Annotated in this window: 51 protein-coding genes and 2 pseudogenes (1 of these 53 only partly in view); 27 read left to right on the plus strand and 26 right to left on the minus strand. The window is 72.2% G+C overall.

Annotated elements, in window-relative coordinates:
• Window positions 1–232 precede the first annotated feature (232 nt).
• On the plus strand, window positions 233–2,335 hold the full coding sequence (locus ACFV1W_RS23975; RefSeq protein WP_380419273.1) for an NEW3 domain-containing protein: 2,103 nt from the start codon (window positions 233–235) through the stop codon (window positions 2,333–2,335).
• An 83-nt stretch (window positions 2,336–2,418) separates the two neighbouring features.
• Here ACFV1W_RS23975 and ACFV1W_RS23980 read toward each other — a convergent pair whose 3' ends face one another.
• From ACFV1W_RS23980 to ACFV1W_RS23990, 3 genes are all read right to left on the minus strand, one after another.
• Window positions 2,419–4,512, minus strand: a complete 2,094-nt coding sequence (locus ACFV1W_RS23980; RefSeq protein ID WP_380419274.1) for an alpha-galactosidase — start codon at window positions 4,510–4,512, stop codon at window positions 2,419–2,421.
• 450 nt (window positions 4,513–4,962) lie between these two features.
• Window positions 4,963–5,442, minus strand: a complete 480-nt coding sequence (locus ACFV1W_RS23985; RefSeq protein WP_380419275.1) for a hypothetical protein — start codon at window positions 5,440–5,442, stop codon at window positions 4,963–4,965.
• A 1,187-nt stretch (window positions 5,443–6,629) separates the two neighbouring features.
• Window positions 6,630–7,379: a hypothetical protein gene (locus ACFV1W_RS23990; protein WP_380419276.1), complete on the minus strand. Its 750-nt coding sequence runs from the start codon at window positions 7,377–7,379 to the stop codon at window positions 6,630–6,632.
• 439 nt (window positions 7,380–7,818) lie between these two features.
• On the opposite strand from ACFV1W_RS23990, the gene ACFV1W_RS23995 reads away from it, so the two are divergent.
• From ACFV1W_RS23995 to ACFV1W_RS24005, 3 genes are all read left to right on the plus strand, one after another.
• Window positions 7,819–8,220, plus strand: coding sequence for a hypothetical protein (locus ACFV1W_RS23995; protein ID WP_380419277.1), 402 nt, complete (start codon window positions 7,819–7,821; stop codon window positions 8,218–8,220).
• A 367-nt stretch (window positions 8,221–8,587) separates the two neighbouring features.
• Entirely contained in the window at window positions 8,588–9,100 is a 513-nt protein-coding gene (locus ACFV1W_RS24000) for a SigE family RNA polymerase sigma factor (RefSeq protein ID WP_380419326.1), read from the plus strand.
• Between the two features lie 55 nt (window positions 9,101–9,155).
• Window positions 9,156–10,382: an LCP family protein gene (locus tag ACFV1W_RS24005; protein WP_380419278.1), complete on the plus strand. Its 1,227-nt coding sequence runs from the start codon at window positions 9,156–9,158 to the stop codon at window positions 10,380–10,382.
• 356 nt (window positions 10,383–10,738) lie between these two features.
• Here the strand turns inward: ACFV1W_RS24005 and ACFV1W_RS24010 are convergent, their stop codons facing one another.
• The 6 genes from ACFV1W_RS24010 to ACFV1W_RS24035 all read right to left on the minus strand — a co-directional run bounded on the left by ACFV1W_RS24010 (window position 10,739) and on the right by ACFV1W_RS24035 (window position 16,047).
• Window positions 10,739–11,020, minus strand: coding sequence for a MerR family transcriptional regulator (locus ACFV1W_RS24010; RefSeq protein WP_380419327.1), 282 nt, complete (start codon window positions 11,018–11,020; stop codon window positions 10,739–10,741).
• A gap of 1,026 nt (window positions 11,021–12,046) precedes the next feature.
• Window positions 12,047–12,313, minus strand: a complete 267-nt coding sequence (locus ACFV1W_RS24015; protein WP_380419279.1) for a hypothetical protein — start codon at window positions 12,311–12,313, stop codon at window positions 12,047–12,049.
• 197 nt (window positions 12,314–12,510) lie between these two features.
• A complete protein-coding gene (locus tag ACFV1W_RS24020; protein WP_380419280.1) occupies window positions 12,511–13,092 on the minus strand; it encodes a TetR/AcrR family transcriptional regulator in 582 nt (193 codons plus the stop codon).
• A 67-nt stretch (window positions 13,093–13,159) separates the two neighbouring features.
• Window positions 13,160–14,050: an SDR family NAD(P)-dependent oxidoreductase gene (locus ACFV1W_RS24025; RefSeq protein WP_380419281.1), complete on the minus strand. Its 891-nt coding sequence runs from the start codon at window positions 14,048–14,050 to the stop codon at window positions 13,160–13,162.
• A gap of 289 nt (window positions 14,051–14,339) precedes the next feature.
• Entirely contained in the window at window positions 14,340–15,515 is a 1,176-nt protein-coding gene (locus tag ACFV1W_RS24030; protein ID WP_380419282.1) for a glutathione-independent formaldehyde dehydrogenase, read from the minus strand.
• Between the two features lie 358 nt (window positions 15,516–15,873).
• The gene (locus ACFV1W_RS24035) at window positions 15,874–16,047 is read right to left on the minus strand and encodes a CsbD family protein (RefSeq protein WP_380419283.1); all 174 of its coding nucleotides are present in this window, start codon (window positions 16,045–16,047) and stop codon (window positions 15,874–15,876) included.
• Window positions 16,048–16,172: 125 nt separating this feature from the next.
• On the opposite strand from ACFV1W_RS24035, the gene ACFV1W_RS24040 reads away from it, so the two are divergent.
• The 3 genes from ACFV1W_RS24040 (at window position 16,173) to ACFV1W_RS24050 (ending at window position 20,119) form a co-directional block, all read left to right on the plus strand.
• Window positions 16,173–16,343, plus strand: coding sequence for a hydrophobic protein (locus tag ACFV1W_RS24040; protein ID WP_380419284.1), 171 nt, complete (start codon window positions 16,173–16,175; stop codon window positions 16,341–16,343).
• A 298-nt stretch (window positions 16,344–16,641) separates the two neighbouring features.
• A complete protein-coding gene (locus ACFV1W_RS24045) occupies window positions 16,642–17,769 on the plus strand; it encodes an AI-2E family transporter (protein WP_380419285.1) in 1,128 nt (375 codons plus the stop codon).
• A gap of 301 nt (window positions 17,770–18,070) precedes the next feature.
• A complete protein-coding gene (locus tag ACFV1W_RS24050; RefSeq protein ID WP_380419286.1) occupies window positions 18,071–20,119 on the plus strand; it encodes an APC family permease in 2,049 nt (682 codons plus the stop codon).
• 50 nt (window positions 20,120–20,169) lie between these two features.
• Here the strand turns inward: ACFV1W_RS24050 and ACFV1W_RS24055 are convergent, their stop codons facing one another.
• Window positions 20,170–21,168 (minus strand): AraC family transcriptional regulator, encoded by a 999-nt coding sequence (locus tag ACFV1W_RS24055; protein ID WP_380419287.1) that lies wholly within the window; start codon window positions 21,166–21,168, stop codon window positions 20,170–20,172.
• A gap of 315 nt (window positions 21,169–21,483) precedes the next feature.
• Between ACFV1W_RS24055 and ACFV1W_RS24060 the strand changes: the two genes are divergently transcribed.
• Window positions 21,484–21,990, plus strand: a complete 507-nt coding sequence (locus tag ACFV1W_RS24060; RefSeq protein WP_380419288.1) for a DUF1772 domain-containing protein — start codon at window positions 21,484–21,486, stop codon at window positions 21,988–21,990.
• Between the two features lie 400 nt (window positions 21,991–22,390).
• Complete coding sequence (locus ACFV1W_RS24065) at window positions 22,391–22,870, plus strand: hypothetical protein (protein WP_380419289.1); 480 nt, start codon at window positions 22,391–22,393, stop codon at window positions 22,868–22,870.
• 291 nt (window positions 22,871–23,161) lie between these two features.
• Here ACFV1W_RS24065 and ACFV1W_RS24070 read toward each other — a convergent pair whose 3' ends face one another.
• On the minus strand, window positions 23,162–25,831 hold the full coding sequence (locus tag ACFV1W_RS24070) for a helix-turn-helix transcriptional regulator (protein WP_380419290.1): 2,670 nt from the start codon (window positions 25,829–25,831) through the stop codon (window positions 23,162–23,164).
• Between the two features lie 110 nt (window positions 25,832–25,941).
• Here ACFV1W_RS24070 and ACFV1W_RS24075 point away from each other — a divergent pair, with 110 nt between their 5' ends.
• From ACFV1W_RS24075 to ACFV1W_RS24085, 3 genes and pseudogenes are all read left to right on the plus strand, one after another.
• Entirely contained in the window at window positions 25,942–27,174 is a 1,233-nt protein-coding gene (locus tag ACFV1W_RS24075) for a serine hydrolase domain-containing protein (protein WP_380419291.1), read from the plus strand.
• A gap of 147 nt (window positions 27,175–27,321) precedes the next feature.
• Window positions 27,322–27,565: pseudogene (locus ACFV1W_RS24080) on the plus strand (transposase); the annotation flags it as partial.
• Between the two features lie 87 nt (window positions 27,566–27,652).
• Complete coding sequence (locus ACFV1W_RS24085) at window positions 27,653–28,060, plus strand: hypothetical protein (protein WP_380419292.1); 408 nt, start codon at window positions 27,653–27,655, stop codon at window positions 28,058–28,060.
• Window positions 28,061–28,306: 246 nt separating this feature from the next.
• On the opposite strand, the gene ACFV1W_RS24090 is transcribed toward ACFV1W_RS24085, so the two are convergent.
• From ACFV1W_RS24090 to ACFV1W_RS24100, 3 genes and pseudogenes are all read right to left on the minus strand, one after another.
• A complete protein-coding gene (locus tag ACFV1W_RS24090) occupies window positions 28,307–29,071 on the minus strand; it encodes an alpha/beta hydrolase (protein ID WP_380419293.1) in 765 nt (254 codons plus the stop codon).
• Between the two features lie 202 nt (window positions 29,072–29,273).
• Window positions 29,274–29,465, minus strand: a pseudogene (locus ACFV1W_RS24095) (IS701 family transposase); the annotation flags it as partial.
• A 131-nt stretch (window positions 29,466–29,596) separates the two neighbouring features.
• A complete protein-coding gene (locus ACFV1W_RS24100; RefSeq protein ID WP_380419294.1) occupies window positions 29,597–30,136 on the minus strand; it encodes a CGNR zinc finger domain-containing protein in 540 nt (179 codons plus the stop codon).
• Between the two features lie 26 nt (window positions 30,137–30,162).
• Here ACFV1W_RS24100 and ACFV1W_RS24105 point away from each other — a divergent pair, with 26 nt between their 5' ends.
• The 3 genes from ACFV1W_RS24105 (at window position 30,163) to ACFV1W_RS24115 (ending at window position 32,344) form a co-directional block, all read left to right on the plus strand.
• Window positions 30,163–30,714: a GNAT family N-acetyltransferase gene (locus ACFV1W_RS24105; RefSeq protein WP_380419295.1), complete on the plus strand. Its 552-nt coding sequence runs from the start codon at window positions 30,163–30,165 to the stop codon at window positions 30,712–30,714.
• Entirely contained in the window at window positions 30,711–30,881 is a 171-nt protein-coding gene (locus tag ACFV1W_RS24110; protein WP_380419296.1) for a hypothetical protein, read from the plus strand. The genes ACFV1W_RS24105 and ACFV1W_RS24110 overlap by 4 nt, the downstream gene beginning before the upstream one ends.
• A 131-nt stretch (window positions 30,882–31,012) precedes the next feature.
• Entirely contained in the window at window positions 31,013–32,344 is a 1,332-nt protein-coding gene (locus ACFV1W_RS24115) for a S28 family serine protease (RefSeq protein ID WP_380419297.1), read from the plus strand.
• An 842-nt stretch (window positions 32,345–33,186) separates the two neighbouring features.
• Here the strand turns inward: ACFV1W_RS24115 and ACFV1W_RS24120 are convergent.
• The 3 genes from ACFV1W_RS24120 to ACFV1W_RS24130 all read right to left on the minus strand — a co-directional run bounded on the left by ACFV1W_RS24120 (window position 33,187) and on the right by ACFV1W_RS24130 (window position 36,207).
• On the minus strand, window positions 33,187–33,882 hold the full coding sequence (locus ACFV1W_RS24120) for a hypothetical protein (protein WP_380419298.1): 696 nt from the start codon (window positions 33,880–33,882) through the stop codon (window positions 33,187–33,189).
• Between the two features lie 412 nt (window positions 33,883–34,294).
• Window positions 34,295–34,570: a hypothetical protein gene (locus ACFV1W_RS24125; protein WP_380419299.1), complete on the minus strand. Its 276-nt coding sequence runs from the start codon at window positions 34,568–34,570 to the stop codon at window positions 34,295–34,297.
• An 869-nt stretch (window positions 34,571–35,439) separates the two neighbouring features.
• Complete coding sequence (locus tag ACFV1W_RS24130; protein WP_380419300.1) at window positions 35,440–36,207, minus strand: hypothetical protein; 768 nt, start codon at window positions 36,205–36,207, stop codon at window positions 35,440–35,442.
• 924 nt (window positions 36,208–37,131) lie between these two features.
• On the opposite strand from ACFV1W_RS24130, the gene ACFV1W_RS24135 reads away from it, so the two are divergent.
• The 6 genes from ACFV1W_RS24135 (at window position 37,132) to ACFV1W_RS24160 (ending at window position 42,232) form a co-directional block, all read left to right on the plus strand.
• Entirely contained in the window at window positions 37,132–38,709 is a 1,578-nt protein-coding gene (locus ACFV1W_RS24135; RefSeq protein WP_380419301.1) for a hypothetical protein, read from the plus strand.
• Between the two features lie 126 nt (window positions 38,710–38,835).
• Entirely contained in the window at window positions 38,836–40,338 is a 1,503-nt protein-coding gene (locus ACFV1W_RS24140) for a glycosyltransferase family 39 protein (protein ID WP_380419302.1), read from the plus strand.
• Between the two features lie 366 nt (window positions 40,339–40,704).
• On the plus strand, window positions 40,705–40,917 hold the full coding sequence (locus ACFV1W_RS24145; protein ID WP_380419303.1) for a hypothetical protein: 213 nt from the start codon (window positions 40,705–40,707) through the stop codon (window positions 40,915–40,917).
• Between the two features lie 159 nt (window positions 40,918–41,076).
• Window positions 41,077–41,448 (plus strand): phage holin family protein, encoded by a 372-nt coding sequence (locus tag ACFV1W_RS24150; RefSeq protein WP_380419328.1) that lies wholly within the window; start codon window positions 41,077–41,079, stop codon window positions 41,446–41,448.
• On the plus strand, window positions 41,445–41,960 hold the full coding sequence (locus ACFV1W_RS24155; RefSeq protein WP_380419304.1) for a DUF3618 domain-containing protein: 516 nt from the start codon (window positions 41,445–41,447) through the stop codon (window positions 41,958–41,960). Before ACFV1W_RS24150 ends, ACFV1W_RS24155 begins: the two co-directional genes overlap by 4 nt.
• A 5-nt stretch (window positions 41,961–41,965) precedes the next feature.
• Entirely contained in the window at window positions 41,966–42,232 is a 267-nt protein-coding gene (locus ACFV1W_RS24160) for a DUF4235 domain-containing protein (RefSeq protein ID WP_380419305.1), read from the plus strand.
• A gap of 219 nt (window positions 42,233–42,451) precedes the next feature.
• Here ACFV1W_RS24160 and ACFV1W_RS24165 read toward each other — a convergent pair whose 3' ends face one another.
• The 5 genes from ACFV1W_RS24165 to ACFV1W_RS24185 form a co-directional block, all read right to left on the minus strand.
• Window positions 42,452–42,664 carry a hypothetical protein gene (locus ACFV1W_RS24165; protein WP_380419306.1) on the minus strand — a complete coding sequence of 71 codons (213 nt, stop codon included), beginning with the start codon at window positions 42,662–42,664 and terminating at the stop codon, window positions 42,452–42,454.
• A 311-nt stretch (window positions 42,665–42,975) separates the two neighbouring features.
• Complete coding sequence (locus ACFV1W_RS24170; protein ID WP_380419307.1) at window positions 42,976–43,545, minus strand: DUF3159 domain-containing protein; 570 nt, start codon at window positions 43,543–43,545, stop codon at window positions 42,976–42,978.
• Between the two features lie 41 nt (window positions 43,546–43,586).
• Window positions 43,587–43,913, minus strand: coding sequence for a hypothetical protein (locus ACFV1W_RS24175; protein ID WP_380419308.1), 327 nt, complete (start codon window positions 43,911–43,913; stop codon window positions 43,587–43,589).
• Between the two features lie 47 nt (window positions 43,914–43,960).
• Complete coding sequence (locus ACFV1W_RS24180; protein ID WP_380419309.1) at window positions 43,961–44,662, minus strand: DJ-1/PfpI family protein; 702 nt, start codon at window positions 44,660–44,662, stop codon at window positions 43,961–43,963.
• 202 nt (window positions 44,663–44,864) lie between these two features.
• Window positions 44,865–45,818: a GlxA family transcriptional regulator gene (locus ACFV1W_RS24185; RefSeq protein WP_380419310.1), complete on the minus strand. Its 954-nt coding sequence runs from the start codon at window positions 45,816–45,818 to the stop codon at window positions 44,865–44,867.
• Between the two features lie 194 nt (window positions 45,819–46,012).
• Between ACFV1W_RS24185 and ACFV1W_RS24190 the strand changes: the two genes are divergently transcribed.
• Entirely contained in the window at window positions 46,013–47,116 is a 1,104-nt protein-coding gene (locus ACFV1W_RS24190) for an FAD-dependent oxidoreductase (RefSeq protein ID WP_380419311.1), read from the plus strand.
• A gap of 269 nt (window positions 47,117–47,385) precedes the next feature.
• On the opposite strand, the gene ACFV1W_RS24195 is transcribed toward ACFV1W_RS24190, so the two are convergent.
• The 3 genes from ACFV1W_RS24195 to ACFV1W_RS24205 all read right to left on the minus strand — a co-directional run bounded on the left by ACFV1W_RS24195 (window position 47,386) and on the right by ACFV1W_RS24205 (window position 50,828).
• A complete protein-coding gene (locus ACFV1W_RS24195; RefSeq protein ID WP_380419312.1) occupies window positions 47,386–48,366 on the minus strand; it encodes a hypothetical protein in 981 nt (326 codons plus the stop codon).
• Window positions 48,367–48,380: 14 nt separating this feature from the next.
• Window positions 48,381–49,220, minus strand: a complete 840-nt coding sequence (locus ACFV1W_RS24200) for a papain-like cysteine protease family protein (protein WP_380419313.1) — start codon at window positions 49,218–49,220, stop codon at window positions 48,381–48,383.
• A gap of 489 nt (window positions 49,221–49,709) precedes the next feature.
• Complete coding sequence (locus tag ACFV1W_RS24205) at window positions 49,710–50,828, minus strand: aryl-sulfate sulfotransferase (RefSeq protein WP_380419329.1); 1,119 nt, start codon at window positions 50,826–50,828, stop codon at window positions 49,710–49,712.
• Between the two features lie 129 nt (window positions 50,829–50,957).
• Between ACFV1W_RS24205 and ACFV1W_RS24210 the strand changes: the two genes are divergently transcribed.
• The 5 genes from ACFV1W_RS24210 to ACFV1W_RS24230 all read left to right on the plus strand — a co-directional run bounded on the left by ACFV1W_RS24210 (window position 50,958) and on the right by ACFV1W_RS24230 (window position 55,806).
• Window positions 50,958–51,551: a helix-turn-helix domain-containing protein gene (locus ACFV1W_RS24210; RefSeq protein ID WP_380419314.1), complete on the plus strand. Its 594-nt coding sequence runs from the start codon at window positions 50,958–50,960 to the stop codon at window positions 51,549–51,551.
• 483 nt (window positions 51,552–52,034) lie between these two features.
• A complete protein-coding gene (locus ACFV1W_RS24215) occupies window positions 52,035–52,889 on the plus strand; it encodes an ABC transporter permease (protein WP_380419315.1) in 855 nt (284 codons plus the stop codon).
• Window positions 52,862–53,599 (plus strand): ABC transporter ATP-binding protein, encoded by a 738-nt coding sequence (locus tag ACFV1W_RS24220; protein ID WP_380419316.1) that lies wholly within the window; start codon window positions 52,862–52,864, stop codon window positions 53,597–53,599. Before ACFV1W_RS24215 ends, ACFV1W_RS24220 begins: the two co-directional genes overlap by 28 nt.
• 23 nt (window positions 53,600–53,622) lie before the next feature.
• Window positions 53,623–54,642 (plus strand): ABC transporter substrate-binding protein, encoded by a 1,020-nt coding sequence (locus tag ACFV1W_RS24225; RefSeq protein WP_380419317.1) that lies wholly within the window; start codon window positions 53,623–53,625, stop codon window positions 54,640–54,642.
• 21 nt (window positions 54,643–54,663) lie between these two features.
• The gene (locus ACFV1W_RS24230; RefSeq protein ID WP_380419318.1) at window positions 54,664–55,806 is read left to right on the plus strand and encodes an LLM class flavin-dependent oxidoreductase; all 1,143 of its coding nucleotides are present in this window, start codon (window positions 54,664–54,666) and stop codon (window positions 55,804–55,806) included.
• A 45-nt stretch (window positions 55,807–55,851) separates the two neighbouring features.
• On the opposite strand, the gene ACFV1W_RS24235 is transcribed toward ACFV1W_RS24230, so the two are convergent.
• Window positions 55,852–56,436 carry the 3' portion of a DUF4157 domain-containing protein gene (locus ACFV1W_RS24235; RefSeq protein WP_380419330.1) on the minus strand. 747 nt of this gene lie beyond the right edge of the window, so the window shows 585 of its 1,332 coding nt (coding positions 748–1,332); the start codon falls outside the window, past its right edge; it ends in the stop codon at window positions 55,852–55,854.

Genomic DNA, 56,436 nt, shown 5'->3' on the forward strand with positions numbered 1-56,436 from the left:
GTCCTGACCGGCGGCGCGGTGGGCTCCTTCGGCATGGGCGGCGGCCTGCCCGCGCTCGGCGCCCGGGATGGGGGGCGCGCCCGGCTCCCCCTTCCTCGGTCCGTTGTTTTCCGTCTGTTTGCGTTGACTCTTGACTATGTCTGTTGGATTTGGTTCGCTTTCCCCCGCCCTGCGCAGGGTGCCCGTTCCTGTACCACCGTCCGCACCACCCCGACCGGACCCAGGAGACACGATGCGCAAGACGTGGGCCGCGTTACTCGCGGCCTCGCTGGCAGTGGCGCCGCTCGCCACCGTCCCCCTCACCAGCACCCCCGCCGCGGCCGCCGAGTCGGCCGGCGCCACGCTGGTCCCGACCCCGCCGATGGGCTGGAACGACTGGAACGCCTTCGGCTGCGACGTCGACGAGCAGCTCGTCGAGCAGACCGCCGACAGACTGGTCTCGGCCGGCCTGCGGGACGCCGGCTACCAGTACGTCAACATCGACGACTGCTGGATGACCAAGACCCGCGACGCCGAGGGCCGGCTCGTCCCGGACCCGGTCAAGTTCCCGCACGGGATCACCGGCGTGGCCGCCTACGTCCACGCCAAGGGCCTCAAGCTCGGCATCTACGAGAGCGCCGGCACGATGACCTGTGCGGGCTTCCCCGGCAGCCTGGGCCACGAGCAGCAGGACGCGAACGCGTTCGCCTCCTGGGGCGTCGACTACCTCAAGTACGACAACTGCTACAACCAGGGCGTGCCCTCGCAGCAGCGCTACCGCGCCATGGGCGACGCGCTGGCGAAGACCGGCCGCCCGATCGTCTACAGCCTCTGCAACTGGGGCCTGGACAGCGTCTGGACCTGGGGCCGTACGGTCGGCCAACTCTGGCGCACCACCGGGGACATCGACGCCTCGTTCGGCCGGATGCTGGACATCTTCCACGCCAACGCCAAGCTCGCCGACGCCGCGGGGCCGGGTGGCTGGAACGACCCGGACATGCTGGAGGTCGGCAACGGCATGACGGCGACCGAGGACCGCGCCCACTTCTCGCTGTGGGCGGAGATGGCCGCCCCGCTGATCGCCGGCACCGACCTGCGCAAGGCGAGCGCCGACACCCTCGCGATCTACGGCAACACCGAGGTCGTCTCCGTCGACCAGGACCGGCTGGGCAAGCAGGGGCGGCCGGTGAGCATGGCCGCCGGCCTGGACGTCCTGGCCAAGCCGCTCGCCGACGGCGGGGTCGCGGTCACCCTGTTCAACGAGAACCCGCAGCCCGCGGTGATATCGACCACAGCGGCCGCGATCGGCCTGCCGACGGCCAAGGGGTACCTGCTCCGGGACCTGTGGGCGCACACCACCGGCGAGACCGCCGGCGCGGTCAGCGCCACCGTGCCCGGCCACGGCGCCGTGATGTACAAGGTCACCCCGACCGACCATCCGGACGGGCAGCACCCGGACCTCGTCCTCGACACCAAGGTGCCCGACCTCATCCCGGGCGGCTCGGCCACCGTCACCACGACCTTCGCCGACAACGGCGCGCAGTCCGCGAACGACGTGGTGCTCGGACTGGACGCACCGGCCGGCTGGGCGGTGACGCCGCTTTCGGAGACCCGGTTCGGGCACGTGCCGCCCGGCGGCGGGGCCCAGGCCGCGTTCCGCGTCACCGCCCCGGCGCACCTGCCGACGCCGATCACCCGGGCCACCCTCACCGGCACCGCCACCGCGCACGGGCCGGGCGGCCCGCAGCGCGTCACCGCGCCCGCACCGGTCGTCCTGGCCGCACCCGTGCAGGCGCCGTTCCGGACCTTCACCGACACCACCGCCGTCTTCGGCGCCCAGGACGGGACGTTCGCCATCGACGGCGCGGGCGCCGACCTCTACTACGACGTCGACGAGTACAGCGCCGTCTACCGGCCGGGCGCCGAACACGACGGCTCCACCACCGTCGTGAAGATCACCGCGCAGGCGCCGACCAGCGACTGGGCCAAGGCCGGGATCATGGTCCGCGACGACATCACCCAGCCGGGCCGTTCGGCCGGGTACCTCGTCCTGGCCGAGGCCCCCGGCAAGGGCTACGTGCTGCAGTGGGACAGCGACGGCGACGGCAAGCTGGACTCCAACAGCGCTCCGGCGAACCAGGGTTCGGGCTCGGCGGCCTACCCGAGCTGGCTGAAGCTGGTCCGCGCCGGCTCGACATACACCGGCTACTGCTCCACCGACGGGACCACCTGGACGAAGGTCGGTCAGGCCAGCGTCCCGGGAGCGACCGCACGCCAGGACGTCGGTCTCTTCACCACCTCGCACAGCGCGGGCACCAGCGGCGAGGCCGACTTCACGGGCTTCACCCAGAGCTGACCGCGGGTCGTCGCCCGGTGTGCGGCGTCAGGGCTGGTACCCCGGCGCCGCACACCGGTCCGACGGGCTCCGAGCGGCGCCGGTCAGGACAGGACGGTCCAACTCTGCCCGGCAGCAGCCGGGTTGGCCGGATTGGTCATGCCCGGGGAGCCGGCCGTGGTTCCGGCGACGTCCAGTGTCAGACCGTTGCCGACGTTGGTGACGGTGAGCGCGCCGCTGCCGCTCTGGGTGACCTTCCACTTCTGCCAGGGGTTGCCGGGCGTGGCATTCAGCAGGTAGGCGCTGCCGACGCCGTTGCCGCCGGCGAGCACGGTGTGGGTCTGGGCCGCGGTGGCGCAGTTGTCACTGATCGTCACGGTGCCATCGGCGTCGGGCGTGAACATCCACTGCTGGGCGGTGTTGCCGCTCTGGTAGGCGTTGATGTCGGAGTTGCCGCCGACGGCCGCGGAGCAGCCGCCCTGGACTTCGAGCGCCTGGCCCCCGGTGCCGCCGGCGCCGAGCGCGTGGTACTTGCCGTCGCCCACGACGCCCGGCCGCCCGCCTCCGGTGCCACCGCCGGTGCCGGTGCCCGCGCCGGCGATGCGGTAGAGCGCGACGCCGTGCGCAGGGATCCAGTTGCCGCCGATGGTGCCGGTCGCGGTGCCGGTGGCGCCCGTCCACAGTTCCCGGTAGCCGTAGCCCGAGCCGGTCAGGCCGAGGTCGGCGAAGCCGGCACTGATCATGGCCCAGTTGTTCGGGTCCTGGTTGATCAGCGCCACGGCCAGGTCCCCGTTGGCGAGTTGGCGCTTGAGAACCACCGGGGCGACCGGGGAGGAGGGAGGGTTGCCGACCAGGGTGGCGGGCCTGGCGAGGCTGTCCTGATCGATGGCGATCATGTCGCGGTTCTTGAGGAGCGCGAGTGCGGAGGAGCTGATGCCGGTGGACCAGGTGTACCCGTTCGCGGTGTGCTGCGAGTCGGCGGCGGTGCGCAGGTCGGCGCCGGAGACGAGCGGGGCCGCCATCATCGAGAGCACGGACAGTTCGGTGCGCGACTCGTCGTCCGTGAAGGGCTTGTGGCCCTGGGAGGTGTCGGTCACGCCCCAGACGCCGTAGGTGTCCTGCCAGCCGGCGAACATCATGTCCAGGTCGTTCCAGCTGCCGGGGTGGACGTTGCCCGGGTACTTCAGCGCGGTCTGGAGCTGGCCGTTGTAGAGCACGCCGTCCAGTTCGCTGTCGCGGTCGCCGCCGATCCGGCACATGTTGGCGACCTGGCCGCACCAGATCCCGGTGGGCGAGTAGCCGGGCGCCTGGTGCGGCGGGGTGCCGGCGGCCGTGATCAGCGGATCGGTCCGGGCCGGATCGCCGGCGCCCAGCAGGGAGGGGATGCCGGTGTGCGCGGGCTGCGCGGACAGGCTCAGCGTGATCTTGGGCTTGCCCGCCGCGGCGGTCGCCGCGTCCAGGGCGCGCTGGAAGGCCTGGGTCCGGGCGTAGATGGACTGGGTGAGCTCCTTGCCCTCGCCCTGCGGGTAGTAGGCGTAGCCGTCGGGGCCGTAGATGGTGGGACCGTACGGGCAGTCGTCGTACTTGACGAAGTCGACGCCCCAGGAGACCAAGTCGGCGGCGTCGGTGGCCTCGTGGCCGAGGCTGCCGGGGTGGCCCTGGCAGGTGGTGTACGTGTCGGTGGCGTAGAGGCCGAACTTCATGCCCTTGCTGTGGGCGTACCAGGCCAGGTACTGGATCCCGTTGACCGTCCTGCCGTCGACGGTCTGCGCGGGGAACTGGTCGGGCGCGGGGAGCAGGTGGCCGCTGGTGGTGTCGTTCCCGCCTCCGTCGGCGCCGCTGACCGGAGTGCCGTTGGCGTCGTAGAGCTGCATGGCACCGTCGGCGGTCTTGGCGAAGTCCGTGGTCTGGCCGTCGCGGTGGCGCATCGACCATCCGTCGTCGACGGTGACGGTGTCGTACCCCGCCTGGACCAGGCCGTTGGCCGCCATGAAGTCGATGGTCTGCTTGACCTGGTTCTCGGTGACGTAGGCACCGATGCTGTTCCAGGAGTTCCAACCCATGGGCGGGGTCAGGGCGTTGCCGTTGCCGAGGGCGACGGCCGGGATGGCGGTGCCGAGTGCCGCGGCACTGAGGCCGGAGGCCGCGAGGGCGGTGACGGCGAGCAAGCCGACGAGCCGGTGTGGCGTTCTGCGCATGTGGGGGCTTCCCGGGTGGGTGAGTGCGCCGGGCCCGGGCCGCCGAGGGGCGCCGGCCGTGGCGCGGGTGGATGGGACCGGTGCCGACGATCTGTACCGGGACGTGCGGACGCGGCGACGTCGTTCGAACTGCGCATGGGGGCGCGACGACCGCAACGGGGAGCAGCCGTCTAAGCGACGGTGGTGCCATACGATATTGCACCCATCAGAACCCGACAAGACTCAACACAATGCGACTTCACCCGCAGGACAGCAGGCGCCCCGTCACTCCGCAGCAGTTGTTGTCCGTACGTCAACGCACCCCAACGCCGCCCACGACCTCACTCCGGAGACCTGTCGGCAAGCCGACCTCAACCGATGGCTCACCGACGACTCGGCCGCGGACGGCGGCGAGCAGGCTGCTGGGCGCTCAGGACGTGGGTGCGACGGCGACCCTCGGCGCCGTGCATGTCACCGCACCGCAGCACGCCGGGGCGGCGCCGAAACGTCGGGGCCTGCGGCTGGCGCGGCGGACGCGGCCCACGGCAGCGCATACCAGGAGAGCATGGCAAGAATGGCTGCACTCGGCAACTCGGCCACGTAGGCGAGCAGTTGCGCGAGCTGGTAGTCGGAGCCGCGATGTGCCGACCACAGGTCGAAGAACGCGTCCAGGCCCAGCAGGACGGCGGTGGCCGAGGCCGTCGGGCTGGTGGCCGGGTGGCGGCGACGCACCAGTCGGGCCAGCAGGAAGAGCGCCGCCACCTCCATGACGTCCAGCCACACCCAGGAGTTGGAGAGGTTTCGTGCGCCGAAGCGCCCCTTCACCGACATCGCGAGCACGACGATCCATGGCATCAGCAGGAAGCCCGCCGTACGGAACGCCATCGGCAGCCAGCGCCGGACAGCCCGCTCGCGGACTGCGATCCGCCTCCGAAAGGTGTGCGTCGGCATCGTCGGGTGCTTCTTCCTTCGCGGTGGTTGGGTTCCATGGTGTGTCGGCCGCCCGGCCTGCGGCCCCCTGGTCCCCAAGGCAACGGCCTAGGCTGTCCGGAAGAGAGATGGTACGGGGTACGGGGGGATGCGTTGCTCGGAGTGTTCGTCGGCGGGGTCGTCGTCGGCCTGCTGCTCGCCGGCGGCGCGGTGGGAGGGTTCCTGCTCGGCAGGGGGCACGGCGGGCGGGTCCAGGCGCAGAGCGTCGACACTGCCGGGGCGCAGCCGGTCCGATCGGCGCCGCCGGCGGAGCCGGTCCGGAGCGTGGTCGCCGAGGCGCGGCCGGTACGGTCGGCCCCGCCGGCCAAGCCGGTTGCGAAGAGGCTCGCGGTCGAGGTCGAGTTGGAGATCGACGGCTCAGCGAGGACCTCGGGCTGGCGGCGGTCGAGCGGTCCGAGACGGATGCCGACCCCGCCGAGCTCGCGGCCTTTCGCAAGGCCGAGGCGGCACTCAAGCTGGCGCATCGGATCAGGGAGAACAGCAGCCTGAGCGATCGGCAGCAGTCGATCACCTCGGTGCTGCGGCAAGGCCGCTCCGCCCTGGGGCGCTGACGGCCCGGCGGATGGAGCGGCGCGACGCCGCGGCCGTGATCGGAGAGCTGCGCGAGCAGCTGGCGGCCGTGCTGGTCGATCCCGGTGCGGCGCCCCTCGACCCCGCCGCGGCGGGTGAGTACCGCAGGCCCAGACCGCCCTCGACCGCGCCGCCGAGGCGGCCCGGGGCCTGGAGCCGGACCGGTTCAGGCCCCGAAGCGCGGGCTGGGGATCCCGCCCGGCCGGAGAGTGTTGCCGGGATCCGCTTCTCGTTTCCGGCCGGGGGGTTGTCGGGGCCGGTCCCGGTGGTCGGGGCCGGGCGCGATGGCCTCGGCCTTGCGCTGACGGCGCATCCACGCTGCCTGCCGGTAGGACCGGCGCAGTGCCCGCCCGGCGCCGGTGGAGTGGCTGCGGATCGACGCCCGGCGGCACGCGGCGCGGGGATCAGGACCGGAGCCACCAGGCACCGCGCCGCTTCGCCTCGGCGGCCGCGGTTCCGGCGGCGGCCCGCTCGCGCGCACCGTCACCCTCGGCGAAGACGCTCTCCCGGTCCAGCGAGGCCTGGGCCGCCGTCCACGCCGTCGCCCGGGCAGACTGGCCTCACACCGGGCCCACGGGTCAGCCGTCCAGTTTCGCGTACAGGCCACGGCCCGGGCGCTGCGCCCGGCCGGCCTTGGCCAGGCGCTCCAGCATGGTGCGGACCGCATTCACGTTGTCCGCCGACTCCTCGATCCCCAGCCGGACGGTCACCTCCCGGGCGCGCAGCGGGCCCTGAGCGTCGGCCAGCACGCCCAGCGCGCTCTCAGAGGTGGCACCGGTCGTTCGCCGCCCGGGCGCGGGCGCAGCCGTTTCGCTCTGCTGCGGGCCCGGCTGGACGCCGGTCCGCACCGGGCCGGTCCCCCGGGCCGCGACCGTCTTCTTCGCCGCGGTGCGAGGCCGCGCGCCCTCGGTGGCCTTCTTCGCCGCGGCCTTCTTCGCAGGTGCCGCCTTCTTCGCTGTGGTCTTCTTGGCCGGGCTCTTCTTGGCGGTGGTCTTCTTCGCCGTCTTCGTGGCCCTGTCCGTGCGCTTGGTGGCCTTCTCGGCCGGCTCCCGGCCCTGCTCCGGCACTGGCCGGGCTTCGGCCGAGGGCTGCTGCGGCCGGTCCTCGGCGGCGTCGTCCGCCTTTGCCGGGGTGCTGCCCACCGGCGTGGTGTCCTGCGAGGTCGGCGGTCCGGCCAGGGCCTGCAGGCTCTCGATGGCACTGCGTACGGCGTTCTCGCGCGCCACGGCGGCGGTCAGCTCGTCCTCCAGGCGCCGCCGCCGGGCCTCGACGTCGGGAAGTTCCGCCTGCAGCTGGGCGATGGTCTCACTGAAACGGTTTTCTGCCACGGTTCCTCGTCTCGTCCGCCCGCGCGAATGTCGCAGGGACTGTGCGATCTCTACCCCGCTGCCGCTCACCGCCACCACACTGCGACCTGCATCTTCGGAGCCGTCTTCTGCGGCGTCAACCCGCCGTTGCATTCCTGGAGCGCCATCGCGGCGACCGGCGGATACGCCTCAGCCCACGACGGCTCCGGCACGACGAGGCTCGGGCGGGCCGCCGAGGACGCGCCGGCCATCCACCGGGACCACCCAGTACTTGCCGTGGCCGGGGTGGTGGTCACAGAAACAGTCCGTAGGCACGTCGTCTCCCGCACTCCCCGGCGCGCCTGCCGGGGCGTGCGGCTGATCTTTCAGGATTCGCCGTCCCGAGTGCGCTGCCTGGTCGATGATGTGATCTGTCCGACGCCGGGATGACGGGGCCGGAGCCGGGGGAAGGGGACCGCTCGTGGAGATCGTCAGCAGCACCGGACTGGACGGCCTGCCCTGGCCGGAACTGCTCCCCGACCGAAGCCCCGTGCTGGTCTTCCCCGCGCACCCCGGACGCTTGCCCCTCCCCGAGGACGGCTGGGCCGGCTGCGACACCGCCCGTGCCCTCCCGGCCCCTCCGCAGCCCGGCTGGTCCGCCGTCATGACCGGCACCCGGCTGACCATCCACCGCCCGGGCGGTACGACGTGGTTCGACGGCGACATCACCGCCACCCGGGAATGGCACCGCCGCCTCCGCGACCAGCACACCCTCCTGCTGGTCACCGGCGCCTTCACCAGCGCCTTCGACCTCCGCCCAGCCGCCGCGGCCGGCCGACTCCTGCTGCTCGCCACCCCTGTCAGGCACGCCGACAGCCCTTGACCCTCGCGGCGTGCACCGCGAACGGGTGTCGGCTGATTCCGTGGCACCGGGACCCGGGCGGGCACGGCCTCCCTCGCGGCGACGAACCGGTGGGCGCACGGACGCTTCCGGGTCGCCCGGGCCCGGAGGACGCCGAGGAGACGTCGAGCCTCGTGGCAACGGCTGACATGCTGCCGGCCCGGTCTTCAAGGCGAGTCGCAAGCCAGCTCCGGTCGCCTGGCCGGCCGGCCTCGCCGCCACTGGAAGCAGCGCCTGATCCGGCCCTCGAAGATTTCTTTGAAACATCCTGCTGCCCTCACGACGTCATAGGGCGGATATCGCGAGGGGACAGGAGAGGACAGTGGGCAAAGCTCGACGGCGGGCGGCCATGGAGGAGGAGTTCGTCGCGTTCGCGACGGCCCGCTCCGGGCCGCTCTACCGGTCGGCGCACTTCCTGACCGGAGGCGACGCGCACCTGGCCGAGGACCTGGTGCAGGAGACCCTGGGCCAGATGTACGCGCAGTGGCACCGGCTGTACCGGCCGGGTTGGGCCGGTCGGATCGACAACGCGGCGGGATACGCGCAGACAGTGCTGGTCCGCGCGTTCCTGACGCACCAGCGCAGGCGCAGCAGTGGCGAGCGGCCCAGCCAGGTACTACCGGAGGTGTCTGCGCACGAGCGGGACGCGGCGCTGCGGATGGCGCTGCTCGGCGCCCTGGCCCAGCTGCCGCCGCGAGACAGGGCTGTGGTGGTGCTCCGGTACTGGGAGGACCGCAGCGTGCAGGAGACCGCGGTGATCCTCAAGGACAGTTCGTCGGCGGTCCGGACCAGGTGCACCCGGGCGCTGGCCCGGCTGCGGTCCCTGCTGGGGGCCGACCTGGCGGAGTTGGTGGCGCCGTGAGCGAACGGGACGAGTCGGTTGTGACGGACGGACCTTCGGTGATGGGAGAGATGAAGTGACCGGCGGGGACGAGGAATTCGAGACGCAGCTGAGCACGGTCTTCGGACGGGCCGGCGCCGACCTCGGAGCGGACCGGGCTGCCCGGCTGGTGGACGGCGGGCTTGAGAGCGGACGGCGGCGCAAGCGGGGACGGCGGCGGCGCACGGTGCTGCTGGCCGGCGCGCTGACGGTGGCCGTCGCAGCGGGGGCGAGCGCGCTGACCATCCCGTCCGCGGTGCCGGGACGGACCTCGGGGGCGCTGGCCACCGCCTCCTCGACGGGCGCGCCCGCGCCGCTCGACCACGGGGTGACCATCCTCCTGATCGGGCTGCGGTCGACCACCGACGCCCAGGGGCGACCAGCGCCCGCCGACCTCCGGCGCGGGGAGCTCCACGCCGGGGACGCCGACGTGGACGTCGCCGACACCATGGTGCTGGTGCACATCCCGGCCGGCGGCGGGGCAGTGCGTCAGCTGTCGATCCCCCGGGACGTACTGGTCGACGCGGGCGGCGGCAGGCAGACGACCGTCAACCAGGTCTACACGCAGGCCGAGACCACGGAACTGCCCCGGGTTCAGGGCCAGGGGATCTCCGGAGCCGAACTGCGCTGGCGGGGACGGGAGGCCGGGCGGGCCGCACTGATCCGGGCGGTCCAGGACCTGACGGGCGTGCCGGTGGACCACTTCGCGGAGGTCTCGATGACCGGGTTCTACCGGGTCGCACAGGCGGTCGGCGGGGTGCCGGTCTGCCTCAACCGCGCGGTGGACGACCCGTGGAGCGGGGCCAAGCTGCCCGCCGGGCGCTCGGAGCTCGGGCCCGCGCAGGCGCTGGCCTTCGTCCGGCAACGGCACGGGGTCGGCGACGGCTCGGACCTGGGACGGACCCGGCGCGCACAGGCCTTCCTCGCGGGGGTGCTGCAGAAGCTGCGCGACGGCGGCGTGGTGGAGGACGCCCGGAAGCTGGGGGCGCTGTACGACGCGTTGAAGGACGACCTGGTGGTCGACAAGGGGTGGAGCCCGGTGGACCTCGTCCGCCAGGTGCCCGCGCTCGCCCACGGGCAGGCGGCGGCCTCGACGCTGCCCGTGGTCCCGAAGGGGAACGCGCTGGTGGTCGAACCGGGCAGGGCCAAGGAGATCCTCACCGGCGAGGCCACGGGCAACAACGGCCCGGGCGACGAAGGCCCGAGCGCAGCCCCGACGGGGAACTCCGGGAAGCCCGGTAACGGAGTGCCCTGCGTCGACTGAGGGAGGGGAACACCACGGGCTGCGGCAGCGCCGCCTCGGCGGGATCGTGGTCGGATTCGTACCGCTCGGCGCGGTGGCGACGGTCCGGCCGTGCACGGGCGGCCACTCGACGCAGACGGCGGCCGCGGTGGCGGGTCCGGGGAGACGGCGCGGCGACGGCCGACGGACATCCGGCGGGGCCGCACTGACCCCACCGGTACCTCCACTTACGGCGCCCACCCACCACCGGCGCCGACATCGCAGCCGCCCACCGTCCCGGCTCTGCTCCTCCCGGCGGCGGACTGCGCCGGCAGGCAGGACGAGCAGAGGCCCGAGACCTGTCGGGTGCCCGGGCGGGACCCGGTGCCGATCGGTGGTCAGGTGTCCGCGGGCGGTTCCTGGCTGTGCCCGGAGCGGCGGAGTTGTTCGTTGAGGCGCAGGGCTTCCTCTAGTTGGTCTTCGAGGATGATGATGCGGCAGGCGGCCTCGATGGGGGTGCCCTGGTCGACGAGGTCGCGGGCGCGCATGGCGATGCGTAGTTGGTAGCGGGAGTAGCGGCGGTGTCCGCCGTCGGAGCGCAGTGGGGTGATGAGGCGGTGTTCGCCGAGGGCTCGCAGGAAGCCGGGGGTGGTGCCGGTCATCTCGGCGGCGCGGCCCATGGTGTAGGCGGGGTAGTCGTCGTCGTCGAGTTTGTCGGGTGTGTCGGGGCTGGTCGTTGTAGTCACTGCACCTTTCTGGTTCTCGGGGAGAACGCGTCGAGGGGCCCCGGCGCCGTGTGGCGGCTCCGGGGCCCCGAAGGGGAACAACACCATCTACCGGCCTGGGCCGGTTCTGTTACGTCCGCAGCGCCCCGGGTGAAGGGGATGCGGGGATCGCGTATGCGTGACCGGAAACCACCGTCCTTGCGTTGGGGTCTGCGGTGTCCGCCCGGGCGAGTGTTCACGGGCCGGGCGATCCTGATGGCGCTTGCACCCTCCGTTTCTCCGTTGAACTGACTGTCATCTTCACTACTGCTGGTACTGCACCTGCTGGACTGCTGGGTGGCCGTGACGGCCACCCGGTCCGGCAACCCAGCCCCGCCGGCCGTATCGGGCCCGCGGTGGGCTGGAAACCGCTGCTCGGACCCCTCGACACGCGCGCCGCAGTCATGACGCCTTTGCCGAGGTCCTGCGTGTCTTCGCGACTGCTGATACTGCAACCACTGAACTGCGTGGCAGCCCCTGATGCCTGCGGGCCGCCCGGTCCGGCAGTCAGTCCCGTCGCCGTCCTGCATCTGCCTGGCTCCGGGGCTCCACTGCCGGACCGAACCGCGATCTTCTGTCCAACAGCCCGGCCAGTTCGTGTCTGGCCGGTATCACCGACTGCTGCTCACGAGAAAAACGTTAGACCCGCCCGCGAGGAATGTCTACTCCGGCGAGCATAGATTTTGGACTATCCGGGAGCCAGGTAACCTACCGTCGCGCGGCGGCGGCACCCCCCGAGCCGCCGCCGCGCGCGGACGCGAGCAAGCAGCGCCGCGCAGGAGACGGAAGTGGAACACCTGGTGCCCACAGCACCTGGGACGGCCCTCAACGGACGAGCGTCCGGTCGACAGGTCGAAGAACGGGGTGCGTCGCGGTGTGCCAGTCGCCGAGAAGCGGTACGTCCGGCTCGGGCCGGCCGGCGGGCAGGGTGCGGGCCGGGGGTCAGCGCGGGCTGTACATCCGGTGGCGGATGTACAGCACGATGCAGGTGATCGCGCCGATCGCGCACACGGGCAGGCCCAGTCCGACCGCCATGGTCACACCGTCACTGACGTTCTGCGTGTCCTCGTCGGCGTGGCTCACGAGGTAGGCGACCAGCGAGACGCCCACCGCCAGGAACACCGCCGCCCCGGCGAGGAACCAGCCGCCCGCCCGTTCCTGCCACTCGTCCCCCTGCAGCCGGCGCGCCCGGGGACATTGCTCCACCACCGCGCGGCCCAGGCCGGAGGCTCCGGCGGTGTGCCCGTCGATGTGCAGACGGGCGCCGTCGTCGAGGGCGAGGCGGCAGCGGTAGTCTCAGGGGCACCCTCACCGCCGACGACGGGCCCGCACACTCACGCCAGGGCCGGTGCCCGGTGTCACCGCCGGGCGCAAGGATCGGCCCGGACCGCGGCAGACGGGCGATCTCACACCGTCGTCGGTGTGGCTCGCAGCCCGCCGAGCAATGCGGCCAGGTAGCGGTGCGCGGTGTCGATCCGGTCTGCGGGGGCGCTGCCGTGGACGTCTACGGCATACGCGATGCCGCACATGAGCGGGACCAGATCGGCTGCGGCCAGGTCGGGACGGACCGCCCCGGCCGCGCGGGCCCGGTCGAGGAGTGTGGTGCCCGTAGACCACAGGGACCCCTTGAGTTCCGCGGTGCGCGGCAGGGCGTCGACGGAAGCGGCGGCCACCGGCGCCACGGAGGCGTCGGTGACCTGCGCCTCGACGGTGCGGGTCAGGAAGCTCTCCAGCGCCCGCCAGGCGTCGGTGTCGGCCAGCGCCTGCCTGCCATGGGCGGCCAGGGCCTCCAGGCGGGGGGTGGCGACCGCCTCCAGGAGCGCCTCGGGCGTGGCGAAGTGGCGGTAGACGGTGCCGACTCCGAGTCCGGTGCGGCGGGCGACGTCGTTGAGCTGCAACGGCATGCCCTGGTCGACCAGCTCGCGGGCGACGGCCACGATCCGGTCCCAGTTCCGGGCCGCGTCCTTGCGCAGTGGTGTCGTCGCCATGGGGACATGCTAATCGGATAGCTCATCCGAATGGCCCCGTTGCCCGTGCCGGCCCGGACCCGACGGGTCAGGGCGCCACGAGGGGCGCGTGCTGCCGGCTGAGTCGGCGCACTGCTTCGACGAGGCGGGGGTCGGTGGCCGCGCGCGATGGCGCCGCCGGGCGTGCCATGGCGCCGATGACGACGCCGGTCCGGCCCGCCAGCGACTCGTCGGTGGCGGCGATGATGGAGGGCTTTGCGGCCTCGGACGCCGGGCCCGCAGTGGAGCGTTCGAACCTGCGGCGCACCAGCGGCCACAGCAGTCGCAGGGCCGGTGAGACGATCTTCGGGTCGGTCAGGGTGCCGTTGGTCATGTCGGTCGCGGCGCCGCCGGGGTCGGCGGCGAAGACCGAGACGCCCGTGCCGTCGAGCCGCGACGCCAGGTCGAGCGTGTAGGCGAGGTTCGCGAGCTTGGCGCGACCGTACCAGTGGAAACCGTAGTAGCCGCCGGGCGGCTCGACGGCGTCGAACACCCTCTTGGCGACACCGACCGCACCCGAGGTCACGTTCACGATCCTGCTCGGCGCACCGGCCGTGAGCGTGGGCAGCAGCAGTTCCGTCAGCAGGTACGGCGAAAGGTGGTTGACGACGAACGACGCCTCCACGCCGTCCAGCTCCTGTCGATCCGCGAACATCGCCCCGACGTTGTTCACCAGCACGGTCAGGGGTTCCCCGGAGGCGGCGTGGTCGTCGGCTATCCGGCCGGCGAGCGCGCGCACGCCGTCGAGCGAGCCGAGGTCGGCAGGCAGGAACCGGCCAGGGCGCGCCGGGTTCACCGCGTCGATCCGGTCGACCGCCCGGGCGCCCCGGTCGGCACTGCGCCCGACCACGGTGACCGAGAATCCGGCGGCAGCCAGCCCCAGAGCCGTCTCCAAGCCGATCCCGGCGGTCCCGGCCGTGACCACGGCTGTCTTCCCCATGCGTTCCTCCAGCCCCGCGATTCGGATAGGTCATCCGCTTAATGGCGACGGTAGCACAACCGGATGACCCATCCGGTTGTGCTGGCGGATGGGCCCCTGCCGCCCGCGACGAAGCCCCCGCGAGCACCAGACCCCGGAACCCCCGAGGAGCGCGGGAGCTACAGACAGGCAGGACCGCTGGCGACGATGGCCGTCCAGCCTCCGGCCGAAGCCGGGGCCGGACGCCACTTGTCGGCCGGCCGATCCTGGAGAGCCGGAGGCGAGCAGACGGCCAGCGGCCCTGGATCCACTACCGCTTGTGGCCGTTGCCGTGTCCGTCGGGATGCAGGACCACCTTGGTCCAGCCCTCGTCACGGGCATCGAAGTGCTCGTAGGCGGTGGGGGCGTCGTCCAGGCTGAGCTCGTGGGAGACCACGAAGCTCGGCGTCGCCTTCCCGGCGACGATCAGGTCCCGCAGCGCCCGGTTGTACTTCTTCACCGGAGCCTGCCCGGTTCCGACGTGCTGGCCCTTGAACCACATCAACCCGAAGTCGATCGGAACCTTGCCCTGGGCCTCCAGCTCACCCTGAGCCTCCGTACCGCCGGGATCCTGGGGCAGGAAGACGCCCACCACGCCGATGTTGCCCGTGAACCTGACCGAGTCGATCAGTCCGTTGAGCGCGAGGCTGGCGTCCTCGTGTCCCTGAGGGTCGTGGGCCTGGTAGCCGACGCATTCGCAGCCGTTGTCGGCGCCAAGGCCAAGGGTGGCCTCCTTGACGACTTCCGCCGGGTCCTGCTCGGCGGTGTTGATCGGGATGGCCCCGATCTCCTCGGCCTTGCGCAGCCGGTCGGGCTGGTGGTCGGCCGTCCAGACGCGTCCGGCGCCCCTGAGAAGTGCGGAGTAGGTCGCCATCAGCCCGACGGGACCGGCCCCGAAGACGATGGTCTGGTCGCCCGGTTTGACATGGGCCATCTCGGTGGCGTGATAGCCGGTCGGGAAGATGTCGGCGAGCATCACGTAGTCGGTCTGCCGCTCGGCGGCGTCCTCGCCCAGACGCAGCGCGTTGAAGTCGCCGTAGGGCACGCGCAGCAGCTCCGCCTGGCCGCCCTGGTAGGGGCCCATCTCGGCGAATCCGTAGGCGGCTCCCGCGAGGGCCGGTTCCGGCTGCATGGTCAGGCAGTAGTTGGTCAGACCCTGCTCGCACTGCTTGCAGAAGCCGCAGGCGATGTTGAAGGGCAGGACCACGTACTCGCCGACCTGCACCTTGCGGACGGCCGGGCCGACCTCCACCACCTGCCCCATGTTCTCGTGCCCCAGGGTGCGGCCGGACTCGAACGAGGTGCGGCCCTCGTACATGTGCAGGTCCGAACCGCAGATGTTGGTGGTAGTGATCTTGACGATGATGTCGCAGGGATGTTCGATCTTCGCGTCCGGTACGTCCTTCACTGTGACCGTTCGCGGTCCTTCATATACCGCTGCTTTCATGATGACTTCCCTTGCTGTCGCGGCACGACCGCGGCACGGCGATGACGAGTCGACGCAGAGGGCCTGACTCTCGGAAGGTGCTGCGCGGTCTCGTGGCTGCGGGTCCGGGGCCCCGGCCCGCCGGGCGCAGCTTCGGCAGACCCGCCCGCATAGCGTGCGGGTCCCCGTCGGCCTCCGACGCGAAACAGCCCTTCACCGATCGATCAGCCGATTTTCTTGTCCCGGGGCGGCCACCGATCAAGGGCGCTGCCTCGCCTCCATCCCCACGGTCGCCGAGAAGCGCGCGGCCGCCGAGCGGCGCGAGCGACAGGCGGCGGAGCGGCGGAAGCAGGACGATCCCTGGACTGCGGCGGCCCAGTCAGCCCTTGAAGGCGTCCTTGACGTGTTCGCCCGCCTGCTTGAGGTCGCCCTTGGCCTTGTCCGCCTTGCCCTCGGCCTGCAGGCGCTCGTTGCCGGTCACCTTGCCGACGCCTTCCTTGACCGCACCCTTGGCCTTGTCGGCGGTGTTCCCGATCTTGCCGCTGGCACTCATCGCGGCCTCCGCTTCGTCGGAACTTCGTCGGTCCGCCGACTGCCCGCGTCCGCCGGGAGTATTCCTCCGAATATGTGCCGTGGCGCGGGGCAGTCGGTTCGCTGACGCTGACTACGGAGGTCGACATGGTTCCCCTTCTGCTGGTGCTGCTGCTGGCTCTGCTCCTGTTCGGCGCGGGCTTCGCACTGAAGGCCCTTTGGTGGGTGGCGGTCGTGGTCCTGGTGGTCTGGCTGCTGGGCTTCGTGGCCCGTGGCACCGGCGCATCGGGCAACCGCGGCCGCTGGTACCGCTGGTAGGCCCCGGACGCCCCCCCGGGAAGACGACGTGGCGTGCACACCGGTGTGCATGCCACGCCGCCACGCCCACCACGTGCCGGGTGCGTGCCGCGCATGGATCCGCCCGCGGGGCACGCAGCCGGACGGCCGGGTGCACGGGGCCACTGGACGGGACGGCGTGCGCGGAACGCGGCCGACCACCGGCCCGTCCGCCTCACGGCCGCGAGCCGGCAGCTGCGCTTCCCGGGGGGCGTCACGGGGCAGACGGCGACCAGCGGTCAGCCCGACTGCTGACCGAACCAGCGACCGAGGAGCAGCCGTGGACGAGGCGCCCGCAGGCGTCAACCCCCGGGATCTGCCGCCGGCCAGGCGCGCGAGCGGACCACGGGCCCGGATCCAGACCACCAGGCGCAGACCACCGCGGGTGAAGTCGTGGTTCCGGGTGGGTTTCGCGCTCAGCACGGGGGCGCTGCTGGCGTGGCACGCGGTGGACGCTGTCGTCCAACTCACCTCCCTGCTCACGCTGCTGCTCCTCGCCGTGTTCATCGCGGTCAGTCTGGAACCCGTGGTCGCGTGGCTGGAGCACCGCGGCCTTCGCCGGCGCCGGTCCGTGGCCGTCGTGGTCCTCGGGCTGGCAGCGGTGCTGGCGGGCCTGCTCGCGGTGGTCATCCAGCCGGTCAGCGAGGAGGTGAGCGCGCTGGTCGACGCCGTCCCCGGCTGGCTCCAACAACTGCACGACCACCAGTCGACGCTCGGCCGGATCGAGGACCACTACCACCTGATCGAGCGGGCCAAGGTGCAGCTGGGGTCCGGCGGTTCGGCCTCCAGCCTCGTCGGTGGAGTGCTCGGCGCGGGCCGACTCCTGCTGAGTACCGTGACGGGCGCGGTGATCGTCATCAGCGTCACCTTGTACGTCATGGCGGCGCTCCCGGACATCAAGGCGTTCTGCTACCGGTTCGTCCCGCGCAGCCGTCGCCCGGGGGTCGAGGAGATCACCGAGGAGATCCTCAGCCGGACCGGCCGCTACATGCTGGGCAACGTGCTGACCTCCGCCGTCGCGGGCCTGGCGACCTTCGCCTGGTGCGCGGCCACCGGCGTTCCCTACTCGGGGGCGCTCGGGGTCTTCGTCGCCCTCATGGATCTGGTCCCCATGGTCGGTTCGACGATCGGAGGCGTCGTCGTCAGCCTGGTCGCCCTGTCGGTGTCCCTGCCGATCGCCTTGGCCACCGCTGGCTTCTACATCGCCTTCCGGCTCCTGGAGGACTACCTGATCATGCCTCGGGCGATGAAGTTCGTGGTCGACGTGCACCCGATCGTGACGGTGATCGCCGTCCTGCTGGGCGGCGCGCTCCTGGGTCTCGTCGGGGCCCTGGTCGCGGTCCCGGCGGCAGTCGCGCTGGGCTTGGTCCTGGACGAGTACGTCTTTCCCCGCATGGACGGCGCCTGAGAGCCGGGCACGAAGGACAAGGACGCACGGCTGGTGGATCGTTACCGGACCGGCGGCCCCGGCGGGGCGGGGGCGGCTGCGGCCCGCGAGCGGGTCGTTCGACTGCCCGGCGTCGCGGGCGCGGTGTGGTGCCGGCACTCCGGGTGGGAGCGATGGAGTCTTCCCTCGCTCTGCGACCGGACGTCCTTCGTGCGGCCGGCCCGCGCGGGGATTGTTCCGCGATCGCGGGGGCAGTCGTGCACTGGTTGGCGGCGCGACCGCCCTGGGAACGGGCGAGCGAAGGGCGGTTCGGGTGGCGGTTGTGAGGGAGAAGGCACCGGCACACGAGCAGGTGGCGGCCGGTGTGCCGGAACGCACCGGCTACCGGGTGAAGAGGTGGCTGCTCGGGCCGCCGCTGGTCACGGCGCAGCTGCGGGACGAGAAGCTGTCGAACCCGGTGGCGTTGGGGGTGCTCGCGCCGGATTGCATCAGTTCCAGCGCGTACGGGACCGAGCAGATGCTGACGCAGCTGGTGCCGGTGGCGGGGGTGGCGGGCTTCGCCCTGGTGATGCCGGTGACCGGGGTCATCCTGGCGCTGCTGGTCCTGCTCACGCTGTCCTACCGCGACGTGGTCATGACCTATACCCGTGCGGGTGGTTCGTACGTAGTGGCGCGGGAGAACTTCGGACCGCGCGTCGCGCAGGTCGCGGCAGTGGCGCTGCTGATCGACTACATCGTGACGGTGGCGGTGCAGACCGCGGCAGGGACGGACGCGGTGGCCTCCATGCTGCAACTGCTCTTCCACACGGACATCGGCCCGGACAAGCTGTGGGTGACCCTGGGTGTGGTGTGCCTGCTGTGCTACGGCAACCTGCGGGGCATCCGGGAGGCGGGCCGGGCGTTCTCGGTGCCGACCTACCTGTTCGTCCTCGCCGCTGGCCTGACCGTCGTCGTGGGCCTGGTCCGGCTGGCCACGGGCAGCCTGCCGCGTCTGGGCGACACGGACCTGCACGCGGCCGGGGCGGTGCCGGTCGGCACCCCTGGCGGGGGGATGGTGGCGGGTGTCTCGCTGTTCGTCCTGATGCGGGCCTTCGCCAACGGCGGGTCCTCGCTGACGGGCCTGGAGGCGATCTCGAACGGCGTGGGCGCCTTCCGGCCGCCGCAGGGCGCCAACGCCCGCCGCACCCTGGTGATCATGAGCGCCACCCTCGGCACCCTGGTCCTGGGGATCTCCACCCTCGCCTGGCAGACCCATGCGGTCCCCTTCACGTCCGGCAGCCCCACCGTGCTGGCGCAGGAGGCGCACCTCGTCTTCGGACAGAGCGGCTTCGGCCAGATCATGTTCGCGCTGGTCCAGGTGGCCACGGCGTTGATCCTGTACACCGGGGCGAACACCTCCTTCAACGGGTTCCCGTTCCTGGCCAGCTTCGTCGCGGAGGACGCCTTCCTGCCCCGCCGGCTCACCCTGCGAGGCCACCGCCTCGCGTTCTCCAACGGGATCCTGGTGCTCGCCGCCGTGTCCCTGGGGCTGCTTCTCGTGACCGGCGGAAACGTCACCAGGCTCGTCTCGCTCTACGCCATCGGCGTGTTCACCGGCTTCGTCATGGCCACCGCAGGCCTGACCAGGTACCACTGGCGACGTCGCGAGAAGCACCGCACGATCAAGACCCTCGTCAACGCGGCGGCCGCGACCGCCTCGGCCGCCGTGGTCGTCGTCTTCGCCGTCACCAAGTTCACCGAAGGCGCCTGGGCCGTGGTCGTCGTCTTCCCGATCGGGGTGTGGGCCCTCATCCGGACCAACGAGCGCTACCGCGCGGAGAGCGCCGTCCTGAACGCGGCGCCCGCCACGGCGACGACCGCCACCCGGTCGCGCAACGTCGTCCTCCTCCTCGTCGACCGCCTGGACCTGGCCGTCATCACCGCCCTGCGCTACGCGCACACCCTGCGGCCCGCCGACCTCCGGGCCGTCCACATCGCGCTCGACAGCGCACACGCCGGGCGACTCCAGCGCGCGTGGCAGGACAGCCAGGCCGCGGACATCCCCCTCGACGTGGTGGACTGTCCGGACCGGCGGCTGCACCGGGCCATCGCCGGCCTCGCCTCCCGGACGAGCACCGACGGCCGTACCGAGGTCACCGTGTTGATCCCGCGCCGCGCCTACGGGCCCCTCGTGGGACGGCTCCTGCACGCCCGCAGCGGCGACGCGATCGCGCACGCCCTCAGCCGGCTCCCGCACGTCGCCGCCACCATCGTGCCTTTCGACGTCTCCGCGGCCCTCAGGGAGCACCAGTGCCAAGCGGCCGTCCGCGCAGCCGGGCGGGAAGGCGAAGGAGGAACGACCGTCGACTCCGAACCCTCGCCGGCAAGGTGAGGCATCGCACGGCCGACGCCGACCGCGCCGCGGCGGCCCCGGGCCGACCGCTACCGCTGACGCCGGCCGCCAGGCCTGCGCGATGATCCATCCGTCGGCTCTCGCTTCGCATCCGCCGCCACCGCACCCTCCCGGTGCCGCTGCGGGCTGACCCCCCGTACGCGCTTGAACGCCGTGCTGAAAGCGAAGGGGGTGCTGTACCCGACCTTGCGGGCCACCGCCGCGACGGTGGCGTCCGGTTCGCGCAGAAGGTCGGCCGCCAGGGCCAGCCGCCAGCTGGTCAGGTAGGACATGGGCGGTTCGCCGACGAGTTCGGTGAAGCGGCGGCCGAGCGCCGCGCGGGAGACCCCGGTCTGCGCGGCGAGCGACGCCACGGTCCAGGGGTGGGCCGGGTCGTCGTGCAGGAGGTTCAGGGCCGGCCCGACAACCGGGTCGCTCCGGGCGGCGTACCAGCCGGGCGTGCCGGCCTCCGGCCGGGAGAGCCAGGCCCGCAGCACCGCGATGAGCAACAGGTCCAGGAGGCGGTCGAGGACGATCTCCTGGCCGGGCTGATCGAGGACGACCTCCTCGGACAGCAGCGCGGGCAACGAGCTGTGCCAGGCGTCCCTCGGCAGGTGCAGGACGTGCGGCAGGGCGGTCAGCAGACGGCGGCTGACCTCGCCGCCCATCTGGTAGGTGCCGCTGATGAGTACGGCGGGGCCGTGCGGGTCGTGGCCCCAGGTCCGGACGCCGAGGTCCATCTCCTCGCACAGTTCACCGTTCGGGCCGGTGGAGACCTGGCCGGGCTGGATGACGATGCGGGGCGCGGTGGCGGGGTCGTCGGCGACGGTGTACGGCTCCGGGCCGCGTACCACCGCGATGTCGCCGGGCCGCAGGCGCACGGCCGGTTCGGCGTCGGGCACCACCCATGCCCCGCCGCTGACCAGGTACATCAGCGTCAACGGCGCACGGTCGGCGATCCGCAGCGACCAGGGCGGACTGAGGATCGAGCGCAGCAGGAAGGCGCCGCGGGCGCGAGGGCCGTCCAGCAGGGTCGCCAGTGGATCCATGCGCTCAGCCTAGGTGTGGACGATGGCGTATGGCGATGAGCTTTTCGCCGATGGTCCGGCACCGGCCGTGCGGCTGTACTGACAGGCATGACACCGGATCCGCGAGCAACCGTCCCCCTTCACCCGCTCACGTGCCATCAGGAACCCCCCCGCACAGGGAACGCGGACGGGAGCGCCACGGCGCGCGCAGCGGACCATCCGCACCACCGGGCGCCTGGTCTCCTGTCCCGGGGGCGTCAGGGGTGTCCACCGCAGTGGGGCACTCCCGCCGCGCGGAATCCGACAGCTCAACCGCGAAACGACTGGGGAGTATTCGTGAACGGTGACATCCGCGGCCTCGTCCTGCTCGCCGCGACGGTCCTCACCGGTTTGATGGCCGGGATCTACTTCGCGTTCTCCGTCGCGGTGATGCCAGGGCTCGGGCAGTCGGACGACCGTACGTTCGTCGAGGCGATGCAGCGCATCAACGTGGCGATCCAGAACGGCTGGTTCGGCCTGGCCTTCGGCGGTGCGCTGGTGTTCGGCCTGGTCGCCGCGTTCCAGCATCGGCACGGTGAGGGCCGCCCCGCCCTTCCGTGGATCGTTGCCGGAGTCGTGCTCTATGTGATCTCCCTGCTGATCACGATGGGCCTCAGTGTGCCGCTCAACAATCAGTTGGCGGCGGCCGGCTCCTCGGGCGGGATCCACGATCTCGCCGCCGTTCGTGCGCGGTTCGAGGCGACGTGGGTGCACTGGAACGTTGCTCGCACCCTGGTGACCACCGCATCGGTGGTCTGCCTCGCCTGGGCGATACGTGTCGCCCGCGGTACGGGCCGGGCGTGAGTGGCGTACGGCCGGGAGCCACCGAGACCCAGCCCGGCCCGGTCACTGCCGACGCCGTGCACGGCCCCCAGGCCGCGTACGACGGACCTTACGCTGGCGGGGGAGAGAGGCCGACGGTTCGGGGCCGCACCGGCGCGTGAGAGGATGCGCGCGATCTTGGGGCTACGGAGGGGGTTGTCCGGTGCGTGTGCGTGCTGTCGCGCTGGTTGCGGGGGTCGCAGTGGGGCTGGGGCTGGCGGGGTGTTCCGGCGTGCGGTCGGGGGGAGGGGCCCCCGCCTCCGCAGGGCCCGTGCCGCCGCGACTGGCCGCCGGTCTGCTGACGTCCGCTCAGCTTCCGGCCGGCTTCAAGCTGCTGCCCGACGTTCCCCGCTCCCCCGCTCCTCGCGCCCCGATCATGTCAATGCCGTGCTCGGACCTGGTGACGGACAGCTTCCTGGCCACCCACACACAGGTCCTGGACGAGGCATGGGTCAGCCTGGAGCGGCCGCCCACCGACCCCCACAACCTCGCCGACGGCTGGTACGGCGAGGAGACGCTCGACCGCTACGGACCGGGCCAGACGGCCGCCGTCATGACCGCCATACGCGGCGCGGCGCAGCGCTGTGCCTCCTACTCCGACGTGCTTCCTCTCGGCGGTCCCGCGACGCACAACACCGTCTCGACGGAGGATCCGGGCGTGCCGGCGGACGACGGCCTGGTACTGCGGATCACCGTCACCTCCGCGGACGACACACAGCCGTGGGTCATCGAGCGGGCGTTCGTCCGGGAAGGCGATGTGCTGCTGACAGTGGACAAGTTGATCGAGCAGGCACCCGTGGTCGGGGTGGAAGCCGTCCTGCCGGCCGCCGTGGCGGCCTACCGCGCGGGCAGTGGTCGGTGACCGAGAGCACCGCTGGCGCCACGACTTGCGCCGAGCGGCGGCGCTTCTCGCGGCTTCTGTACTTGGCCTGGCCTGCCAGGGCTCGCTCATCCCGCGGCACAGAGACAGGTGCACCCGGCGCCCCGACGACAACCCGCAACCCCCACGGAAAGAGCGAAAGGCACAAGACCGTCCACGCGGCGGCGCCGACAGCTTTGAACCACTGCTGCCGGGATCTCGCAGGACAGACCCGTCTTCGCGCCGGGTCCAACCACCCCCGCGACGCGAAGCTCCTCGGTGGCCGGATGCGGCTCACATGTGGTCGAGGTCGAGGCGGGCCAGCTCCGTCCGGGAGGAGATGCCGAGCTTCGGGAACGCCTTGTACAGGTGCTGCCCGATGGTGCGCGGGCTGAGCAGCAGGTGCGCGGCGATGTCGCGGTTGGTGGCTCCGGTGGCGGCCAGACGGACGACCTGCAGTTCCTGGGCGGTGAGGGCTGTGCCGGGGTCGGTACGGGGCCGGGTGGGTGTCGTCTCGCCGGCGGCGCGCAGTTCGGCGGCCGCCCGGTCGGCCCAGGGGCGGGCGCCGAGGCGGTCGAAGGCCTCCTGGGCCGCGCGCAGGTGGGGGCGGGCCGGTGCCTTGCGGCGGCGGCGGCGCAGCCATTCGCCGTAGGCGAGCTGCGTCCTGGCCTGCTCGTACGGCTGGGCCGCCGACTGGTGCAGTTCCAGTGCCCGGGTGAAGTGCTCCTCGGAGTCGTTCAGCAGCCCGTGGCAGCGGGCGAGCAGCGCGCCCGCCCAGGGTTCGCCCGAGAGGGTCGCCCAGCGTTCGAACAGCGCCACCGACTCCCGTGCCGATTCCGGTGTGCCGAGCCGCACGGCGGCCTCGACCTCGTCGACAACGATACGGGTGGCGAAGTGCGAGGACCCGCGGCGGCGGGTCTGGAGGCGGTCGAGGGCCGCCCGGGCGCGGCCCTGAGTCAGGTCGAGCATGGCGAGCGCCCAGGTCGCCTGCAGGTCCGTCACCGGTACCTGGTGGACGAGCGCGAACCTGACGCCGGGCTCGGCCAGGGCCCGGCAGCGCTCCTCGTCCCCCTCGACGGCGGCGAGCCAGGCGAGCATGCCGCGCAGTCCGGTGGTCGGATAGGCCTGTCCGACATCCTGTGCGATCTGGAGGCCCTGCTCGGCGTTGCTGCGTGCGTCCCGGTGGCGTCCGGTCAGGATCTGGCTGTAGGCGAGCTGGTCGAGGGCGACGGGGAGCAGCCGGATCCGACCCTCCGAACGGCATCTGTCGAGCATGGCCGCAGAGAGTTCGACCACGTGGCCGAGGCGGCCGGCGACGAAGGCGGGATGGGCGGTGAGCAGCTGCCCCTCGACGTCGGACGGTGCCGCCTGCCGGAGGTGGTCGCTCACCAGCGGGTAGCCGGACTCCAGTTCGCCGCCGTGGAGGAGGGCGAGCCCGCGGGTGACGTCGGCGAGGCCGCCCTCTGCGGGGCGCGGGAGTGCGTCGAGCTGCCGCGCCACCTCTGCGGTCAGCGCGGCTTCACCTGTGGTCCAGACGCCGCGCGAGGCGACCGCGAGCATCCTGGCGGCCGTGTACGGATCGGTCTCGGCCACTTCGGCCGCCGCGTCGAGGAGGATGCGGGCCGCCTGTCGCGGCGAGCCCTGGTCGTACACCGCCGCCGCCCTGACCTCGGCGAGCCGGGCAAGCGTCCTCGGCTCGTCGGTCAGCTGCGCGGCGCGCTCGCTCAGCTCCCCCGCTCGGCCGGACTGGCCGGCCTCACTGGCCGCCACCGCGGCGGCCGCGAGCCGCCGGGCCGCGCGCCCCTGGTCGATGCTGAGCTGCGCGGAGCGCTCGTAGGCCGTCGCCATGGCGGCATAGCCGAGGCGGGCGCCGGCCCGCTCGGCCGACCGTTCCAGGGCGTCGGCGACCCGCTCGTCCGGCCCGAGCGCTGCCAGGGCCAGGTGCCAGGCCCGCCGGTCGCCGCTGACCGATCCGGCCAGGGCGCGGTGGATCGCGCGGCGCTGCGAGGAGGACACTCTGTGGTAGGCGGCGGAGCGCAGCAGCGGATGCCGGAAGCGGATGGTGCCGCCGGTGACCCGGACGAGTCCGGCCTGCTCGGCAGGCTCCAGCGCGTCGGCGGGGACGCCCAGGGTCTCGGCGGCGGCCAGTACGCTGCCCAGTGCGCCGATGTCCTCGGCGGCGGCGACCGCGAGCATCCTCCTGCCGGGCTCCGGCAGTCTGCGGATCTGCCCGGCGAAGGCTTCCAGGAGCCGGTCGGTGAGCGGGAGCGGTCCGGCTGCCGGCTCCCACTCGCCCGTGCTGGCGGCCTTCGACAGCTCGGTGAGGGCCAGGGGATTTCCCGCTGCCTCGGCGAGCACCTGTTCCCGCAGGTGAGCGGGGAGTTCGACGCTCAGCAGGAGTTCGGCGTCCGCGCGGGCCAGTCCGCCGAGACGCAGCTCCGGCAGGCCGGCGGTGGGCAACGGGTCCTCCTCCTCACGGACGGCGATCAGAACGGTGACCCCCTCCGAGCGCAGTCGCCGCGCGGCGAACACCAGTGCGGCGGCGGAGGCCTGGTCCAGCCACTGGGCGTCGTCGATGAGCACCAGCAGCGGGCGGTCCTCGGCCAGTTCCGACCAGAGGGTGAGGGTGGCCAGTCCGACCAGGAGCCGGTCGGTCCGCACCGCCGGGGCGAGGCCGAACGCGCCGCGCAGCGCCGCCACTTGCGGTCCGGGCAGGTCGGCGAGCCGGTCGAGCGCCGGGCGAAGAAGCAACTGCAGGGCAGCAAAGGGAAGTTCGACCTCAGTCTCGACGCCGGCGCCGCGTAGGACGAACGCCCCGTCTGCGGCCTGCGCGGCGTACTCCAGGAGGGACGACTTGCCCATTCCGGGTTCGCCCCTGATCACCAGGACGCCGCTGGTCCGGGCTCTGGCGTCGGACAGCAGCGCCTCGATCGCCCGGACTTCCTGGTCCCGCCCCTGCAACATCGCACAGTCCTTTGATACTTACGAAAGATCATGAGTCACCTTACTCATTCCTCCTTGCGCGTCCCGACCTAGCGTTCTCTGCAGGCGATCCGATCCAAGGAGTGCGACACATGACTGCTCTGAACACCGACGGCTTCTCCAAGCAGGGGATGGACCGGGTGCGGGACGTGCTGGCCCGGCATGTCGAGTCCGGGAGGATTCCCGGAGTCGTCGCGCTGCTCGGCCGTGGCGAGGAGACCCACCTGGAGGTGCTCGGCACGATGCGCCACGAGGGCGGCGCGCCAATGCGCCGGGACACCATCTTCCGGATGGCCTCGACGTCCAAGCCGGTGTCGGCGGCGGCGGCGATGGTCCTGCTGGACGAGTGCCGGCTGCGCCTGGACGACCTGGTGGACCCCTGGCTGCCCGAACTCGCCGACCGGAAGGTGCTCAGGCGGATCGACGGCCCGCTGGACGACACCGTGCCGGCCCGCCGGCCGATCACCGTACGGGACGTGCTGACCTCCACCTTCGGGCTCGGCATGGACTTCACCGCACTCGGCACCCCGATCATGAACGCGGTCTTCGAGAAGGGGCTCACACCGAATCTGCCGACGCCGATGCCCGAGCCGGACGAGTGGCTGCGCCGCCTCGGCGAGCTGCCGCTGATGCACCAGCCCGGGGAGCGCTGGCAGTACCACATGGCCAGCGACCTGCTCGGCGCCCTCGTCGCCAGGGTCACCGGCCGGCCGTTCGACGAGTTCCTGCGCGAGCGGATCTTCGAGCCGCTGGGCATGAAGGACACCGGCTTCCACGTGCCCGCCGACAAGATGGACCGGCTGCCTCCGCTCTACGCCCCCGATCCGCAGACCGGCGAGTTCCAGGTCTGGGACGAGGCGGAGGGCGGACGCCACAGCGCGCCCCCTGCGTTCCAGAGCGGCGGCGGCGGGCTGGCCTCCACGGCGGACGATTACCACGCCTACTTCCGGATGCTGCTGAACGGCGGGACGCACGGGAGCGAGCGGATCCTGTCCCGGCCGGCCGTCCGGCTGATGACCACCAACCGCCTCACGGCCGAACAGCAGGCCGCCCGGCAGGAGCTGGCGACGAACAACGTCCACATCTCGTTCGGCCAGGGGCAGCACGGCGGCTGGGGCTTCGGTATGGCGGTGCGCACCTACCGCGGCGACTACGCGCCCGTCGGCCAGTACGGCTGGGACGGTGGCAGCGGCACCTCCACCTACGCCGACCCGCAGAACGGACTGGTCGGCATCCTCCTCACCCAGGTCGGGGCGTCCGTCCCGCACTCGATCCACCTCATGCACGACTTCTGGAGCACCGTCTACCAGGTGATCGACAACTGACAGTGAGGATGTTCATGAGCGGTTCCCGGCAGGTCTGACCCGGCGCCTGACTGACCTCGGGTTCTCGACGGGATCTGTCGACCTCGTCCGGGAGCCGCTCGTGAGCATCCGCCGGCCCGGCTCGATCTCAACGGTGTCGGCGCGGACGTCGCCGGACAACTGCTGGTCACCGCTGGCGACAACCCCCAACGCCTGCGCTCGGAAACGGCCTTCGCCATGCCCTGCGGCGCCGCCGCCCGCATCATCCGGCCGAACCCACCGCCACCGCCTCAACCACGGCGGCGACCGGGCGGCCAACGCCGCCCTCTGCCGCACCGCCCTCTGCCGCCTGCACCGGGACGAACGCACGAAGGACTACATGCAGCGCAGGGCCATCGAAGGCCTCTCGAAGCACACCGAACACCACCGCCGAGCAGTTCACTACCGCTGCTTGACATCCACAAGCGCATCCCCCCACCGAGAAGAGGGAACGATCACCGTGACCAAGACCCTGACCGCCCAGGACAAGCTCACCCTTCGCACCGCCGCCTACGGCGCCGTCACGCTGATCTGCGCCGCCGACGCCACCGGCAAGCCGCACAAGTCGGCCACCGAGGGCTCCATCGCACTCTCCTCCGCCACCGGCCTGGTCGGTCACGTCCTCGCCGAATATCCCAAGGACGTCGAGCTGAGCGGCCGGTCCGTGGCCGCCATCGCCGACCGCGTGCTGCCGGCCCTTACGGCAGCGATTGACCTGCTCGGCAAGCACGACCCCGCCGAGGCTGACAACTTCCGCAGCACCGTCACCGTGGCCGTCGAAGCTGCCGCCCGGACCCACCAGGGCGCCCCCTCCCCGGCCGTGGCCGAGATGATCCGCAAGATCACAGCAGTCCTCGGCACCGCCTGACGCTGCCTCGGACGGGACGGCGGTCGACCGGTGGCCCGTGACACCGAGCAGGACAAGGAGCGCAACACGGTGGAACGCTGTATCAACGAGATCCGGGTGTGGCGGGGACTGGCCACAGCTACGACAAGACGCCCCGAGCTACATGGGGGGCTCCAACTACGCGGATCCATCATCTGGATACGCAGCCTCAACCCGGCCCCCGGTTGAGGCGTCCGGCTGGCCAGCCGGGCGCCTCAACCGCGCACGTCAGACCGATGCGTTGACCGCCCGCCCGAGGTGCCGGGCGAAGAAGCGGACCGCGCTGTCGACCTCGAACCGGGGCAGCTCCTTGTGCTTGCCCGAGTTCACGTGCAGGGACTTCTCCGCCGAGGCGAAGGCGTCGAAGAGCGCGAGGCCCTCCTCGCGGGAGATGTGCTCGTCGTCCCACTGGAGGTCGAACTCGACCGGGACGGTGATCCGCTTCGCGTACTCGGCCAGCGTCTGGGGCCAGTGCTGGCCGAACACCGCGGCGGTGATCCGGGGCTCGGCGGCCACGAACGGCACGCCGATCGCGGTGCCCATGTTGATGCCCCAGAAGCCGACCGGCCCGTCGGTCCCGATCTCCGGCAACTGCTGGAGGGCGTCCAGCAGCGCGCGGTACTCCGGCACGGCGAGCCTGGCCAGGTGGTCGTTGTAGCGGACCACGATCGGGCCCTCCGGCTCGCCGGCCGCCCGCGCCGCGAACAGGGCGGCTATCTCCCGCTCGTCGTGCTCGGTGCGCGGACGGTCACCGTGACCGGGCGCGTCGAGGACGGCCACGTGGTAGCCGCAGCCGCGCACCAGGTACCCGGCCCGGCCGGACATCGCGGGGTGCTTCTTGTGGTTGCCGCCCCCGTGGGCCTGGAGGACCAGCGGCGCGCGGTCCGCACCGGACTCGGGGGACCAGAGGACACCGGGGACGCCGTTGACGGTGAACTCGCGTTCGACGATGCCGTCGGTGGTGGACTCAGCGGTGAAAAGGAAAGCGTTCATGGCAGTTGCCCTTCGAGAGTGCCTTGCAAGGGGGCGCTCCCGGCGACAACTACGTCAATCGCCACTCGTGACGGCAAGGGGGAGCACCCGTATCGGTACAGCGTTCACGGGTCTCACCTCCTCAGGCGGTGTCACGGTCGACTGAAAAGCTATCAGCTTGATCGTCATCCCTTCAACCCTTTTGCCCGCCACATGATCACAACTCCGGACAGGCCTGGCCGGTCCCCTCGGCCACCGTCCACCCGTTCTTGCGCTCCAACGGTGCCGGCAGGCCCCGCATGCAGGCCCCCGCCGACGCCCGCGACTCGCTCCATCCGAACCGGTGGGCAAACCGCTCATGCGGCCCGGCGGGCCCGTCCGACCAGCGACGAGCATCGAACGGATGCGTCCCCATCCATGACCAGCCCAACGAGCAACCCGACGACCGTCACGGTAAGCAGCGTCGCAGTACCGGGCAGCGAGCCGGCGACCCGGCGGGGCACCGCGAGCGCAACCCCGGGTCTGTGTCTCCTGCGCGCGAGCGGATCAGGTGGACACGGGGTCGGTGGCCGACCGCGTTGAGCGGTGGCGGCGGACGGCGTCGCGGTTGGCGCACCGTTGGGAGCAGTAGCGCCGGCGGCCCGTTCGCGTGGTGTCGGCGTAGATCATGGTGCACTCGGCGACGGCGCACCGGCCCAGTCGGTGCATTCCGCGCCCCACCAGGTGGAAGGCGGTCCCGACGGAGATCAGTGAGGCCAGCACGGCGGCGAGCGGCCGCTGGTCGTCGCGGTAGTGGAGGTGCCAGCCGCCGTCCGAGTGGTCGGTCAGTCGGGGGTGGGAGGCACCGGCGGCCAGCATCCGGTTGAGCAGTTCGGCCCGCTCGCGCTCGTCCGCCGCGTCGACCACCCCCTCCCAGGCGTCCAGCAGGGCGAGGGTGCGCGCCAGGTCCGCCTGTGGGACCGGTCCGTCGACCACCAGCCCGGCCGCGCGGCAGCGGTCTGTCAACTCCTGGACGGTTTCCGGGCGCTGGTTGGCCAGATCCGCGGCGAGGTTCACGGCGTCCTCGCCGTAAGGGTTGAGTCGCATAAGGCCATTACATCAGGCTGGACGGCATGAGTCATCACACCGTCCTACGGGCGCATGCCCCCGCCGCCGTCCCGGGTCGCACGCACACCAGCGCACCGACGGCCCTGCGAACCACGCCTCGCGCCGCCGTAGTTGACGACATCGCAGAGGTCGTCCGGCTGAGGTCGCTGTCATTCGAGGGCACTGGCGCGCATCGCGGTGGCAACCCTTCGGCGGACGGAGGCTGGCGGGACGTCCTGGCCGCCGCGCTGCACGGGCAGATCGCGTCGGACACCGCGCAGGTCCTTGTCGTCGACGGCGGGAGCGGACTCGCGGCCTTCGGCATCGGCAGCATCGAACAGCGCCTTCCGGGCCCGTACTTGGCTACCGGACGGGTCGGGCTGGTCATCGGGATCGCCACGGACCCGGTGTACCGCTGGCACGGTCTGGGCCTTGCGATCCTGCGAGACCTGCTGGCTTGGTTCCGCGAGCGAGGCGCCGACCGGGTGGACCCGTTGGCGTCCGTCGAGGGGGAGCCGCTCCGCCGCGAACTCGGTTTCGCGGACTACTGCCGCCATGCCCCGGACTGGTGCCCGTGAACGAGCAACTGGCCGTCATCCTCGTCCCGCCCGCCCGCGGGCTGCTCCACGACATCACCCACAGCTTCACCCCGGCATGGGCGGCCCTCGCCGTGGTCACCGCCGTGACACTCGCGGTCACGGCACGTGGCGACCGCACTCCTCGGACGAAGGGTTCGGCAGTGTGAACCGGCGCCCCGGAGCGGGGGCGCGTTTCTCCCTCCCGGGAGGGAGGCGTAACCCCCTCGCAGCGGGATCCGCGCAGGCGGCGGCCAGGGGTTGACTGGTGATCGACGACGACCGGGGAGGAAGGAGCATATTGCGCAGGCGAATCGGGAGGCTGGTGGCCCAGGCGGCCGCGGTGGTACTGCTGGCCGGAACGGCAGCGGTGCCCGCCGTGGCAGCCGAGCCCGGACCGGTCGCACCGGCCGATATCAGGGCGGCGATCGAGGCGGTGCCGGGCCTGAGGATCGTGGAGGAGAAGCCCGCCGCGCCCGGCTTCCGCTTCTTCGTGCTGACACTGCACCAGCCGGCCGACCACCGCCATCCCGAGCGGGGCGGCTTCGAGCAGCGGCTCACCCTCCTGCACCGCGGCACCGACCGCCCCACCGTCCTGTACACCAGCGGCTACGCCGTCTCCACCGGCCAGTACCGCTCGGAGCCCGCCGAACTGGTGGACGGCAACCAGGTGAGCACCGAGCAGCGCTTCTTCGGCACCTCCCGGCCCGCGCCCGCCGACTGGAACGACCTCGACATCTGGCAGGCCGCCACCGACCACCACCACGTGATCGAGGCCCTGCACGCGGTCTACCGGGCGCCGTGGATCTCCACCGGCGGCAGCAAGGGCGGCATGACCACCGTCTACCACCGCCGCTTCTACCCGCAGGACGTGGCCGGCTCCATCGCCTACTCGGCGCCGAACAACGTCGACGACCGCGACGACACCGCCTACCTCGACTTCCTGCGCACGGTCGGCACCCCCGAATGCCGCAGCGCCCTGACCGCCGTGCAGCGCGCCCTGCTGGAGCGCCGCACCGCCCTGGTCGCCCGCTACCAGGCCTGGGCGGACTCGAAGGGCGACGGCTTCCGGCTCGTCGGCAGCGCCGACAAGGCCTTCGAGATCGCCGTCCTGCGCGCGCCGTTCATGTTCTGGCAGGGCCGCGGCCGGGCCGCCTGCCCGGCGGTGCCCGCTCCGGACGCCCCCGACGACGCCCTCTACGAATGGCTCTCCCAGATCGCCCAACTCCCGGTCTACGCCGACTCGGTGGCCAACGAGTTCGTCCCGTACTTCTACCAACTGGGCACCCAGCTCGGCTACTTCCCGGTCGACACGGACCACCTGACCGACCTGATCCGCTACCCCGGCGCCACCGAGCCGCGCACCTTCGTCCCCCGCGACATCCCCATGCACTACCGGCCGCAGGCGATGCGCGACGTCGACCGGTGGGTCCGCACCCGCGGCGAGCACCTGATGTTCGTCAACGGCGCCGCCGACCCCTCCGTCGCCGAACCCTTCCGACTCGGGAACGGCTCCCAGGACTCGTACGTGTTCCAGGTGCCGGGCGGGACGCACTCCACCCGCATCACCCAGCTTCCCGCCGCCGACGCCGCGACCGCCACCACCACCCTGCGCCGCTGGGCGGGGGTGTAGCAGGAACCGCTGGAAGGCTACTTGCCGCCTCGTGCCGATGGCGGAAAAGGCGCCGCAGGACTCCAGCAGGCCGGTCAGCAGGCCGGCGAGGTGCCCGCGGTCGTCACCGCCGAGGGCCTGCAGCAGACGGTCCTCCTCCGGAGGCGTTCTCACCTCCGTTGACCCGCGACTCAGCGCCCTGACCCGGTTCTTCCGGTCAGGGCGCTTTCGGATTCTCGGGTGCGGCCGAGCCGTGCCGGTCGATCTCCGGGCGGGGAGGAGACCCTTCGAGTGAAGAACCGGGGCAAGGCCGCCTGATTGGCGGTTCGCTGGCAGCCGGGGAGTTTTCCAGACCATACGTTCAACTCCGGCGCTCACGGCGGCGGCACTCGTGCGCAGAGTTCGTCCGCACCTGCCACAGACCACGAAGCCAGGAGGAACAGTCATGCGCCTGACCCGCTGCGCTCTCGCTGCCGCATCGGTGGCGGCTTCCGTCTCGGCCTTCGGCCTGCCCCTCTTCCTCATGGACCGGACGTCCCATGGTTCCGATGCCACGCGGGTCCGTATGGTCGGATCCTCCGGCACGTCGCTGAGCGGGGCCGAATCGTCCTGGCCGCTCTCCACGAATCCGGGCCCGCAGGAATCAGTGCGCCCCTGTCACAGCTACGGCGGCCCCTACTGCGTCTGGGTGGGAGAATACCGGGGCGGCTGTGACCGGGAGTGGGGACTGAGCTACGGAATCAAGAACCCCAACTTGATCTGCCCCCACGACCCCCGCCCGAGTTCCTCGGCCACGTCGGAACCCTCCGCAAGCAGCAGTCCCTCCTGACCGGTTCCCCCGGGAGGGCGGCCGTTCGGTGTCGCTACGGCTGGGTCGGCGGCACATCGGGCTCCTGATCCGATGTGCCGTCAGGGGCCGAAGATGCTGCCGGTCCCTGTTCCGGCCGAGTGGCACGCTGCCGGCGGCGGCGGTTGAGCCAGGCCGCAGCCAGCGCTCCCAGAACCATCAGCAAGCCGCCGGCCGCGATCCCGATGCGCTTCGCGCCCAGGCGGCCAACGCTCCAACCTCCAGCCGCGCCGTCGGGCGGAGGAGCGAGGCTGGTGCCGCCGGGGGCGTTAGCATCCGGCGCGGGCTGGCCGCTGGACCCATGGTCCCCTCCCTGGGGCGACGGGGCGCCGGACGGGCCACCCCCCTCGGCAGCCACACCGTCGTGCGGACGGGCGTGGTCTTCCCGGTCACCGTCGTCGTGGTGGCCGTGGTCGTCGTCGTAGTAGTCGTCGACGCAGCGGGCGGCTGCGAAGGGGAAGACCCTCTCGTGGCGGTCGAAGGCCTTCACCACGAAGACCGGGTGTTCCCTGAAGAAGCCACGGATCTGAAACTCATACTGGTTGCTGGTCTGGGTGGGATAATTTACGTCCAAGTATGTTGAAACGGAGAAGTTGTCCCATGGTGCCTCCGGCGACGAGGACGAAGACGACGGAGTCCCCTGGAGAACGAGAGCCTCCGGCCCACGCCTGCTGTTGGTCAGAATCGCCCTGAGGGTTCGGTCGATGAGCACGACGCGGCGGGCGCTGAAGCAGTGGCGCCAGGGACTGTAGTGATGGCGGTGCCCCTCCCCCTCCCAATCCCCTTCTCCTGCCCCTTCCCCGTCCGCTTCCCGGGGCCATGAGGAGCCGGGCGCGTGCAGTGTGGACACCTGCGCGGCGACGCCTGCGGGCGCAGGAGCAAGAGCGATGGCCACACCGGCCAGGGACGCTGCAACCCAGGGTCGAAGAATCATCAGATGACCTCCAGCGGTGACGGACGCGGGCAACCGCCGGCCGGGCGATACAGTCGAGTGTCAGAAGAAGTTAAGAGGGCTCGACTCGTCACACCGTGAACATTCTCGGGAAGCCGCACCCTTGTCACTCAGCCGCAGCAGTTTCATGCCCCGACCGGCCGGGACTTCGAGGCCCTGGCCGGTGGCACAGTCACCGACGGTCCACTGGCGGTACGGCGAGGAGAACCGTGGGGGTGAAGACCAGGCCGGAGTGCAGCGGGCTGTAGCCGAAGCCGGTCTGCACGGTGAGGCTGATGACGAAGACGCCGGCGAAGAAGGCCATGAAGGCGGCGTTGACGGCCAGCCCGGTGCGGAAGACCCGGCCGCGGAGCAGTTCCGGGTCGAGCAGCGGCTGTCCGCCGCGGGCGGCGAGGCGGCCCTCCCAGCGCAGGGCGGCGAGGAAGGCGGGGACGGCGGCGGCGAGCATCGCCCAGGCCCAGAGCGGCCAGCCGGCCTCCCGGCCTCCCGGCCGAGGACGAGCGGGACGAGGGCCAGGGCGAGCGAGCCGGAGACCGCGAGCACGCCGATGCCGTCGGGGGCGGGGCGGCGGCCGGTGGCGGTGCGCGGCAGGGTTCGCGCACTGATCCACTCCGCCGGGATCGTGGCCGCGACGAGCCACCTGCGGACGCAGGTCCCGCGGCTGAGACCGCGGGATGCAAGCGCAGGCGCACCGCGAGAGCACGATGTCGAGGATGCGCAGCATCCGGACCCCGCCCCGGCCCGCCAACACGGCACCGACCGCCATCACGACGCCGACCGCCTCGACCAGGTGCTGCAGCAGCGGGGTCCGTCGCTGGTACCGCACCGTCAGTCCAGGTACCCGGTCGGCGAAGCTCACCTTCGGACAGGCCAGGTGTTCGCAGTACAGACGTCGTACAGTCGGGTCGGTCCGAACCGGCCGGCCGCCGACCGTGGCGTCGGCCAGCAGCCGCACGTAGCGGCGCTGGCCCCACTCGCTCAGCGCTCCACAGCCCGTACGCGCCGCCGGACCACCGGACCGGGTGCGGGCGCGGGCGCGGATCACTACGACAGCACCGAAGACCTCGACCGAGACACCAGCACATCGGCCAGGTGCGGTAACGGCGCTGTCAGTTCAACATGACGCAGTCAGAGGTTGCCCACTGGCAAACCAGCAGACCGCCGCTCCGGGATGACCTCTGCCCACGAAGAGCTTGCCAGAGCCACTTTCACCGGTACGCCGACAGCAGGTGCTGATGCGCGTGGGCGGCGGCCTCGAAGCCGCGTCGCGCCCGCTTCCGGCGGGGCGGGATCGCTCCCGTGCTCCGGACGGTGCTGTCACCACTCGCCGCGGTGGCCGATCACCCGGAAGCTGCCCACGACGCCCTCGCAGTCGAAGGCGCCACCGAAACGGGACTCGTCCTCGTCGAAGTGGCGGGCCACCACGCCGTTGGTGGAGCTGTGGGGGCCCACGACGGCGACCGGACCACCGTGGTCGCAGTTGAAGCCGCGGAAGACCTCGATGGTCCTCCAGCTGTCGTTGAAAACGTTGAAACTGGTGGCACCCAGGCCGCTGGCCGTGGTGATGCAGCCCTCGGTGTGGGCGGAGAACGTTCGTTCGTTGAAGAAGATCCTTCCCTCCTTGTGGTGGTGGCCGCGTTCGCCGCCCTCGTGGCCGCGTCCGCCGCCCTCGCCGCCTTCGTGGCCACCTTCGCCGCCCTCGTGGCCGCGTCCGCCGCCCTCGCCGCGTTCGCCACCCTCGTGGCCGCGTCCGCCGCCCTCGTGGCCCCGTTCGCCGCCTTCGTGGCCGCGTTCGCCGTTTTCGCCGCCCTCGTGTCCGCGGTTGTCGTTCTTCTCTCCGCCTGCGTTGCCGCCACCAGCGGCGACCGCCTTCTCTCCGCCTGCGTTGCCGCCGCCAGGGGCGGCCGCGGCCGGGGCGGCTTGTTGGACGGGCGGGGCCGCAGGCGGGGCCGCAGGCTGGGCCGCAGGCTGGGCGGGCGGGGGCGCTGGGTTGGATGCGGGGGACGAGGCGTAGGTGATGCCGGTGGCTGCGAGGACCGTCGCGCCTATTCCGGCAGCGGTCAAAGTCAGTGTGCGCGTGAACATGTCACTTCCCTCTGTCGCGAGGACGCCGACCAGGCGCCCGATCTGCGATGAACGTAATGAGAGCTCTCATGGCTGGCACTCCGGACATGTCCAAGGTGTGACGCCATGGGGCCAGCCAGGTGGAATTGCGGCACGTATCGCATACCGATCAGAGATCCGAGGCCTGGTGGATCACGGCCCCTTGGAAAGCGACGCGCGGTTCTGAGTGGCGGTCAGCGCACCGCGGTCCGTCCCGGACAAGCGCTCGACAGCCCAGCGCCTTCGCCGGATCGGGACCAGGACAGCAATCGGGGTGAGGGCGATCGCCCGGGTGGCCTACTGCCCCGGCGCAGCCCCGTCGCCTTCTTCGTGGCCCTGAAACGGAGCTCCTGGCCTCCGGGCCCGGCATGACTGTTGCCCCCTGTCGAAGGTATGACCCGGGAGTGGTGTCACCGCGGCCCGGAGTACCCCCGAAACCGTGCACATCGGACCCGCGCAACCTTGACGAAGGACATAGAGGCACCCCCCGGACAGCCCCGCCGACTCCCGGCCTGACAGGATCGCAGCCCGGTGCGCGTCACATCCCATTGCCCGTGACGCGCACCACCCACCCCCCGGAACACGCGTGCCGAAAGCGGCTCTCCTGCCGTATGTGCGGGTGCAACCACACCAAGACGCCCAAAGAGCAGCAGGCCGCGCCCGGCCTCCGACAACCGATGGGGCCGGCAGTGGGCCGATACGCGGTGCGGCCGGTGCGCGGGCGGCTCGTCCTGGTGCGCAACCCCGTCCGCCGGGCTGGTGGTGCGCGGACGTCGCGGGCGGAGCCGGTGGTGGCACGTTCCTGACGTTCCGTCTGCGCGCGCGGGCCTTCCTGGCTAGACTCCCGGACCGTCGTGCGGTCGTCCGACCGGTCGATCCGTCACGCCATCCCCCCGCGGAGGAGCCTTGGTCTCGATCACCCTCGACGCCGAGCGCCGCGTCCGTGCCGACACCGCAGGGGTTCGGGTCGCAGCCGTGGACGCGCTGCGCTCGCTCGGTTTCCGGATCACCTCGGAGATGGCCACCGTGGTGGAGGCCCAGCGGGGCTCGGCCGTCCGCTCCGCGATGCTCCTGCCCGATGAGGTCCCGCTCGCGATACGCATGCTGTTCGCCGGCGGGCCGGACGGCGCCGACCGGCACACCACGGTGTCGGTGCACCTCACCGACCGTGCCGTCTCGGTCGTCGCGCTGGGCGTGCAGTCCCCCTACGTGGAGGCCTACCGGAGCGCGCTGCTCACGATCGACCGGACGCTGGCCGGCCTCGATCCGGACGCGGACTTCCCCCAGCCGCGCTGGTGGGCCCGCGCACCCCAGGCGGAGACGTTGGCCCGCCACCACCAGACCGGCGAGCGCGTGGTCGGCGGCGTGGCCTCCCTCATCAACGGGCGGCTCTCCGGCGGGCCCCGGGCCACCGGGCCGTCCCTGTGGGCCGGGATCCAGGGCGTCGTCTTCCGCTCCCGGGAGGGCATCGTCGCCGTGGACCGGAACGCCCTCCCCGGCCTGCTGTCGATCCCGGTGATGATGAGCCGCCGACCGGACGGCATACCGGAGCAACTCAGCTCCGGCGTGGCCCAGTTGGCGGCCACCGTCGAGGGGTTCCTCGCGGCCGTCGGCGTGGGTGTGGCGGACGTCCCGGTCGGGGAGGAGCACCGGGCGGCCTTCGAGTTCCTGTACCGGCAGTTCGGGATCCGCTCCCGGCTGCCCGTGCGGACCCTGTGCACCTGCCGGGACTGCCGGCAGACCAAGGTCGTCAACCTGGACCTCCAGCGCCTGCGGGAGCGGAAACGGCGGCTGAAGACGATCCAGTCGGTGCTGCGCGCGGCGCACAGCAAGGACGGGGAGATCCACCCCTTCCAGATCTTCGGGGCGTTCTTCCAGCACGGCAAGGTCGAGCCCGACTTCATCTGCTCACGTTGCGAGAGCACGGAGGCCGACGAGCAACCGGTGACGTTCTGCCCCGGCTGCGGTGACATGCGCACCGAGGGAGCGCTGATCTCCTGCGGCGAGTGCGGGTACGACTTCGAGGCGCTGGTGGCCGGGCTCGCGGTCTGGGACGTGGAGCCGCCGCCGGCGGCCGTTCCGCCGGCGGTTCCCCCAGCTCCCTCAGCTCCTCCCGTTCCTCCGGCCCCTCCCGTTCCGCCGGTCGCGCCCCCGTCTCCGTTGACCGCACCTCCGCCTCCAGCGGCACCCCCGCCACCGGTCGCCGCCCCGCACCCGGCGGTTCCCGCACCCCCCGCCGTCCCGCCGATGCCGGCCACTGCTCCGGCACCCGCCGCACCCACCGCCCCGCCCGGATTCGGGCCGCCGTCCGAAGGCTTCGCCCCTCCCCCGGCCCCGACCTGCGCCATCTGCGGCGCCGGCTACCCGGTCCTGTGGGCCGTACAGGTCCTCGACGGCCCCAACCCGCGGCCACTGACCGTCTGCCGGACCTCCCAGCGGTGTTCACCGCCCTCGGTCGCCACACCGGTGCGCATACGGACTTGACGGCACCCGCCGGGGCCGGCAGCCCGAGCCGCGTGCCTCTGCCGGGCTGAAGCGGCCGGTCGGCCCGTTCCTCAGCCGTCTTCCAGGACCTTTCCGGGCACGGTGCCGTCGGAGGAGAATGCGGGCATGCGCACTCGGGGGGATGCCCCACCGCGCCTGGAGCCGTTCGCGGCCGGGCCGGTGGCAGGGATCGCGGCCGCTGCCGCGGCGTTGCTGACCGCACTGTCAGGCCGCTACGGCTTCCACCGCGACGAGCTGTACTTCCTGGTCGCCGGTCGCCACCTCGCCTGGGGCTATCCGGACCAGCCGCCGCTCACCCCACTGCTGGCCCGGCTCGGCTCGGAGCTGTTCGGCGCCACCCCGACCGGGGTGCGGATCCTGCCCGCGCTGCTCGCCGCGGCCTCGATCGCGCTCATCGCGCTGATCGCCAGGGAACTGGGCGCCGGGCGGGACGGGCAGGTGCTCGCCGCGGCAGCCGCAACCTGCTCGGGCTGCGTGCTGGGCAACGGTCACCTCCTCTCCACCGCCACCTTCGACCTGACCGCTTGGCTGACGATCATTCTGCTGGCGCTGCGCCTGTCACGCACCGGCGAACTGCGTTGGTGGCCACTGCTCGGTCTGGCGGTCGGCACCGCACTGCTGAACAAGCTGCTGGTGCTCGGGCTGCTCGCGGCGCTGGCGGCGGGCGTTCTGACGGCTGGGCCGCGCGGCCTGTTCGTGCCCCGGCCGCGCACGCTGCTCGGACCGCTGCTCGCGCTGCTCGCCGCGCTCCCGTTCGCGCTGCCCGTCCTGTACTGGCAAGCCGCCCGTGGCTGGCCCGAGCTGACCGTAGCTCACGGGATCAGCGCCGCCGGTGGGACGGAAGGGCGGCTGCTCGTCGTCCCGCTGCAGGCGCTCCAGCTCTCCCCGCTGCTGGCGCCCCTCTGGCTGACCGGGCTGAGCCGGCTGCTACGCCGGCCGCAGCTGCGCTGGGCCCGGCCGGTCGCGGTGGCCTGGGTGGTGCTCTGCCTGCTGGTCACGGCTGGCGGCGGCAAGGCCTACTACCCGAGTCCGCTGCTGTACGCGCTCACCGCGGCCGGCTGCGAACCGTTCGTCCACTGGGCCCGCGAGCACCGCGCCAAGCTGGCCGGCGGACTGCTCGCGGCCCTGCTCACCAGCGCGCTGGCCGCGCTGCCGGTGCTGCCGGCCTCGGCACTGGCCGTGCCGATGACGGTCGACCCCGACCTCGGCGAAGAGGTCGGCTGGCCGGAGCTCGCGCACGCCACCGCCACCGGCTGGGCGGCCGTCCCCGTCGAGCAGCGGGCCACCGCCGTGCTGCTGACCTCGAACTACGGCGAGGCCGGAGCCCTCGCACGGTACGGGCCTGCTCTCGGCCTGCCCTCCCCGTACTCCGGCCACATGGGTCTGTGGGCCTGGGGTCCGCCGCCGGCCACCGCCACGGGACCGGTGCTGCTCGTCCACCCCGCGGGCCAGGCCGACCTGGAGGAGCACTTCACCGCCTGCCGCACGGTCGCGCGCGTCGACAACGGGCACGGCACGGCGAACATGGAACAACACGCGGCCGTCGTGCTCTGCGCGGGACCGCACCGCCCGTGGACGGCCCTGTGGCCGCTGCTGCGCCGGTACTGAGCAGCACGGAACGTCGGCGCCGGGCGGACGAACGGCCGACGGCCGGTCCGAAAGCCCCCACTCGCACGGGGCCCCGCACCGTCCCGCGACGGCACCGGGCACCTGGCGGCGCGCGGAGCCGGGGGTGACCCGCGCGCCGCCAGCCCTGCCCGCGACCTCCGGCTACCCCTGCACACCCGCTTCATGCACCAGACCTCACGACCGGGGCATCCACCGGCCCCGTGGAGTCCCGAGCGCGGACGGGCCGCCTCACCCGAGGTCGACCCGAACCCGCCCCCGACCCCGCTGAGTCATCCCTGCCTCCTGCTGAGTGCCTCCCAGGCCGCGGACGGGCTGCATCGCTCGCCCGGCGCGGCGAAAGAGATCATGCAGGAACAGGTGAGCGAATGCGCCCACCAGGAAACGGAGCTCTACGTCAGCGTTGCCCACGCCTCCTACTCCCACGACAGGCAGTCCTTCCGCGACGTCGTCGACCGCACCGAGGGCCAACCAGTGACGGAGGCGGGTCTCGCCGACGCGGCGTACGGCTTCCACGTACGGGAAGCAGGCGGACATGCCGGCGGTGCACCTGTGGCCTGAACTCGCCCGTTCGGGGTACTCGCCCCCTCAACGGAGGGTCGGGCGCGCGACGCGCTCCGGCCGGCAGGAATCCAGAGGGAGGAGGTGACCGCCGTGTCGAGCACACAGCCGCACCACGCCGGGTCCGTCCCGAGGGAGGAGCACCTCGGCCAGGAGCCGGTGGGCGAGCTGGTGCAGCGGGCCTCACGGCAGCTGACCGAGCTGGTGCGAGGCGAACTGCGCCTGGCGCAGGCGGAGATGAGCGAGAAGGGCAAGCGCTACGGCAAGGGCGCGGGCCTGTTCGGCGGCGCCGGCGTGGTCGGCTTCCTGATGGCGCAAGCGATGGTCGCCACCGTGATCGCCGCCCTGGCGGCGGCGCTGCCGGTATGGGCAGCCGGGCTGATCGTGACAGCGGTGCTGGGCATGATCGCCGCGGTGATGGCCACGAGTGGAAAGAAGCAGGTCGATCGAGCCGGGCCGGCCGTGCCCGAGCAGACCGTCGAGAGCGTGAAGGCCGACGTGGCCGAGATCAAGGGGAGCGCACACCGATGACCCAGCCACCTCATGACGAACCCATCGCCTCCAGCACCGAAGAACTGCGGGAACAGGTCGAGCAGACCCGGAGCGAGCTCGGGAGGACGGCCGAGTCGCTCGCAGCCAGGACGGATGTGAAGGGGCGAGCCCAGGAGAAGGCCGCCGAGGTCAGGGAGCAGGCTGCGGCGAAGGCCGGCGAGCTGAAGGAGCAGGCTGCGGCGAAGGCCGGCGAGCTGAAGGAGCAGGCCACCGTCAAGGCCGGAGAGCTGAAGTCGAAGGCCGCCGACCTGGCCCACCAGGCTCAGGACCGGCTGCCCGGTCCGGTCAAGGACAAGGCCGCCCAGGCCGCCGGGCAGGCCCGGGCCGTGGCCGCCGAGGTCGGAGAGCTGTGGGAGGAGAGGGCGCCCGAGCCGGTGCGGGAGAAGACCGCCCGGGCCGCACACCTGGCGCGGGACAACCGCAAGGTGTGGGCGGCGGTAGCGGGTCTGGCCGTCGTGGTGTGGCTGGTCTGCCGCCGCCGGAGGGGGTGAGTCGGGTGAACGCGTCGAAAATGGCCTACAAACCGGTCGGTCTCGCGCTCGGTGCCGTCAGCGGCATGGCCGCAGGAGCGCTGTTCAAGCAGACGTGGAAGCTGCTCGGTCACGGCGGGAACGCTCCCGAGGCCACCGACGAGGACCGTTCCTGGCGCGAGGTGCTGCTCGCGGCCACGCTCCAGGGCGCGATCTTCGCCGCGGTCAAGGCGGCCGTCGACCGCGCCGGCGCCACCGCCGTCCGCCGCTTGACCGGAACCTGGCCCGACTGACCCGGACGAGGAGGCGGGGAGGGCCGGTAGGACGCGACCACCGGCCCTCCCCTTGACCCCGTGCGCCGTGGCCGAGTGGGCGTGCACGGTCATCAGCCTCGCCGCGGTCTGCTCGACGGCATCCGCGAGCCGGCGCCCGAGTACCCGACCGGGCCGTGTGACGACCCGGCCGTGTGACGACGTCACCGTTGCCGGCCCCCGCCGCCGGGCGTGACCTGCTCAGGACGGGCCGCGCCGGACCGGGCCCGCGTCGGGCTGGTCCTCGGCATCGGAGGGGTGGATCTCCCGCTGCTCGTCGGGATCGATCTCGACCCCTTCCAGGGGGGAGCCGGACCCCGTGCCCTGGTCCGGCTGGTAGCCCTCCCGGGTGGACGCGGTGCCGGGGACGGTGCGTTCGCGCGGCAGCGCCTCCGCGCCGCTGGATCCGCCCACCCCTCCGGGGCCCACGGGCGGTTGCGGGTCCTGCCGGTCGGGTCCCTGCCGGTCCCTACGGTCTTCGGGTCGTTCGCTGCTCATGACGCTCACCTCGGTGCGAAGCCGCCGGTACCCGTTCACGGGTCCGGGCGCTCGGGATCGGGACGGCCCCGGCCGGGGGCCGCTCGACTGCCTTTCACTCCGCGCGTACCCGCTGGGCCCGGGGGAAACGGCCGGGTGCCTGCTGCGACCGGACGCGCCAGGGCGCGCAGGCCACGCTGGTGGTGACCAGCGGCGGCGACGGGTGCAGCGCGTTCCAACGGATCGGTTCAGCGCGTGAGGCCCCCGGCGCCGGCGGCGTCGCGCTCACCGGTGACCGTCCTGCGGGCCAGCAGGAGCGACAGTGCCGTGACGGCGGCCCACAGCGGTCCCATGAAGACGTGCAGGAGCCCCAGCCAGGCGACATCGCTCCAGCGGTACAGGGCCACCTGCGCGGCCAGGCTCGCGGAGCTCACCAGTGCGATCCCGACGGTCGACACCGCGTAGAAGCGGTGCAGCACGCGGTGCGAGCGCCACTCGGGTGGGCCGCCCACGACCCTGTTCGCGACCAGACCGGCCAGCGGGCGGTCGGCCGCGAGGGACAGCAGGCATGCCGCCGTCGCCGCCGCCGGGAAGGCCATCGGCAGCAGGAAGAACCCCCGCGCCTGACCCGTCCAGAGGGCCACGGCCGCACAAGCCGTGGCCAGAAGGGCGCCGAGGACGGCGTGCGGGACATGCCGGCGGGCGCGCAGCCTCCACCCGAGGACGAGCACGGCGGTCACCGTCGCGGCAACGGAAGCGGAGCGTGGGCCGCCGGTCCCGTCGGCGGCCAGGAACACCACGGTGGGGGCCCCTGTCACGGCCGCGGCGGTGGCCGCCGACCTGGCGCGTGGTGCGGTCCTCACGCCGGCTCGGCTTCGTCGTCGCGGCGGCGTCGGCCGGTGACTTCCGAGGACGGGAGGCGACCGGCCTTGGAGCTGCCGGTGAGCGTGTCACCGTCGACGGTGACGGTGAAGGTCAGGTCGAGTCGCACGGGTCTGGTGACGGACTGCTTCCAGGTCAGCCGGTCACCGTCGAGGACGATGTCCCGGAGGGGCAGGGTCTCGCCCACACCGCGGGCGGTGCCGACCAACTCTCCGTCCCGGGAGCGCAGTTCGATGACGGGCCGGACGCGTCCGACGGGCGTGACGACGGTGAGCTCCCAGACACCCTGGATGTGGGTGGGCATGAAGTGGCGTTTCCTCACTCGTGACGTGCGGGGCGGTGGCGGAGCGTTCAGAAGGCGGCGGGCGCGAGGCCGCCGGGGCGCCAGGCGGTGCCGCGGCGCTCGTGGGCGAACAACTCCTCGACGGCGTGGGCGATCTGCGGGCCCACTTCGCGTTCCAGCAGGTACAGGCCGAGGTCGAGTCCGGAGGTGACCCCGGCGGCGGTCACCAGGTCGCCGTCGTCGACGACGCGGGCGCGCACGGCGTGGACGCCGGTCGCGTCGAGGAGGTCCAGGCCCAGGTGGTGGGTGGTCGCGTGGCGGTCCTGGAGGAGGCCCGCCATGGCCAGGACGAGCGCGCCGCCACAGACCGTCGCCACGGTGATCCGCGCGTCCTCCATGGCGGCCTTGAGCAGCGCCGGCAGCTCGGTGTCCAGCGTACGGGCCAGCCGGTGCGCAACCGTGTCCTGCTCCCCGCCGCCGTCCTCGGGATCCGTACCGTCGTCCTCGGGGCCGGCGCCGTCGTCGGGACCGCCGAGGCGCCCGGAAGCGCCGGGCACGACGACGACGCCGGGACGACGGGGGTCGAGCCGACCGGTGGTGCGCAGCGACAGGCCGCCGGTGCCGCTGACCACCTCCCTCGGGCCCTCGGCGCTGACCAGTTCCACGCTGACCGCGCCGCTGGAGGCGGTTGCGCCGGCGTGGAGGACTTCGAACGGTGCGATGGCATCGAGCGGGTCGAACCCGTCGAAGAGCACGATCTGGACGTGCATGTGAGCGCCTTTCATCCGGGGGAGGCCGGGGTCACCGGCTTCGCTTCGATGCTAGGAGCGCGTGCGCACAGCGGAGACGGGCCCGAATGACACGTTCCAACGGGATCTCGCCAGGAGCGCGCGCCGCCGCCCGGAACTGCTCGCCGGACGCGTTCGGCACCGCGTCGGCGCGATCCGACGCCCCTGCGGCCGGCACGAGCCCTCAGCTGCGCTCGCGGCTGCGGAAGGCGGCGCGGTAGCTGTGCGGGGTGGTGCCGGCGACCCGTTTGAAGCGCTCGCGGAAGGCGGTCGGGGAACCGAACCCGGCCTGGTCGGCTATGCGCTCGATGGTGTGGTCGGTGTTCTCCAGGAGGAACTGCGCCCGCCGGATCCGGGCCCGCAGCAGCCACTGCAGCGGTGTGGTGCCGGTCTGCTCACGGAACCGCCGGCTGAAGGTGCGCCCGCTCATACCGCTGCGCCGAGCCATGAGGTCGAGCGTCAGCTCCTCGTCGAGGTGCTCCTCCAACCAGGCGAGCACCGGTTCGAGCGTGGAGCCCCGCGGGACCGGTGGCTGGGGATGGGCGATGAACTGCGCCTGGCCCCCTTCGCGTTCCAGCGGGGCGACGGCCAGCCGGGCCGCGTCGGCGGCCACCACGGAGCCGAAGTCGCGGCGGATCATGTGCAGGCACAGGTCGAGCCCTGCCGAAGCGCCTGCGGAGGTGAGCAGTTGCCCGTTGTCGACGTAGAGGACATCGGGGCACACCTCGACCGCGGGGAAGCGCCGGGCCAGCTCGGCGGCGGCGACCCAGTGGGTGGTCGCCGCCAGCCCGTCGAGCAGTCCGGTCAGGGCGAGGTCGAAGGCGCCAGCGCAGATCGAGGCGATCCTGGTGCCCCGGGCCGCCGCCGCGCGCAGCGCCTCCAGCACCTCCTCACCGGGCGGGGGCGCGGCCTCCGCACGACCGGGCACGACCACGGTGTCGGCGTCGGCCAGCCCCTCCAGCCCCCAGGGGGCGGTGATCAGGAATCCCGCAGCCGGGACCTGGGCCCCGGGTCCGCACACACGCACCCGGTAGGGGTGGCGCCCGTCCGGCAGCCGGACCCGGGTGAACACCTCCAGTGGCGTGGCGAGGTCGAACGGGATGACCTGGTCGAGTGCCAGGACCGCGACGGTGTGCACGACGACTCCTCAACTTCGGACGAGGCCACGACGGCTCTCCTTGTCCTACGGTGCACGACGGCTTAGGTCAAAGGGTCAGCGGCGCAGGCTTCGCAGGGGACTGATCAATCGTTGGCACTCCTCCGCCTGCCCGTGTTTCCGTGGCGCAGGGCCGGAACTCCCCGGCACCCCCGCCACCTACTGAGAGTCGTCCCATGCGCTCCACCATCAACGCCCGCATCGCCGTCGTCGGCGCCGGCCTCGGCGGCCTCGCCTGTGCCCGCGTCCTGCACCGTCACAGCCGGTCGGTCACCGTCTTCGAACGCGAGGGCTCCGCCGACGCCCGCCCCCAGGGCGGCAGCCTCGACATCCATTCCGGTACCGGGCAGGTGGCATTGCGGGCGGCGGGTCTGCTCGACGGGTTCCGCGCTCTGGCCCGCCCGGAGAGCCAGGAGTGGCGCGTACTCGACCCCGCCACCGCAGCCGTCCTGCCCGTCCCGGGGCCACCCAGCCACGATGACGACAGCCCCGAGATCGACCGGGGCCAACTGCGCTCCCTCCTCCTGGACTCCCTGCCCGAGGGCACTGTTCGCTGGGGCCGCGCCGTGACCGCCGTCAGTCCGATCGGAGACGGCACCTGGCGGCTGCTGTTCGACGACGGGAGCGCGGAGGAGGCCGACCTGGTGATCGGCGCCGACGGTGCCTGGTCGCGCGTCCGCCCGTCGGTGTCCGACGCCACGCCCGCCTACAGCGGCGTCACCTTCATCGAGACCGGCTTCACCGCCCGCGACACCCGCCACCCGGCGCTGGCCACCCTCGTCGGCAACGGCACCATGCTGGCGACCACCGGCGGCACGGCCCTGCTGGCCCAGCGCAACGGCGACGGCCACATCCGCGTCTACGTCGCCTTCCGTGCTCCGCAGGACTGGCACGCGGCGGCGGGTGTGTCACTCGACGACGTCGAAGCCGTACGCGCGCACCTGGTGAACCTGCTCGACGGCTGGGACGGGAGCCTGCTCGACTTCGTACGTCACAGCGAGGGCGGATTCATCGCCCGGCCCGTGTCCGTCCTGCCCGTCCCGCACACCTGGGAGCACGTGCCCGGCATCACCCTGCTGGGCGACGCCGCGCACCTGATGCCGCCCGTGGGCCTCGGCGCGAACCTCGCCATGCTCGACGGCAGCGAGCTGGCCCACGCCCTCATCGCCGAGACGAGCATCGAGGACGCCGTCCTGGCCTACGAGAACACCATGCTTCCCCGCTCCGCCCAAGCCGCCCGGGACTGTGCGGAAGCACTGGACGACATCCTTCCGCGGTAGGGCAGGAGATCGCCGACCGCGCCCGCGAGGCCGGCTTACCAGGACCGCCGGACCACCGACGCCACCCACCGGAACGCGGCCGGCCCACCGCCCGGCCCCTCTACACGCACTCGACCGCGCCGGCCTCCACACCGTCGCCGACGACGACCACCAGGCCGTCCGCGACCCCACACTCGAATGTCGCGTCGGCCGCACCGCCGGTGACGAGCCCGGCCGCCCGCGCCCTCACGGGCGGGCGGCCGGGCGTCCTGGCGTGGTTTCGCGGACGGTCAGTCCGTCTCCGCGCCGCGGTGGCGACGGCGTAGCCGGAGGTAGAGGCCGGCCGCGCCGCCGGCCAGTACGGCGGCTCCGACCGCCGACAGCTGCCACGACGTCGGGAACGGCTGATCGGCCGAGGTCGGCGAGGTCAGCGAGGTCAGCGGCGCCCGCGTCTCGGACGCTCCGGGTTGTGGCTGGAGCGGCGTTCCGGAGGGTGCTTGGGCCGCGGAGCCGGTGCCGTCGAACAGCCCGAACCCTCCGGCGAGCCCGTTGCGGTCGTAACCGGATCCGGGGAGCTTGTCCGCGTACCGGCCGGTCACCAGCTTCTGGTAGGCGGCCAGCGGGAGGCTCTGCTTGCCGCCGAGGCCCGTGGTCGCCTCGGTGTTGAGCGGCTCGACGTCGCCGCTCGCGGTGAGCCGGTACCAGGCGTGGATCTGCGGCTCGGTGAAGGTGCGGGCGCCGGTGGTGGCGCGTTCGGCGAGTGTGAGTTCGTTGTCGCCGTCGCGGATGCCGGCGAGCCGCCAGCCGCTGCCCTTGCCCGGCGGGGCGAGCAGCACGGCGGCCTGGTGACCGTCGGCCGCGCTGACCCGCGAGGCGAGGTAGGAGAGCCTGAGCGCGGTCTGCGGTGTCGGCTGGGCCTTGCCCTTCACGAAGTCCACCGACAGCTCGTACATCGGAACCGGGTCCTTGAGCTCGAACGGCGGTGGCGCGGCGGCCGCGTTCGGGGCGATCGGCCGAGCGCCCGTGCTACCGCCGTCGGCGCCAGTCCCGGAACTGGTCCCGGTGCCGGGACCGCCGCCGGGCGAGGCCGCCGTCCGCGCGGCGCCGAGGAAACGGGAGACGGTGTCGTGCGTCTGGCCGGAGCGCAGCACCTGCTGGGCGGAGCCGTAGTCGGGGACGTCGCTCCCGTCGTCGGCCCGGGCGGTCGTGGTGGCGGCGCCGACGCTCATGAGCGCGGCGGCGGTGAGGGCAACCACCTTCGGTGTCCACATGGCTGGTTGTCTCCTCATGCGTGGATGCCGACCCGTGAGTGGGTCCACTGGAACGAGCCGTTGTCGACGTAGGTGTTGAAGTTCCACCAGGTGTACGTCTGGGTGCTGGGCCAAGGATCACCCACCGCGATCATGTTGCTGGTGCTGTCGTAGCCGTAGATGACGTTCATGTGCCCGCCCCCCGAGGTCCAGCCGATGCGCACCGCGAACGGCCGCCCGTTGGCTATCTCGTTGGTGACCTCGCTGAACGAGGCGTTGCGGTTCAGGTCGTAGCCGCCGTTGCGGAAGCCCATGGCGGACAGGGCGTTGGCCATGTCGTCCAGCGTGGCGGGCCGGTCGTTGCAGTCGAGCCAGCGACCGCGCTGGGCGAGTCGGCAGAAGTCGTACTGGTTGTACTGGTTGTAGCCCCAGTAGGTGGCGATCGTCAGGCCGGAGGCGTCCCAGCACCACTCGTCCTGGACCTGCTTCTGCATGGTGATGTCGAGCGCCGTCCAGCTGGTGGGGCGGGTGGAGCTGCAGACCGGGAGGTTCCCGGTGTCCTCACTGATGAAGGCGTCGGCGATGTAGTAGGCGCCGGTCCAGATCCAGCGGTTGTTGTTCTCGACGGTGTCCCCCGTGGTGCGGCAGATCATCGGAACGCGGTCGCCCGGCACGGCCTGGCCGGAGATCCGGGCCGAAACCGAGGCCAGCACACGTTCGTTGATGGTGCTGAACCTGCCCTGTCCGCCGATGACGGTTCCCTTGACCAGGCCCGCCTGGGCCACGGCGCCGATACCCAGCGCGGCCGCGCCGGCCAGTGCGACCGCGATCCCCGACACGGCCCAGCGGCGCGATTTCCTGCGGTGTCTGTTCATGCGTCAGATCTCACTCCCCGTTAGGTGAATCCGAATGTCGAGGAGTGTGGCAGAGCTGCACCGGAACCGGAACGGACAAGTCCGGGCCGCCCCCGGGCTACACGCATAGACGGACGGCGGACTGAAAGTCAAAAAGCGCTGAACGAAGGCAACTTGGCGAACATCGTCCCGACCGACCCAATCCGCTGTTATCTCATTGTTATCCGCGCGAATCATCTTTCACCCTGTGAAATTTCACAGGGTGAGTGCAATGTTACTCACGATGAGGGATTCAGAAGCCGGGATTCTGGAATCCTAAGAAGCGCTTATGCGGGCCCGCTCACGTGTGGTGCCACCTCGCTCGCGCCCCGGGCGGGACCAGGCGAAACCACCGTGGCAGAGGTGGCCGACCGGAGCGTGCCCGACGGGACGCGAAAGGACGCCTGCGGCATGATCACCCACAGGTGTTCCGGTCGCACCGGCCGGAAGCCAGGGTGCCGGTCGCGCCGCTCAGGGCGCGGACGGCAGCCACGGGATCTCCGACCGCGCGTACCGGTACGCCCGGAAGACGGCGTTCTGCGCCCCGCCGGAGGACTCCAGTCCGACGCCCTCGCCGAACGAGCCGAAGTGCGGGACGACGTACTCCCAGACCACCTCGCCCTCGGCGGTGACCTCGAAGATCCGGCCGAACGAGCCCTCCGCGATCAGGGTGTTGCCGTTGGGCAGCCGCTGGGCGCTGGACATGTACGGGCTGTAGAAGTTCTGCGGCGGGTCGTCGCGGTACTCCCAGACGACGCCACGGCTGGCGCGGTCGACCTCGATCACCCGCGAGTACGGCACCGAAGTCCCCCGGCGGTAGGAGCCGTTGTCGAAGACGAGGATGTTGCCGTTGCCGAGCTCGTGCGGGTAGTGCTGCTGGGCGAGGACGTCGGGGCCGAGCCTCCAGGTCACGTCACCGGTCGCGCGGTCGATGACCACCGTTGTCGAGGCGCTGCGGAAGCCCACCATGACGGAGCCGTCGGCGAGTTCGTTGACGGTGTTGGCCATCGGCCAGTGCTCGCGGGCGTAGTGGGAGTCGAGGACGATCTCCTCCGGGTCGAGGTGCTCGGCGGCGGCCCAGCGCCAGACGACCTCACCGTCCCAGGTCATCTCGTACACCGCATCGCCCCAGATCCTCCCGCCGGGAGCCTCGGATCCGGGGATGCCGCCGCGGATCCGGGCGGCGAACCCGGCGGGCAGGGGCTCGACGGCGAGCAGCAGCAGGTTGCCGTTGGGCAGCAGTTCGGCGTCGTGGTGGTGGAAGGGGTGCCCGGTCTCGCGGAGCACCGTACCGTCAGGTGCCACCTGGAGGAACGCACCCCCGTGGTAGACGGCCCAGATCGGGAAGAGCGGCTCGGACTGCGGGGCTTTTTTGCCCTGGTAGAAGAGTGTGCCGTCGGGCAGCAGCCGGGCGTGGCGTCCGGGCGGGTACGGCAGGGTCCACCGGTGCCGCTCGTTCCCGTCGAGGTCGATCAGGAAGGCCTCGCCGGGGCCGGCGATCGGGGTGATCAGGGTGAGGCCGTGGAAGGCCCGGTCGCGGTCGAGTGCGCGCAGGCCGGTGCCTCGACGGCGCAGGGTGTTCTGGTCGATCACGGGTCTCTCCGGTGGGGTGCGCAGAATATTGATGTCATCAATATGACTCCTGGACGTTGCCGCGATGTTGCGGCGGCATGAAACCTCCGGGGAGGGCCCCCGGAGCGGGCTGCGATACTGACGGACATGGCAGCTCCGGACCCGCGCGAGACGGGCCCCTCACCCGAGGCGGCGGCCGTCGGCGCCGCGATCCGCCGTCGGCGCAAGGCCCTCGGCATCCGGATGGTCGACCTGGCCGCGGCCGCCGGACTCTCCCAGCCGTTCCTGAGCCAGCTGGAACGGGGCCTCGCCACGCCGAGCCTGGGCTCGATCTACCGGATCGCCGAGTCGCTGGACTGCCCGCCCGGCGCCTTCCTGCGCGCCCGGTCCGGTGACGGCCCGGTCGCGCACCAGACCGATCCTCAGGTCGTCCAGGTCACCGAGGGCGGGGGCCAGACGGCGGAGGTGCTGATCCCCGGCGGGGCGAGCGACACCATGGAGGCCTACCGGCATCACTTCGTCCCCGGAGAGCCCGAACGCGGGTGGTTCGAGCACCCGGGCGAGGACTTCCTCTACGTCCTCCAGGGCGAGGTCATCCTGGAACTGCGCGGTGAGCAGCCCGTGTTGCTGCGCCAGGGCGAGAGCGCGCACCACCGGGGCGACATCCCGCACCGCTGCCGGCCGGCCGGTGGCAGCGAGGGGCGAACGCTGCTCGTCGTCTCGTCCGGCGCCCACTCCTGAGCGCTGCTCGTCCTCCCGCCCGACCGCCCGTCCTGAGCACTGCTCCTCGTCCCGTCCGGCCGGGCGGGTCGACTTCCCGTCCGGCCTCCAGCGCTGAGCGGTCGTGAGGTCCACGATGCGGACCCCGTTGACGCCGGCCACGCGGGCGGGCTAGCTTCCCCGACATGCAGCAGCGCCCCATCACCCTGTCGACTCGCGGTCACATCGACCTCCTGCGGGTCTGTACCGCTGCCTGTCGCTCCTGCTGAGCGCCTCCCGCTTCCCACGGCCCCGCTGAACCGACGGGTCCGTACGGTCCCCCGCCCCTGCGCGCGGAGCCCGACCGCCTTCCGTCCTGAGGCGGCGGCGCAGCTCTCGACACCTCGGCCCGCCCGGCGCCCGTGCTGCCGCACGGCGTCACTGCCGGGCGCCCGACCGTCGTCGATGCATGCCCCCAGGCCGCCCCTTCCCTTCACCCGGGCCGCATCCGCCCGAGGAGCCGCCATGCCCGTCGAAACCGACGCACTGCCCGTGGCCGTCACCGCCACCATCCCGCCACCCGAACTCGTCGCCGTCGACCACCGTGGCAGGCGCCGCCGTCTGCCCCGCTGGGTGCGGCGTTCCGCCGCGCCGGTCCTGCTGCTGGCCCTGTGGCAGGCACTGGGCACGACCGGAGTGCTCCCGGCGCAGGCCCTGCCCCCTCCGAGCACCGTCCTGGCCAAGGCGGCCGCGATGACCGCGGACGGCACGCTGCCCTCCGCCATGGCTGTCTCGCTGCAGCGCGTGCTCTACGGGCTGACGCTCGGCGGCCTGGCCGGAATCGCACTGGCCCTGGCGTCGGGCCTGTCCCGGCTCGGCGAGGACCTGGTCGACCCGATCGTGCAGATGGTTCGCACCGTCCCGTTCATCGGGCTGATCCCGCTGCTCATCATCTGGGTCGGCATCGGTGAGGCGCCCAAGGTGGTGCTGATCGCGCTGGGGGTCGGTTTCAACCTCTACCTGAACGTCCACGCGGGGATCCGCAGCGTGGACAACGCCCTGGTCGAGACCGGCGAGACCCTCGGCCTGACCCGCCGTCAGCAGATCCGGCACATCGTCCTGCCCGGTGCGCTGCCCGGGCTGATGACCGGCCTGCGGTACGCGTTCACCGTCTCCTGGCTGGCCCTGGTCTTCGGCGAGACGATCAACGCCGACAACGGCATCGGCTTCCTGATGAACCAGGCCCGCGAGTTCCTCCAGACCGACGTCATCGTCCTCTGCCTCCTGGTCTACGCCCTGCTCGGCCTGGCCGCCGACCTCATCGTCCGTACGCTGGAAAGGATTCTGCTGCCGTGGCGACCGACCTTCAGCGGCACGTGACCACCGCCGTGGACGGGCCCGCCGTCCTGGTCCGCGCCCTGCGACGCTTCTTCGGCCCCGACACCGTCCTCGACGGACTCGACCTGCGCATCGAACCGGGCCAGTTCACCGTCCTGCTCGGGGCGAGCGGCTGCGGGAAGAGCACCCTGCTCAGGGTCCTCGCCGGTCTGGACCGGGAGGTCACCGGCGAGGTCCTGGTCCCCCGCCGCCGGGCGGTGGCCTTCCAGGCGCCGCGGCTGATGCCGTGGAAGAAGGTCTGGCGCAACGTCGTGCTGGGCCTGCCTGGCCGGCCCGACCGGGCGCTCGCCGAGCGCGTGCTCGACGAGGTCGGCCTCCGGCACCGGGCCGACGCCTGGCCCAAGACCCTGTCCGGCGGCGAGGCGCAGCGGGCATCGCTGGCCCGCGCGCTGGTGCGCGAACCCGAACTCCTCCTGCTGGACGAGCCGTTCGGCGCGCTGGACGCGCTCACCCGGCTGGCCGCGCAACGGCTGGTCGGAGCGGTGTGGGAGCGCCGCCGGTGCGCGGTCCTGCTGGTCACCCACGACGTCGAGGAAGCCGCCCTGCTCGCCGACCGGGTGCTGGTGATGCGCGCCGGAACGATCGTCCACGACGAGCTGGTCGACCTGCCGAGGCCGCGCGAGGCCACCGACCCCGCCGTGACCGCCCTGCGCGGCTCGCTGCTCGCGGAACTCGGCGTCAGCTCCTCCTGATCCGCCTACAGAAGGAACGATCCATGCCTGGCCTCTCCCGTCGCGGTGCCGTCGCCGCCGCCCTCGCCCCCGCCCTGCTCGCCGCCCTGGCGTCCTGCGCGTCCTCCCCGTCGGCCCCCGCGGGGAGCGGACCCGCACGGACCCTGAGAGTGGGCGACCAGAAGGGGGGTGCCGCCCAGGCCCTGCTGGACGCCTCGGGGCAGGGCAAAGGGCTCCCCTACACCATCAGCTGGGCCTCCTTCACGTCCGGACCGCCGATGCTGGAGGCGATCGGCGCCGGCTCGGTGGACATCGGCGCGGTGGGCAACACGCCTCCGGTATTCGCCGGATCGGCCCACCGGCCGGTCAAGGTCGTCGGCGCGCTGCGCTCCTCGGAGGCCGGGGACGCGGTCCTGCTGCCCAAGGGCTCCGCACTGGCCGACGTGTCCTCGCTCAAGGGGAGGACCATCGCGGTCGCACAGGGCAGCTCCGCGCACAACACGCTGGTCACACTGCTGCTCAAGGCCGGCCTCAGCCCCGCCGACGTGCACCTGAGCTACCTCCAACCGCCCGACGCACTGGCCGCGTTCACCTCCGGCAAGGTGGACGCGTGGGCGGTATGGGATCCGTACACCGCGATCGCCGAGAAGGCCGGCGGGCACATCCTGGCCACCGGCGAGCAGGTCTCCGCCGGGCTCGCCTTCCAGGTGGCCTCCGACAGCGCACTGGGCGACCCGGCCCGGAGCGGGCTGGTCGGCGACTACCTGCGGAGGGTGGGCGCCGCCTGGCGCTGGGCGGCCTCGCACCAGGAGCAGTGGGCCCAGGCGTGGTCCGGGGAAGCGGGCATCCCGTACGACGTCGCCCTCGCCTCGGTGCGCCGCACCCAGTCGACCTCGTTCGAAGTGGCCCTCGACGACGACGCCGTCCGGTCCGAACAGCAGATCGTCGAGACCTTCGCCGGACAGAAGCTGATCCCCGCCTCCTTCGCCTTCGCGGACTTCACCGACCGCCGGTACAACGCCGGCCTCCCCCCGTCCACCAGCCGGACCGCCCCCGCCAACTGAGCCACCCCGGAGCGTCGAACGATGAACGTCCACCTGCACTGGTTCCTGCCCACCGGCGGGGACGGCCGAGGCCTGGTCGACCGCCACGCCTACGCCGGCAACTTCACCGACCGGGGCGCGAGTGCGCCCCCGGGCCGGGCCGCGGCGGCCGTCCGCCGGCCCGACATCGAGTACCTCGCGCAGATCGCCAAGGCCGCCGACCGGCTCGGCTTCGAGGCGGTCCTCACCCCGACCGGCACCTGGTGCGAGGACGCCTGGCTCACCACCGCCCTCCTGGCCCACGAGACCGAGCACCTCAAGTTCCTGGTCGCCTTCCGCCCCGGCCTGATCTCCCCCACCCTGGCCGCCCAGATGGCCGCCACCTACCAGCGGGCCACCGGTGGCCGGCTCCTGCTGAACGTGGTGACCGGCGGCGACGCCGAGGAACAGGCCCGCTTCGGGGACCACCTGGACCACGACGGCCGCTACGCCCGGACCGACGAGTTCCTCACCGTGGTGCGCGGCGCCTGGAGCGGAACGCCGTACGACTTCGACGGCACCCACTACCGGGTCACGGGCGCCCACGTGCCCGTGCCGCCGGCGCCCGCGGTCCCGATCTTCTTCGGCGGCTCCTCGGCGGCCGCCGGGCCGGTCGCCGCCAAGCACGCCGACGTCTACCTGACCTGGGGCGAACCGCCGGCGCAGGTCAAGGAGAAGATCGACTGGATCCGGCGGCTCGCCGGCGCCGAGGGGCGCGAGGTCCGCTTCGGCATCCGGCTGCACACCATCTCCCGCGACTCCTCCCGTCACGCCTGGCAGGAGACCGAACGTCTCCTGGACGACATCGGCGACGCCGAGGTGGCACGCGCCCAGCAACTGCTCGGACGCAGTGAGTCGGTGGGCCAGCAGCGGATGCTGGCGCTCCACCAGGGGTCGCGGGACGCGCTGGAGATCCGTCCCAACCTGTGGGCCGGCGTCGGTCTGGTCCGCGGCGGCGCGGGCACCGCCCTGGTGGGCAGCCACGAGGAGGTCGCCGACCGGATCGAGGAGTACCACGACCTCGGCATCGACCACTTCGTCCTCTCCGGCTACCCGCACCTGGAGGAGGCCTACTGGTTCGGCGAAGGCGTCCGCCCCGTCCTCCAGGCCCGCGGACTGGTCGGACCGCCGCCGCTTGAGCCCTGACCTCCTCGGTCCGGAGGCCCGGGCCAGCCCGCGGGGCGCTCCTGGTCAGGGCAACTGGGTGGTGCCGTAGGTCTGGGCGACGAAGTTGAAGCGCAGCCTGAACTGGGTGCCCCAGTTCTCGCCCCACTGGGCGGACAGCGGCTGCCGCCACCACTTCATCCGCGTCTGGGGGAAGCGCTCCTGTTCGGTCGGCTGCGGATCGCCGAGGTACAGCGCGTGGGCGTTCCAGCCGAGCCCGCGCGCTCCCTCGACCCGCTCGTTCACATCGTTGGAGGACATCATGGTCAGGGCGGTCACCACGTGGTCGAAGGGCATTCCCCGCCCCTGCAACGACGGGATGATCCCCGCCGCGTGAGCCAGGCTCTCGATGAGTTCGATGTGCGCCTGCCCGTCCTCGGCCACCCGGATCACCAGGGTGAAGCCGTGGCCCGCGTACTCGATGCGGAACACCGACTGCAGACCTTGCGTCCAGGCCTCGGTGATCGAGTCCGTCAGTGTGCGCACCGCGGCCTGGAACTCCTGGATGTCGGCGGCCTTCTCCGGGTTGGGGCCCTGGGCGGGCGGGTTCGTGGCGGGATCGGACAGCACCGGGAACAGGTCGTGGGCGGTGGGGAAGCACGCCGCGTACTC

Origin of the sequence: Kitasatospora sp. NPDC059648, assembly GCF_042734825.1 — a bacterium.
GTDB lineage: Bacteria > Actinomycetota > Actinomycetes > Streptomycetales > Streptomycetaceae > Kitasatospora.

Excerpts from the sequence above, each read along its gene's own strand:
- ACFV1W_RS23975 (WP_380419273.1), top strand. The coding sequence starts at position 233 with ATGCGCAAGACGTGGGCCGCGTTACTCGCGGCCTCGCTGGCAGTGGCG.
- ACFV1W_RS23980 (WP_380419274.1), bottom strand. The coding sequence starts at position 4,512 with ATGCGCAGAACGCCACACCGGCTCGTCGGCTTGCTCGCCGTCACCGCC.
- ACFV1W_RS23985 (WP_380419275.1), bottom strand. The coding sequence starts at position 5,442 with ATGCCGACGCACACCTTTCGGAGGCGGATCGCAGTCCGCGAGCGGGCT.
- ACFV1W_RS24000 (WP_380419326.1), top strand. The coding sequence starts at position 8,588 with ATGGAGGAGGAGTTCGTCGCGTTCGCGACGGCCCGCTCCGGGCCGCTC.
- ACFV1W_RS24010 (WP_380419327.1), bottom strand. The coding sequence starts at position 11,020 with ATGGGCCGCGCCGCCGAGATGACCGGCACCACCCCCGGCTTCCTGCGA.
- ACFV1W_RS24020 (WP_380419280.1), bottom strand. The coding sequence starts at position 13,092 with ATGGCGACGACACCACTGCGCAAGGACGCGGCCCGGAACTGGGACCGG.
- ACFV1W_RS24025 (WP_380419281.1), bottom strand. The coding sequence starts at position 14,050 with ATGGGGAAGACAGCCGTGGTCACGGCCGGGACCGCCGGGATCGGCTTG.
- ACFV1W_RS24030 (WP_380419282.1), bottom strand. The coding sequence starts at position 15,515 with ATGAAAGCAGCGGTATATGAAGGACCGCGAACGGTCACAGTGAAGGAC.
- ACFV1W_RS24035 (WP_380419283.1), bottom strand. The coding sequence starts at position 16,047 with ATGAGTGCCAGCGGCAAGATCGGGAACACCGCCGACAAGGCCAAGGGT.
- ACFV1W_RS24040 (WP_380419284.1), top strand. The coding sequence starts at position 16,173 with ATGGTTCCCCTTCTGCTGGTGCTGCTGCTGGCTCTGCTCCTGTTCGGC.
- ACFV1W_RS24055 (WP_380419287.1), bottom strand. The coding sequence starts at position 21,168 with ATGGATCCACTGGCGACCCTGCTGGACGGCCCTCGCGCCCGCGGCGCC.
- ACFV1W_RS24065 (WP_380419289.1), top strand. The coding sequence starts at position 22,391 with ATGCCGTGCTCGGACCTGGTGACGGACAGCTTCCTGGCCACCCACACA.
- ACFV1W_RS24070 (WP_380419290.1), bottom strand. The coding sequence starts at position 25,831 with ATGTTGCAGGGGCGGGACCAGGAAGTCCGGGCGATCGAGGCGCTGCTG.
- ACFV1W_RS24075 (WP_380419291.1), top strand. The coding sequence starts at position 25,942 with ATGACTGCTCTGAACACCGACGGCTTCTCCAAGCAGGGGATGGACCGG.
- ACFV1W_RS24090 (WP_380419293.1), bottom strand. The coding sequence starts at position 29,071 with ATGAACGCTTTCCTTTTCACCGCTGAGTCCACCACCGACGGCATCGTC.
- ACFV1W_RS24100 (WP_380419294.1), bottom strand. The coding sequence starts at position 30,136 with ATGCGACTCAACCCTTACGGCGAGGACGCCGTGAACCTCGCCGCGGAT.
- ACFV1W_RS24105 (WP_380419295.1), top strand. The coding sequence starts at position 30,163 with ATGAGTCATCACACCGTCCTACGGGCGCATGCCCCCGCCGCCGTCCCG.
- ACFV1W_RS24125 (WP_380419299.1), bottom strand. The coding sequence starts at position 34,570 with ATGCTCGCCGCCGCCGTCCCCGCCTTCCTCGCCGCCCTGCGCTGGGAG.
- ACFV1W_RS24130 (WP_380419300.1), bottom strand. The coding sequence starts at position 36,207 with ATGTTCACGCGCACACTGACTTTGACCGCTGCCGGAATAGGCGCGACG.
- ACFV1W_RS24140 (WP_380419302.1), top strand. The coding sequence starts at position 38,836 with ATGCGCACTCGGGGGGATGCCCCACCGCGCCTGGAGCCGTTCGCGGCC.
- ACFV1W_RS24145 (WP_380419303.1), top strand. The coding sequence starts at position 40,705 with ATGCAGGAACAGGTGAGCGAATGCGCCCACCAGGAAACGGAGCTCTAC.
- ACFV1W_RS24155 (WP_380419304.1), top strand. The coding sequence starts at position 41,445 with ATGACCCAGCCACCTCATGACGAACCCATCGCCTCCAGCACCGAAGAA.
- ACFV1W_RS24175 (WP_380419308.1), bottom strand. The coding sequence starts at position 43,913 with ATGCCCACCCACATCCAGGGTGTCTGGGAGCTCACCGTCGTCACGCCC.
- ACFV1W_RS24180 (WP_380419309.1), bottom strand. The coding sequence starts at position 44,662 with ATGCACGTCCAGATCGTGCTCTTCGACGGGTTCGACCCGCTCGATGCC.
- ACFV1W_RS24190 (WP_380419311.1), top strand. The coding sequence starts at position 46,013 with ATGCGCTCCACCATCAACGCCCGCATCGCCGTCGTCGGCGCCGGCCTC.
- ACFV1W_RS24195 (WP_380419312.1), bottom strand. The coding sequence starts at position 48,366 with ATGTGGACACCGAAGGTGGTTGCCCTCACCGCCGCCGCGCTCATGAGC.
- ACFV1W_RS24200 (WP_380419313.1), bottom strand. The coding sequence starts at position 49,220 with ATGAACAGACACCGCAGGAAATCGCGCCGCTGGGCCGTGTCGGGGATC.
- ACFV1W_RS24210 (WP_380419314.1), top strand. The coding sequence starts at position 50,958 with ATGGCAGCTCCGGACCCGCGCGAGACGGGCCCCTCACCCGAGGCGGCG.
- ACFV1W_RS24215 (WP_380419315.1), top strand. The coding sequence starts at position 52,035 with ATGCCCGTCGAAACCGACGCACTGCCCGTGGCCGTCACCGCCACCATC.
- ACFV1W_RS24225 (WP_380419317.1), top strand. The coding sequence starts at position 53,623 with ATGCCTGGCCTCTCCCGTCGCGGTGCCGTCGCCGCCGCCCTCGCCCCC.
- ACFV1W_RS24230 (WP_380419318.1), top strand. The coding sequence starts at position 54,664 with ATGAACGTCCACCTGCACTGGTTCCTGCCCACCGGCGGGGACGGCCGA.